The sequence below is a fragment of the Sorangium sp. So ce1504 genome, from assembly GCF_051521635.1.
Lineage (GTDB): Bacteria > Myxococcota_A > Polyangia > Polyangiales > Polyangiaceae > Sorangium > Sorangium cellulosum_B.
The window spans coordinates 2,823,650-2,880,962 of sequence record NZ_CP150365.1 but is presented as its reverse complement, the minus strand read 5'-3'; the positions used below and the strand labels follow the sequence as shown (position 1 = coordinate 2,880,962).

Annotated in this window: 48 protein-coding genes (2 of these 48 cut by a window edge); 28 read left to right on the top strand and 20 right to left on the bottom strand. The window is 73.7% G+C overall.

All coding sequences use genetic code 11. From position 1 onward, the window contains the following. Together WMF39_RS11185 and WMF39_RS11180 are read left to right on the top strand one after the other, a co-directional pair. Positions 1-711: the 3' portion of a hypothetical protein gene (locus tag WMF39_RS11185; RefSeq protein ID WP_437745520.1), read on the top strand. 501 nt of this gene lie to the left of the window's left edge; only the last 711 of its 1,212 coding nucleotides appear in the window; the start codon falls outside the window, past its left edge; the stop codon is at positions 709-711. Then, positions 708-1,739 (top strand): hypothetical protein, encoded by a 1,032-nt coding sequence (locus tag WMF39_RS11180; RefSeq protein WP_437745519.1) that lies wholly within the window; start codon positions 708-710, stop codon positions 1,737-1,739. Before WMF39_RS11185 ends, WMF39_RS11180 begins: the two co-directional genes overlap by 4 nt. 64 nt (positions 1,740-1,803) lie before the next feature. On the opposite strand, the gene WMF39_RS11175 is transcribed toward WMF39_RS11180, so the two are convergent. The 3 genes from WMF39_RS11175 to WMF39_RS11165 all read right to left on the bottom strand — a co-directional run bounded on the left by WMF39_RS11175 (position 1,804) and on the right by WMF39_RS11165 (position 3,302). Further along, the gene (locus tag WMF39_RS11175) at positions 1,804-2,355 is read right to left on the bottom strand and encodes a GNAT family N-acetyltransferase (protein ID WP_437745518.1); all 552 of its coding nucleotides are present in this window, start codon (positions 2,353-2,355) and stop codon (positions 1,804-1,806) included. A 5-nt stretch (positions 2,356-2,360) separates the two neighbouring features. Then, positions 2,361-2,843, bottom strand: a complete 483-nt coding sequence (locus WMF39_RS11170) for a hypothetical protein (protein ID WP_437745517.1) — start codon at positions 2,841-2,843, stop codon at positions 2,361-2,363. A 162-nt stretch (positions 2,844-3,005) separates the two neighbouring features. Beyond that, a complete protein-coding gene (locus WMF39_RS11165; protein WP_437745516.1) occupies positions 3,006-3,302 on the bottom strand; it encodes a hypothetical protein in 297 nt (98 codons plus the stop codon). A gap of 244 nt (positions 3,303-3,546) precedes the next feature. Between WMF39_RS11165 and WMF39_RS11160 the strand changes: the two genes are divergently transcribed. From WMF39_RS11160 to WMF39_RS11140, 5 genes are all read left to right on the top strand, one after another. Further along, positions 3,547-4,167, top strand: a complete 621-nt coding sequence (locus WMF39_RS11160) for a LysE family transporter (RefSeq protein ID WP_437745515.1) — start codon at positions 3,547-3,549, stop codon at positions 4,165-4,167. Positions 4,168-4,256: 89 nt separating this feature from the next. Further along, on the top strand, positions 4,257-6,527 hold the full coding sequence (locus WMF39_RS11155; protein ID WP_437745514.1) for an iron-containing redox enzyme family protein: 2,271 nt from the start codon (positions 4,257-4,259) through the stop codon (positions 6,525-6,527). Positions 6,528-6,536: 9 nt separating this feature from the next. After that, positions 6,537-8,534, top strand: coding sequence for an asparagine synthase (glutamine-hydrolyzing) (gene asnB / locus WMF39_RS11150; RefSeq protein WP_437745513.1), 1,998 nt, complete (start codon positions 6,537-6,539; stop codon positions 8,532-8,534). Next, positions 8,531-9,496 (top strand): diiron oxygenase, encoded by a 966-nt coding sequence (locus WMF39_RS11145; protein ID WP_437745512.1) that lies wholly within the window; start codon positions 8,531-8,533, stop codon positions 9,494-9,496. The genes asnB and WMF39_RS11145 overlap by 4 nt, the downstream gene beginning before the upstream one ends. Continuing rightward, positions 9,493-10,911 carry a phospholipase D-like domain-containing protein gene (locus tag WMF39_RS11140; protein WP_437745511.1) on the top strand — a complete coding sequence of 473 codons (1,419 nt, stop codon included), beginning with the start codon at positions 9,493-9,495 and terminating at the stop codon, positions 10,909-10,911. The genes WMF39_RS11145 and WMF39_RS11140 overlap by 4 nt, the downstream gene beginning before the upstream one ends. Before the next feature lie 5 nt (positions 10,912-10,916). Here the strand turns inward: WMF39_RS11140 and WMF39_RS11135 are convergent, their stop codons facing one another. Both WMF39_RS11135 and WMF39_RS11130 read right to left on the bottom strand, forming a co-directional pair. Continuing rightward, the gene (locus WMF39_RS11135; protein WP_437745510.1) at positions 10,917-11,705 is read right to left on the bottom strand and encodes a CPBP family glutamic-type intramembrane protease; all 789 of its coding nucleotides are present in this window, start codon (positions 11,703-11,705) and stop codon (positions 10,917-10,919) included. Positions 11,706-11,905: 200 nt separating this feature from the next. Then, the gene (locus tag WMF39_RS11130) at positions 11,906-13,237 is read right to left on the bottom strand and encodes an MFS transporter (RefSeq protein WP_437745509.1); all 1,332 of its coding nucleotides are present in this window, start codon (positions 13,235-13,237) and stop codon (positions 11,906-11,908) included. A gap of 400 nt (positions 13,238-13,637) precedes the next feature. On the opposite strand from WMF39_RS11130, the gene WMF39_RS11125 reads away from it, so the two are divergent. The 6 genes from WMF39_RS11125 to WMF39_RS11100 all read left to right on the top strand — a co-directional run bounded on the left by WMF39_RS11125 (position 13,638) and on the right by WMF39_RS11100 (position 22,772). Next, the gene (locus tag WMF39_RS11125; RefSeq protein ID WP_437745508.1) at positions 13,638-14,918 is read left to right on the top strand and encodes a hypothetical protein; all 1,281 of its coding nucleotides are present in this window, start codon (positions 13,638-13,640) and stop codon (positions 14,916-14,918) included. A 142-nt stretch (positions 14,919-15,060) separates the two neighbouring features. Then, positions 15,061-16,290 (top strand): hypothetical protein, encoded by a 1,230-nt coding sequence (locus WMF39_RS11120; RefSeq protein ID WP_437745507.1) that lies wholly within the window; start codon positions 15,061-15,063, stop codon positions 16,288-16,290. Beyond that, on the top strand, positions 16,291-17,322 hold the full coding sequence (locus tag WMF39_RS11115; protein ID WP_437745506.1) for a diacylglycerol/lipid kinase family protein: 1,032 nt from the start codon (positions 16,291-16,293) through the stop codon (positions 17,320-17,322). Positions 17,323-17,462: 140 nt separating this feature from the next. Continuing rightward, the gene (locus WMF39_RS11110) at positions 17,463-19,136 is read left to right on the top strand and encodes a protein kinase domain-containing protein (RefSeq protein ID WP_437745505.1); all 1,674 of its coding nucleotides are present in this window, start codon (positions 17,463-17,465) and stop codon (positions 19,134-19,136) included. Positions 19,137-19,143: 7 nt separating this feature from the next. After that, positions 19,144-21,762 (top strand): Kelch repeat-containing protein, encoded by a 2,619-nt coding sequence (locus WMF39_RS11105; RefSeq protein ID WP_437745504.1) that lies wholly within the window; start codon positions 19,144-19,146, stop codon positions 21,760-21,762. Continuing rightward, positions 21,759-22,772, top strand: coding sequence for a hypothetical protein (locus WMF39_RS11100; RefSeq protein WP_437745503.1), 1,014 nt, complete (start codon positions 21,759-21,761; stop codon positions 22,770-22,772). Before WMF39_RS11105 ends, WMF39_RS11100 begins: the two co-directional genes overlap by 4 nt. Positions 22,773-22,787: 15 nt before the next feature. Here WMF39_RS11100 and WMF39_RS11095 read toward each other — a convergent pair whose 3' ends face one another. The 8 genes from WMF39_RS11095 to WMF39_RS11060 all read right to left on the bottom strand — a co-directional run bounded on the left by WMF39_RS11095 (position 22,788) and on the right by WMF39_RS11060 (position 30,165). Next, a complete protein-coding gene (locus WMF39_RS11095) occupies positions 22,788-23,264 on the bottom strand; it encodes a hypothetical protein (protein ID WP_437745502.1) in 477 nt (158 codons plus the stop codon). Between the two features lie 367 nt (positions 23,265-23,631). Beyond that, on the bottom strand, positions 23,632-24,762 hold the full coding sequence (locus WMF39_RS11090) for a hypothetical protein (RefSeq protein ID WP_437745501.1): 1,131 nt from the start codon (positions 24,760-24,762) through the stop codon (positions 23,632-23,634). 114 nt (positions 24,763-24,876) lie between these two features. Further along, positions 24,877-25,251: a response regulator gene (locus tag WMF39_RS11085; protein WP_012234686.1), complete on the bottom strand. Its 375-nt coding sequence runs from the start codon at positions 25,249-25,251 to the stop codon at positions 24,877-24,879. A gap of 55 nt (positions 25,252-25,306) precedes the next feature. Continuing rightward, positions 25,307-26,761 (bottom strand): HAMP domain-containing sensor histidine kinase, encoded by a 1,455-nt coding sequence (locus WMF39_RS11080; RefSeq protein ID WP_437745500.1) that lies wholly within the window; start codon positions 26,759-26,761, stop codon positions 25,307-25,309. Beyond that, positions 26,758-27,444, bottom strand: a complete 687-nt coding sequence (locus tag WMF39_RS11075) for a response regulator (protein ID WP_437299102.1) — start codon at positions 27,442-27,444, stop codon at positions 26,758-26,760. The genes WMF39_RS11080 and WMF39_RS11075 overlap by 4 nt, the downstream gene beginning before the upstream one ends. Before the next feature lie 58 nt (positions 27,445-27,502). Continuing rightward, the gene (locus WMF39_RS11070) at positions 27,503-27,739 is read right to left on the bottom strand and encodes a hypothetical protein (RefSeq protein ID WP_437745499.1); all 237 of its coding nucleotides are present in this window, start codon (positions 27,737-27,739) and stop codon (positions 27,503-27,505) included. Positions 27,740-27,756: 17 nt separating this feature from the next. Then, positions 27,757-28,299: a Spy/CpxP family protein refolding chaperone gene (locus tag WMF39_RS11065; RefSeq protein WP_437745498.1), complete on the bottom strand. Its 543-nt coding sequence runs from the start codon at positions 28,297-28,299 to the stop codon at positions 27,757-27,759. Positions 28,300-28,581: 282 nt separating this feature from the next. Beyond that, positions 28,582-30,165 (bottom strand): hypothetical protein, encoded by a 1,584-nt coding sequence (locus WMF39_RS11060; RefSeq protein WP_437745497.1) that lies wholly within the window; start codon positions 30,163-30,165, stop codon positions 28,582-28,584. Positions 30,166-30,444: 279 nt separating this feature from the next. Between WMF39_RS11060 and WMF39_RS11055 the strand changes: the two genes are divergently transcribed. From WMF39_RS11055 to WMF39_RS11040, 4 genes are all read left to right on the top strand, one after another. After that, positions 30,445-30,966, top strand: a complete 522-nt coding sequence (locus tag WMF39_RS11055; protein WP_437745496.1) for a hypothetical protein — start codon at positions 30,445-30,447, stop codon at positions 30,964-30,966. Further along, a complete protein-coding gene (locus WMF39_RS11050; protein ID WP_437745495.1) occupies positions 30,963-32,537 on the top strand; it encodes a GMC family oxidoreductase N-terminal domain-containing protein in 1,575 nt (524 codons plus the stop codon). Before WMF39_RS11055 ends, WMF39_RS11050 begins: the two co-directional genes overlap by 4 nt. A gap of 78 nt (positions 32,538-32,615) precedes the next feature. After that, on the top strand, positions 32,616-33,719 hold the full coding sequence (ltaE, locus tag WMF39_RS11045; protein WP_437745494.1) for a low-specificity L-threonine aldolase: 1,104 nt from the start codon (positions 32,616-32,618) through the stop codon (positions 33,717-33,719). After that, on the top strand, positions 33,716-34,831 hold the full coding sequence (locus WMF39_RS11040) for a tetratricopeptide repeat protein (protein WP_437745493.1): 1,116 nt from the start codon (positions 33,716-33,718) through the stop codon (positions 34,829-34,831). Before ltaE ends, WMF39_RS11040 begins: the two co-directional genes overlap by 4 nt. 45 nt (positions 34,832-34,876) lie before the next feature. Here WMF39_RS11040 and WMF39_RS11035 read toward each other — a convergent pair whose 3' ends face one another. Beyond that, complete coding sequence (locus WMF39_RS11035) at positions 34,877-35,269, bottom strand: hypothetical protein (RefSeq protein WP_437745492.1); 393 nt, start codon at positions 35,267-35,269, stop codon at positions 34,877-34,879. A gap of 241 nt (positions 35,270-35,510) precedes the next feature. On the opposite strand from WMF39_RS11035, the gene WMF39_RS11030 reads away from it, so the two are divergent. From WMF39_RS11030 to trxA, 8 genes are all read left to right on the top strand, one after another. Further along, positions 35,511-36,341 (top strand): hypothetical protein, encoded by an 831-nt coding sequence (locus WMF39_RS11030; RefSeq protein WP_437745491.1) that lies wholly within the window; start codon positions 35,511-35,513, stop codon positions 36,339-36,341. A gap of 74 nt (positions 36,342-36,415) precedes the next feature. Next, positions 36,416-38,371 (top strand): FHA domain-containing protein, encoded by a 1,956-nt coding sequence (locus WMF39_RS11025; protein ID WP_437745490.1) that lies wholly within the window; start codon positions 36,416-36,418, stop codon positions 38,369-38,371. Then, the gene (locus WMF39_RS11020; RefSeq protein WP_437745489.1) at positions 38,368-40,179 is read left to right on the top strand and encodes a Stp1/IreP family PP2C-type Ser/Thr phosphatase; all 1,812 of its coding nucleotides are present in this window, start codon (positions 38,368-38,370) and stop codon (positions 40,177-40,179) included. Before WMF39_RS11025 ends, WMF39_RS11020 begins: the two co-directional genes overlap by 4 nt. Positions 40,180-40,195: 16 nt before the next feature. After that, positions 40,196-41,290, top strand: a complete 1,095-nt coding sequence (locus WMF39_RS11015; protein ID WP_437745488.1) for a S1 family peptidase — start codon at positions 40,196-40,198, stop codon at positions 41,288-41,290. 41 nt (positions 41,291-41,331) lie between these two features. Beyond that, complete coding sequence (locus WMF39_RS11010; protein ID WP_437745487.1) at positions 41,332-42,873, top strand: trypsin-like peptidase domain-containing protein; 1,542 nt, start codon at positions 41,332-41,334, stop codon at positions 42,871-42,873. A 16-nt stretch (positions 42,874-42,889) separates the two neighbouring features. Beyond that, positions 42,890-44,419, top strand: a complete 1,530-nt coding sequence (locus WMF39_RS11005) for an ABC transporter permease subunit (RefSeq protein WP_437745486.1) — start codon at positions 42,890-42,892, stop codon at positions 44,417-44,419. Next, the gene (locus WMF39_RS11000; RefSeq protein WP_437745485.1) at positions 44,416-45,408 is read left to right on the top strand and encodes an ABC transporter permease; all 993 of its coding nucleotides are present in this window, start codon (positions 44,416-44,418) and stop codon (positions 45,406-45,408) included. The genes WMF39_RS11005 and WMF39_RS11000 overlap by 4 nt, the downstream gene beginning before the upstream one ends. Before the next feature lie 163 nt (positions 45,409-45,571). After that, positions 45,572-46,213, top strand: coding sequence for a thioredoxin (trxA, locus tag WMF39_RS10995; RefSeq protein ID WP_437745484.1), 642 nt, complete (start codon positions 45,572-45,574; stop codon positions 46,211-46,213). A 73-nt stretch (positions 46,214-46,286) separates the two neighbouring features. On the opposite strand, the gene larC is transcribed toward trxA, so the two are convergent. Continuing rightward, positions 46,287-47,675: a nickel pincer cofactor biosynthesis protein LarC gene (larC, locus tag WMF39_RS10990; RefSeq protein ID WP_437745483.1), complete on the bottom strand. Its 1,389-nt coding sequence runs from the start codon at positions 47,673-47,675 to the stop codon at positions 46,287-46,289. 67 nt (positions 47,676-47,742) lie between these two features. Beyond that, positions 47,743-48,495: a nickel pincer cofactor biosynthesis protein LarB gene (larB, locus tag WMF39_RS10985; RefSeq protein ID WP_437745482.1), complete on the bottom strand. Its 753-nt coding sequence runs from the start codon at positions 48,493-48,495 to the stop codon at positions 47,743-47,745. Between the two features lie 165 nt (positions 48,496-48,660). Between larB and WMF39_RS10980 the strand changes: the two genes are divergently transcribed. Both WMF39_RS10980 and WMF39_RS10975 read left to right on the top strand, forming a co-directional pair. After that, entirely contained in the window at positions 48,661-49,413 is a 753-nt protein-coding gene (locus WMF39_RS10980; RefSeq protein ID WP_437745481.1) for a hypothetical protein, read from the top strand. Positions 49,414-49,517: 104 nt separating this feature from the next. Continuing rightward, positions 49,518-50,900 (top strand): TldD/PmbA family protein, encoded by a 1,383-nt coding sequence (locus tag WMF39_RS10975; RefSeq protein ID WP_437745480.1) that lies wholly within the window; start codon positions 49,518-49,520, stop codon positions 50,898-50,900. 240 nt (positions 50,901-51,140) lie between these two features. On the opposite strand, the gene WMF39_RS10970 is transcribed toward WMF39_RS10975, so the two are convergent. Then, a complete protein-coding gene (locus tag WMF39_RS10970; RefSeq protein WP_437534721.1) occupies positions 51,141-51,770 on the bottom strand; it encodes a helix-turn-helix domain-containing protein in 630 nt (209 codons plus the stop codon). 199 nt (positions 51,771-51,969) lie between these two features. Beyond that, positions 51,970-53,574 carry a lamin tail domain-containing protein gene (locus WMF39_RS10965; RefSeq protein WP_437745479.1) on the bottom strand — a complete coding sequence of 535 codons (1,605 nt, stop codon included), beginning with the start codon at positions 53,572-53,574 and terminating at the stop codon, positions 51,970-51,972. A gap of 78 nt (positions 53,575-53,652) precedes the next feature. On the opposite strand from WMF39_RS10965, the gene WMF39_RS10960 reads away from it, so the two are divergent. After that, positions 53,653-53,997, top strand: a complete 345-nt coding sequence (locus WMF39_RS10960) for a helix-turn-helix domain-containing protein (protein WP_437745478.1) — start codon at positions 53,653-53,655, stop codon at positions 53,995-53,997. Between the two features lie 42 nt (positions 53,998-54,039). Here the strand turns inward: WMF39_RS10960 and scpB are convergent, their stop codons facing one another. After that, positions 54,040-55,638 (bottom strand): SMC-Scp complex subunit ScpB, encoded by a 1,599-nt coding sequence (scpB, locus tag WMF39_RS10955; RefSeq protein WP_437745477.1) that lies wholly within the window; start codon positions 55,636-55,638, stop codon positions 54,040-54,042. Continuing rightward, on the bottom strand, positions 55,625-57,313 hold the 3' portion of the coding sequence (locus WMF39_RS10950; RefSeq protein ID WP_437745476.1) for a segregation/condensation protein A. Its footprint extends 42 nt past the window's final position; the window shows 1,689 of its 1,731 coding nt (coding positions 43-1,731); the start codon falls outside the window, past its right edge — the gene reads right to left on this strand; its stop codon occupies positions 55,625-55,627. Before WMF39_RS10950 ends, scpB begins: the two co-directional genes overlap by 14 nt.

The window sequence follows — 57,313 nt, the reverse complement described above, 5'->3', positions numbered from 1 at the left end:
CATGACCTGCGCATCCTCGATGGGACAGCCACGTTCGACGATCTCGAGCTCTCCGGGGTGCTCCTCAGCTACGATTACCAGCACCTGCACCGGCGGCCGGCCCACTGGCTCAGCACCTTCGTTGGCAAGCCGCGGCTTCACGCGATCTCGCCGCGGATGGGCTGGGGCTTCCGGGTGGTGTCGGTGAACGACCGCCCTCCCGCGCGCCGCGACACGCTCGACGTGGAGTTCGGCGAGGTCCACCTCGCGTGGAATCCGTGGCAGTCGAACGACATGTACAGCCACATCCGGCTCGAGGCGGGCGCCGATCTGGGGGAGTACTGGGAGCGCCGATCGGAGATCGACGACGGCCTGGACACCGGCGCTCTGTACATCGGCCCGACGAGCGCCATCAAATCGCGCTTCAGCCTCGGCGAGGGCGGCCTCCACGCGCTCTCGACCGCGTTCACCTACCGGCGCCCGAGCATCGCGGCCGGGAACGAGACGGGAGAGGCGATGAACCGACTCGAGGCCACGATCGCCTACGAGGGCATCCTCCTCGCGATCAACGATCAGCCCATCTCGCTGCGGCTCGCCGCGATGGGGGTGAGCCGCAACGACCTCGACAGCGACGTTCGCGACGTGGAGGTCAAGGCCGCCGCGGGCCTGCGGGTGTCGTTCTGGGCTCCCCCGCGGGTATTCGAGCCGATGCCCGTTTTCGAGGACCCGTGACGGCTCGGCGCCTCGCCGCGCTGCTCGTCATGGCGGCGGCCGCGGCGCTCTCCCCGCGCGCCGGCCGCGCCGAGCCGGCGCGCGAGGAGAGCGAGCGCGCGGGCGGCGGCGATACCGCTGTTTCGGAGGAGGGCCGGCGCTTCCGCGTGCGCTTCGACCCGGCGAGCCGGGTGTGGCTCGGTGTCGCGTCCGCGCTGCACCGGGGCGCCGGTGGGACGATCGAGATCGAGCCCGAGATCGACGCGGGCCTGTCCTACCGCGCGCGCAGCGTGACGGGCTCCGGGCCTGGCCGCGTGGTCTGGCAGGCGGATCACCGCGTCCTCGCCGGCCGGGTGTCTCCGACGGGGCAGGCGCTCGACGGCGTGCCCGCGCTCGACGCGGCGCTGTACGGCGCGTCGTTCTTGCGGCACGACGAATCGCCGCGGGTGGTCTTGCCGATGTCGCCGCCGATCGCGGTCCCCTTCCCCTTCGACATCGGCGTGGAAGCCGAGGTGGGCCGGGTGAGCATCCCCTCGATCCCACAGCGCCAGGGCGACGGATGGTCGGCGCCGCTGGTCCGGCTCGGCGTGGCGCGCGCCACGGCGATCCTCGATCCGTGGCGCACGGGCGAGGCGGGCCGCAGCTTCGAGATCGGGCTCGGGGTCCGTTACGACATCGACGCTTACTACGCTGAGTCCCCCTCTCCCCAGGCCGCGCCCGCGCGCCGCACGCTCGGTGAGCCCAGGGTGGTCCACCGGATCGCACCCATGACCGCGGGCTCGCTGCGGCTGCGCCTCCAGAGCGGCGACGGGCTGACGGTCTTCGATGGTCGAGGCGACGTCGTCCCGCACTGGACGAGCGAAGAGCGCTGGCGTGTCCTGGTGCGCTCGGCCGCGCACGTCGAGAGGATCCTGGCCGCGATCGACGATCAACCCATCGCTGCGGTGCTCGAGGGCGAGTACCGGCTGCTGCCGCCCGCCCTCGATGTGCAGGCGGTCCATGATCTGCGCGTGAGCCTCGGGCTCGCGTTCACGCTGGCGCTGCGCTAGAGCGACGATGGGGTTGAAACTGCCAGAAAAGAGTGTGCTGCCTCGTGCAGCGCGCGATCGGAGCTTAGCGGAAGGCGTCGCGTGTCAGCGTCCCGATCACGCGCGGCTCGGGCGCGTGGGGGTTCGGCGCCCGCTCGACGGTCATGCCGAGCTTGCGCATCACGGCCTGCGACGCGAGGTTGTCGGGCTCGGTAGTGGCGATGACGTGGTCGAGGCGCTCCTCGTCGAACAGGTGGCGCACTACCGCTCGGGCGGCCTCGGCGGCCAGGCCTCGGCCACGCAGCTCGGCCGCGATGAACCAGTACAGCGCGACGTCCGCGCTGGCGACGCCGCCCGGACCGCCGCGCAGCGAGTCGACGAAGGGCACGACGCCGACCACGCCCACCAGCGTGCCGTCCCTGAGCGTCACGGCTCGCTCTCCGTACGGCGGCTGGTACAGCTCGGCCAGGAACCTGGTGTTCAGCACGCACCACTCGATCCACTCTTGGCGCTGCTCCAGGCTCATTCCCTGCTCGTCGCCGCCATCCAGGATTCGATGGCAGGCATCCAGATCCCCGCGGGTGAAGGGGCGGATCCGCAGGCGCTCCGTCTCGAGCTCGGGCATCACGCGGGGCATGGCGTCTACCCTCGGCGCCGATTCTGCTGCGCGCCGGCCCAGGCGCCGAACAGGGTGCCGCCGATCGTCAGGACAGTCGTGACGAGCGCCAGCGTTCCGGAAGTCCCGTCTCCCACGAGCACCCATCCCAGCACGAGCGAGAGCGCGATGAGCACCCACGCCAGCCGGTACTCCATGTGCCGCGCGGTGCGGGCGCAGATGTAGCCACCGATCGCGGAACCCAAGGTGCCGATCACCGTGAGGGCGATCGTGAAGCCCTCCGAGGGCGACGCGAGCGCCTTCGCGAGATCGTCGTCCGTCGCGCCCGAGGAGACAAGGAACACCACGTAGGCGATCAAGAACGCAATCCCGAGCACCATCGTGAGCCCGAGGTCTGCGAGCACGCCGAAGAGCAGCGCCTTGCCGGCGGATCCGTGCGCCCGCGCCGGCCCAAGGCCGAGGTTCGCCTGCGGGGGCTGGAAAGGATTGGGGGCCGGCCTCTCGCTCATGGCGGGGGCAGTCTCGCCGCTTGCGCCCTTCGCGGTCAACGCGCCGGGCCGCCCGCCTTCGCCTCCTCGCAGGCCGCCGCCATCCCCCGGGCCCGCGACGTAGCGATCGAAGATGAACCGCCGTGCCACCGAATCGCCCGGCTACTGGACCGGCTGATCGAACTAGAAGCCTGCAGACCCGTTCGGCACGCTCACGGGCCCGTTGACCGGAGAGAACGTCCCAGAAGGCGCGATATCGTCAGCCTGGGCGCCGCTCGGGAGGACCTGATACCACGTCAGCCGCGTCAGTCCGCCCTGGTCCTGGGCGATGCGGAGGTAGACGTTGCCCTTCTGGTAGAGGGATCCGCCGCTCACCGGGTCCGTCGTGAACGACGCCCAGGTCACGTCCCTGGGCAGCTCGAACGTCTGAAGGCCGCTCGGCGACGGCGGTGTAACAATGCCTTTGTCGTACGAAAACACGATGCTCTTGGTTCCGAGCGCCGGAGAGCCGCCGTATTCACGTACCAGGTTTCGGTCGCCGCGCTGTAATTACCGACATTCAAACGGTCTCCGTGTCGTGTGAATGAACCTCGGCCCAGCGCCGCCGGCCATACCCCTCCTCGCTGCGCCAGCGGAGGCCAAATCGTCTCAAGGGGCATGGATCCGCGCTCAAGTGAAATCACGAAGTGCACGCTGATGAAGTGCACGCTGATAATGATGAACCATGGCGCTCGCGCTGATCGTGGGGTTCCTGCTCGGTTATTTCGGCTCGATCCCGGCGGCGGGGCCGCTGGCCGTCCTGCTGGTGGCCGCCGCGCTTGCAGGGCAGCCCCAGCGCGTCTTGATCCTCGCCATCGGGGGAGCCCTCGCGGAGGGGCTCTGGGCGCTCGCCGCGGCGCGCGGGCTCGGGTGGGTCCTCGAGGCGCACCCCGCGATCGATCACGCGCTGCGAACGGGCGGCGCCGCGCTCGTCGTGGCGATGGGCCTCGCCCTGGCGCTCGCGCCGCGGCGCGCCTCGGAGGCGCCCTCCTCCGGGCGCGCGACCTCGGCGCTCCTGACCGGGTTCGTCCTCGTCGCGCTCAACCCGTCGTTCCTGGCGTCGTGGATCGCGTCGTGCGCCGTGCTCCGCGCGTACCCTGCGCTCGCGCCCGCCGTCGCGCCGGCCCACGCGGCCGCGCTCGCGGTGGGCGCCTCCGCGGGTGTGGTGAGCTGGTTCGCGACGCTCGGGCGCCTGCTGGCGCGCCACCGCGAGCGGCTCGGCGCATGGCACGGGCACCTGGTGCGCGGCCTCGGCTGGGCGCTGGTGGCGCTGGGGCTCGCGGGGCTCCTGCAGCGGCTCGTGTGAGATCCGTGCCCTGTGTGGACACCGGTCGCGCGCCCGCATAACGTCGATCGGATGCGGGTAGGCGCCGGCAGCCTGCGTCGTCCGGTCGTATGAACGCCCTTCATACCCGGGCATCAGACCGCGCGGCGAGCCCTCGGTCGCGCGCCTCGGACGCGTCGCCGCGCGCGATCTACCGCAGGCTGCGGGCCGGCGAGCCGGCCCCGGGGGATCTCGCGGATGAGCCCGCGCCGGAAGCCGCGGCCCCCGGCAGCCTCGACGCGTTCTTTGCGGCCCTGACCGCGCTCCGCGACGAGGATGAGCGAGGCGGCGCGCCCAGCTCCGAAGGCGTCGACCCGACGCGGATCCTGCTCGGCTACGCGCCGACCGCGCTGCTCGACGGGTGCTGGCTCGCCGCGGCCGTGCGCGTGCGCCACGCGGACGGAGCGCTCGGCGCGGCCTGCCTCGACGCGTTCTATCTCGAGTGCGGCGAAGGCGACCCCGCGCAACACCACGGCGCCCTGTACGGCGCCGCGCTGGCCGCCGCGGGGCTCGCGCTGCCTGATCTCGGGAGCCCCGCATTCGAGCGCTCCGTCTGCCTCACCGACGCGGACTTCGCGCTCGCGATCCCGGGCCTCCGCGCCGCGCAGCTCGGGGACGCGAGGCTGCCCGAGGCGCTGGGCCACCACGCGGCGGCCACGGTGCTGGGCCCGCCCGCCGCGGTGCGCTGGGCCGCGTCGCGCGCGCGCTGCGACGGCCTGTATTTCGCCGAGCACGCGGAGGGCGCGGAGACGGCCCGCCGGGCCCGCGATCTCGCGCGGCGGTGCCTCGAGGCGCACGCCGCGGGCGGGGCGCCGGACTGGTCGCGCGTGTGGCGCGGCGCGTGGTCGCTCTGGGCCGCGCGGCGCGCGTGGCTCGCGTCGCTCCGGCCCACCGCCGCGCCGTCCGCATGGGAGGCGATGCTGGCGCTCGTCGAGGCGAAGGCGCGCCACGCGTTCGGATTTCACGGCCGCGTCCGGCTCGACGGACAGGCGCTGGACGACGCGCTCGATCCGGCGCGGCTCGACGCCCGCCGCATCCTCCTGCGCCTCGCGCGCTCGCCGTGGATCGTTCCGGGGAGGCCCGACGAGAGCCCGCTCGTCACGCGCTCCGTGCAGTTCGGCGGGCCGATGTTCGGCGTGTTCACCGACGCCGAGGTCGACGTGATGCGCGCCTGGATCCGCGCGCTGACCGAGACGCCGGAGCCTCCGGCCGCCCTCCGCGCGACGCGCGGCGCGGAGGAGCGTGAGGGCTCGCCGCGCATCGATCACGACGGGGCCTCGATCGACGGGAATCGCCGAGGCGGATCCACCCCTCGCGCGCAGGTGCGCGCAGGGCTCCCTCTACCGGATCTGTACCGCCGGCTGCTCTGCGCCCGCGGGCCCGGGGACGTGGACAGCGAGGCGGGCGCGCTCGCGCGGGCACACGTCGAAGCGATGCTCCGCGAGGTGCACAGCGAGGTGTCCCCCGCCCGGCTCGCCGCGGATGGGCGCTGGCCCTGGTCCGCCGCCGGGCTCTCGCGCTGGGTCGACGCGCGGCTGCGCGAGCAGATCTTCGAGGAAGGCCACGCCCACGCGCGGTCCACGGTGGGACCGCACGCGGCCGCACACCCCGCGCGCGACCGCACGCAGCCCACGGACGTCGCGCACGAGATCACACGCGACGAGGCCGTCTGGCTGCTCACCCAGCTCGCGCCGGCGGCCGTGATCGACGGCGCCTGGCTCCAGGGCATGACGGCCCCCGGCGCGTTCCACACGCCGGTCGCGTCGCTCCTGCTCCGGATCTACCGCGACGAGCTCGGCGCGGGCGTGCCCGCCCAGCACCACGGCAACGTGCTGCGCAGGGCGCTCGCGGAGCAGGGCGTGACGCTGCCGCCGTGCGACGCGCGCGCGTTCGTGGAGCGGCGCGATCTCCTCCCGCAGGCGTTCTCGATGCCCGTGCTCTGGCTCGCGTTCGCGCAAGGGTCCACGGAGCTCTTGCCCGAGCTGCTCGGCCTCAACCTGGCGATCGAGATGGCCGGCATCGGCCGCGGGTACGCGATGGCCGCCGCGCTCCTGCGGCGCCACCGGATCGACCCGTACTTCTTCGACCTGCACAACACGATCGACAACGCCGCGTCAGGCCACACCGCGTGGTCGATCGAGGCCATCACCCGGCTCATGGACGCCTGCGCGGCGCCCGGCGACGCGCTCGCGATCGAGCGCGCAACGCTGCGGATCTGGCGCGGATACGCCGCGTACGCGCGCGCGAGCCGGCCGCTCGTGCGCGCCGTCGCGGTGCGCCTCGGCCCCCGCCTCGGCTGGCGCTGGCTCCGGCGGCATCTGCTCGGGGACACGGGGAGGTAGCGCTCGATCATGTGCGGCATCGTCGGAGCGCTGGACCTCGCCGGGCGACGCACGTTCGATCCGGCGCGCCTCGACCGCATGGCGGCGAGCGTGCGGCACCGCGGCCCGGACGACGGCGCCTCCTTTTCAGCGCCAGGGATCGCCATGGCCACGCGGCGCCTCGCCATCGTCGACGTCGCGGGCGGCCGCCAGCCGATGGCCGACGCGGGCGGCCGCGTGTGGGCCTCGTACAACGGCGAGCTGTTCAACCACGCCGAGCTGCGCCGCGAGCTCGCTGCGCGCGGGCACACGCTGCGCACGCGGTGCGACACCGAGCTATGGCCCGGGCTCTACCTCGACGCGGGCGAGGGCGCCTTCTCCCGCACGCGCGGGCAGTTCGCCGTGGCGCTCTGGGATCGCGAGGCGCGCACGCTGCTGCTCGGCCGCGACCGGATCGGGATCTGCCCGCTCCACTACGCGGAGGCGGACGGCTGGCTCCTCTGGGCCTCGGAGATCAAGGCGATCCTGGCGAGCGGGCTCGTGCGCCCCGAGGCCGATCCGGCAGGGATCGACCACGTCTTCTCGCTGTTCGCCGCGGGCACGCAGCGGACGTGCTTCCGCGGCGTGCGCTCGATCTGGCCCGGGCACTACCTCCGCGCGCAGGACGGCGCGATGGAGCAGCGGCGCTACTGGGACCTGGATTTTCCGGCCCAGGGCGAGGAGCGGCGCGTCGCCTCGCTCGACGCGCTGATCGAGGAGACGCGCGCCTGCCTGCGCGACGCCGTGCAGCGCCGCCTCGTCTCCGACGGCCCGGTGGCGACGTACCTGAGCGGCGGGCTCGACTCGACGCTGGTGCTCGGCCTCGCCCGGGAGGCCCGCGGCGACGCGCCCATCGCGTCGTTCACCGTCGGCTTCGACGGCGCCGGGCCCGACGAGCGCCGCCGCGCGACCCGCAGCGCGGCGCGCCTGGGCGCGCGGCTCGAGACCCTGGTGCCCTCGCCGACGGAGATCCTCGAGACCCTCCCGCGCGTGGTGGAGGCCGCCGAGGGCCCCGTGATGGACACGGCCGACGGGTGCGTGCTCCTGCTGGCCGAGCGCGCCGCGCGCCGGGGGTTCAAGGTCGTGCTCACGGGCGAGGGCGCGGACGAGGCGATGGGCGGCTACGTCTGGCACAAGACCCACCGCGCCATGGAGCGCCTCGCCCGCGTCCACCCAGCCCTGCCGCGCGCGATCCGCAACACGCTGGCCGAGCTCGCGGCGCCCGGCACACCCGCGCCCACGTTCCAGGACCACTTCGGCGACGTTCGCCCGAGCCTCCTCGACCTGTACGAGCCGCTCTCCCGCGCGCGCTGGCTGTTCTATTCGGATACGATGGCCGAGCGCGTCGCGGGCCACGACCCGTTCTCCGAGCTCGACATCGCGCCAGCGCGGATGCGCCGCTGGGATCCGCTGAATCGGTCGCTCTACGTGGAGTACAAGCTGATGCTGGCCGGACACCTCCTGGTGGGCAAGGGCGACCGCGCGGCGATGCGCTCGGGCGTGGAGCACCGTTACCCCTTCCTCGACGAGGCCTTCGTCGACCTCTCCAGCGGCCTCTCGCCCCTGTACAAGCTCCGCGGGCTGCGGGAGAAGTGGCTCCTCCGCGAGGTGGCGCGGCGGGTGCTCCCGCGCGACGTCGCCGACCCGCCCAAGGGCATGTTCAAGGCCCACGCGCTCTGCGCGCTCGGGCCCCAGCCCCGCTGGATCGCGCAGCTCGTGAGCCCCGAGTCGCTGCGAAAGACGGGCTACTTCTCGCCCGCGAAGGTCGCGCGCGAGCAGCGCTTCCAGCGGCTCCTGCCCGCGCTCGCCCCGCGGCGGATCGTCGCCGACGGGAGCTACACCGCCGTGGTCACCACGCAGCTGTGGCACCACCTCTTCCTCGGCGGCGGGCTGTGCGAGCTGCCCACGTGGTCGCCGCCAGCGCCCGCGGCCGCAGACGAGCGCGCGGTCGCGTCGACCGAGTCGACCGAGAGGACGGTCCCATCGTGAGCCTCCAGATCTCCGCCGATCCCGCGCTCTCCGGCCACGAAGGCAGCCCTCGGACGCCGCCCCACGACGGAGAGGCCGCCGCGAGGGAGGACCGGCTCCACACCGCGGTGCGCCGGCGCTGGGACCGCATCGACTGGACGCGCCCGATCCCGCCCGAGGCGCTGGTGATCCCCGAGGCGCACTACATGGACGTCGCGGGCCTCGGGCTCACCGAGCGCCAGCGCGTCGCGATCAACCGGCTGTTCGCGTGCTTCACGTGCGAGCTGTTCATCCACTTCGAGGGCTACGTGATCCGGTACCTCGAGCGGTCGGCCCACCGCGCGCCGTACCTGTCCGCGCCCGTCGTCGCCCGCTTCGTCGCCGAGGAGCGCACGCACGCGGAGATGTTCCGCCGGCTCCTGCACAGGCTCCGGCCGGATCTCTACCCGACCGACGCGGCCCCGCCGCGCTTCCTGCGCTGGGGCCGGGGCGACGACGCGGCGCTGCGCCTCGCCCCGGCGGGCACGTTCTTCCTGCTCGCGTGGTATTTCGAGGAGATCACGCTCTTCGTGCCGCGGGCGATCGAGGCCCGGCCCGACCAGAGCGCGGCGCTCGTCGCCGAGATCATGGCCCTGCACGCGCGCGAGGAGGCGCCGCACGTCGCCATCGACGAGCGCGTGCTCCTGCACCTGAACGAGCGCTGTCCGCGCTGGCTCGCCGCCATCCAGACGGCCCTCGCGCTGCCCTTCCTGGTGTACGTCGACGGCGTGGTCGGCGACGCCTGGGGCCGCCTGGTGGCCTCGGCCGGCAGCGAGCTGGGCCTCGACGCCGCGCAGCGGCGGCGGCTCGGCGCGCGCGCCCCGACGCAGTCCGATCGCTGGGGCACCGAGAGCTTCACGCGCAAGCTGGAGGGCCGCGGGCTCGCCGGCGCGCCGGCCGTCTGCTGGGCGCTGCGGCGCGCGCTGCGCATGGATCCCGCGTGAGCTCCGGGCTCGCGTACATCGGCGACAGCCACGGCATCCTCTCCGCGTGTCGCGACCTCATCGAGGCCGCCGAGCGGAGCGTCGTCCTGCAGATGTACCTCTTCGCGGCGAACGGCGACCAGACCACGCTGCTGCCGCGCCCGGGCGCGTTCCCCTACGCCGACACGGTCGCCGACTGGCTCATCGCCAAGAAGCGCGCCCGGCCCGATGTGACCGTCGTCGTGATCCTGGACAGCAACACGCCCGCGAACCCCGCCCTGACGCGCCGCCGCGGCGCGCTGGTGCGGAGGCGCCTCACGGACGCGGGCGTCCTCGTGCTGAACGCCTGCCTGTTCGGCGCGCGGTTCGACCGGCGCCGCCGGCTCCTGCCCCGGATGAACTTCCACCTCGACCACGCGCGCGTGTCGATCGAGGACTGGGTCGAGCACCAGAACCGCTGGCAGGTGCTGCACAACGTCGAGGATCACCGGAAGAACCTGGTGATCGACGGCGGGCGCGCCGGCGCGATCACGTCGCACAACTTCATCGACGCGGCGTTCGACTGGCACGAGAACCTGTTCTGGCTGACGGGCGCCGTGGCCCGCCGGCTCTGGCGCGTCGCGATGGCGGCGATCGGCGAGGCGCTCACCATTCCGCAGGCGATCGGCGCCGAGGGCCGCGCCGCGCTCCGCGCGCTCATGTCCGACGCCGCGCGCGCCGCGCGCGCGTCCGACGATCCCGGGACGGAGTGTGCCTCCCCGACGCCCACGCTCGCGCCTGTGCCGGGGTACGCCGGCGGCCTGCGCATCCCCCTCCCCCCGCCCGGCGCGCTCACCGCCGCAGGCGACGAGACGTGCGCGCTCGTCGAGCACGAGGCGATCCGCGCCCGCCTCGCGGACCTGTTCGACGGCGCGGAGGCCGGCGACGAGCTCCTCGTCGCGACCACGTACCTCTCGGACCTGCCGATGCTCGAGGCGCTCGAGCGCGCGGCGGCGCGCGGCGCCCGGGTGCGTGTGCTGATCGACTCCATCGACGCGCTCCCGCTGCCCCCCGCGGCCGGGTGGCTCATCCGCAGCCTGGTCAACCACCACGGGATCACCCGCGCGATCGAGGCCGAGGCGCGGTGGCCGGACCGCTTCACGCTGCGCGTGCACGACTCGCGCGGCGGGGCGATGATGCACCTCAAGACCGCGGCGCGGCTGGGCGCTCGGCCGATGCTCGTGGGCGGCCAGGCCAACTTCACGCCCAACTCGTTCTCGCGCGCGTGGCTCGAGACGGACCTCGAGACCCGCGATCCGGCCTTCGTGGCCGCGTTCGCGGCGCACTTCGAGCGGCTCTGGGATCTGCCCGCCTCGCGGCGCACGTCGAGCGGCCGGGGGTCGTGGGCGCGCTCGGCGCTGCTGGGCGCGTTCGAGCTGCTCGGCCTCCGGCCCTGACGCGATCAGCGGAGCATGCCGATCACCAGGGCGGCGATCGTCGCGTCCGCGACGATGTGCGCGAGCACGGGCGCAAGGAGCCCGCGGGCGTGCTGCCGCAAGAGGCCCAGCATGACGGCCCAGCTGCCCGCCAGGAAGACGCCCAGGAGCCCCCGCGGGAACCCGTGCGCGTGCTGGGCCCCGAACGAGGCGGCCTGCAGCACCACCGCGAGGCGCGCGCCCCACGCCGCCGCGAGGCTGGGCTGGAGCACGCCGCGCCAGATCACCTCCTCCAGCGTGGCGTTCAGCACGGCGAAGACCGCGCCTCCCGCCATGAGCACCGGCGTCGACACCTGGAGCAGCTCCGAGCCGGTGATGTCGCGGAGGTCGGGCCGGGCGAGCGCGAGCCACCCGACGAGCGCGACCGGCGTGACGCCGCCGACGAGCGCCGTCCAGCGCTTCGGGAGCCCGCCGGCCGCGCGCCAGCCCTCGGGCGGGCGCAGCGCGGGCGCGAGCCGCGCGAGGCCGCCGTAAGCCGCGAGCGCCAGGATCATGGCGAGCTGCCAGACGACGCCGAGGCGCATCGCCACCACGATGCACGCCACGAGCGCCGCGACGGCGCGCGCCGGCCCCTGCGCCACGCGGGCCGCGAGCAGCGCCACCAGGGCCGCGGCCGCGGCGACGGCGAGCGTCGCGCGCGGGAACGCGGGCGCGTCGAGCGCGGCCTGGAGCGCCAGGAGGCCGAGGGAGACCAGGCTCAGCGCGCGGTCGGCGCGCGCCTTCGGCTCGGAGAGGGCGGACGTGGGCTCTTGCATCGGGATCGCGCGGACGAGTCCAATCTACCTGGTTCCACCCGCCGGAGGTCCGGACAGAGAGTTCAACGCAAGGCGCAGAGAAACCAGGGCACAGGGAAAAGAAGAGGGGGAAGCCGGGATGGCCCTCCCCCTCATGTCTTGGCGGCCTTGGCGCGCTTGGCGGTTCTTCTGCTGATTCGGGGCAACTTCCCGCAGTAACGCTACTCGCGCGGCACCAGGCGCGACAGGACGACCCCCGGGATCGACGCCGCGAACGCGATCGCGAAGAACGCCGTGAACCCCGCGCTGGCGGCCAGGTAGCCGCTCGCGCTGCCGGCGAATGTCGCAGAGACCGACATGAGCGCCGACCCGATCGCGAAGTGCGACGACTTGTACCCGTCCACGCAGCGCCGCATCAGGAACACCGCGAGCACCGCCGTCCCGACGCCGGCGGCGAGCTGCTCGAGCGTGACGAGCGCGACGACCCACGGGAGCGCCGGCCGCGCCCACGCGAGCGCCACGTACAGCAGGATCGCCAGGCCCTGCACGAGCGCGATCGGGAAGATGGTCCGCGCGAGCCCCCACCGCTTGATGATCACCCCGCCGAGGATCGAGCCGGCGATCGAGGCGACCGTCCCGACCCCGCCCACGTTGCCTCGCGCCGCCGTGTCGAGGCCGAGGCTCTTCAGCAGCGGCGACGACATCGCGAACATGAGCGCGTCCCCTGCCCGGTAGCAGAGGATGAACGCCAGGCTCGACGCGATCTGCGGCTGCCGCAGGTACACACGGAACGGCTCGATGTAGCGCCGCAGCCCGGTCGCTCCGGGCGCGGCGCCGGCTCCGGGCGTCGCGGCCGGGCGCGGCAGCCCCGCGGCGTGTCCGATCGCGAGCAGCGCGAGCCCGCCTGCCGCGACGGCGAACGCCGCGCCAAAGGACGCCCAGCCCGCGAACGCGACAAGCAGCGCGCCCGCGAGCAGCGCGAGCCGGTACGCGCCGACCCGCAGCCCGGAGAACGCCGCCTGCGCGTCCTTGTCGAGCGCCTGCAGGTAGAAGCCGTCGACCGCGATGTCGTGCGTCGCCGCGGCGACCGCGACCGCCCCGAACAGCGCCGCCACGAGCCAGATCGCGCCGCTGTCCGCCGCCGCAGCGAGCCCGAGGACGATCGCGGCGAGCGCGATCTCGACCGCCACGAGCCAGCGCCGCGGGCTGCCGTGGAGGTCGACCAGCGGGCTCCAGAGGAACTTGAGGTTCCACGGGAGCCCGTAGAGCGACGTCAGCCCGATGATCTCCAGGCTCGCTCCCGCCGCCGTGAAGAACTCCCCCGCCACCTTGTGCGCGATCGCGTACGGCAGGCCCTCGGCAAAGTAGGTCGACGAGATCCACAGGCCCCGGCTCGCCCCTCCCGCCACCGCGTCGGGCGCCGCCGCCACGCCGGACGACGCCGCCTCACCGGGCGCCTCCTCGGAGGCGCCACGCCTCGGCGCCTCCGCTCCCGGCTCGGGCAGCGCGGCGCGCATCGGGGCCGCGGGCTCGACGGGCTTGTGGGATGTCACGGCAGCCTCCACGCCTTCTCCGCACCCTTACACGATGCGCCCCGGGACGGAGCAAGTTCCAGGACGCCCGACCGCCGCGCCCGACCGTGGAAGCAAACACGACGCCGTGAGGCCGCGACGCCGTGAGGCCGCGACGCCGTGAGGCCGCGACGCCGTGAGGCCGCGAGGACGCAGCGGACTCCATCGCGAGCGACGCTGTGGTATCGGTCCGGCATCTGGTTTAAACGGTGAACTGCATGCGACGGGCTCACGCTCCTTCGGTGTCCCCCTGCCGTCACGGCGGCGACGCCGATCGTGGCGCTTCGTGCCGCTCCGGCCGTGCGGCAGCGCTCGCGCGCGCCGACCTCGCGCCGACCCGGCCGGCGCCTTGCCCATCTCCGGTCTTTCCGAGGGAGCCAGCGTGAACGAGTACACCCGGCGCGAGGAGGTCCGCGCCACCTTCATCGCCTCGGCCATCCTCGTCCTGTGCATCGCCGTGGCGGTCCTCCGGCTCGTCACCGTGGAGGGCAGGCTCGTCTCCGACCCGGGCGCGCGGCGCCAGGCCGAGGAGTCCGAGGCCCGCGTCGCGCCCGCTCGGGCGTGCGCCCTCGCCGGCGAGAAGCTGATCGTCGAGATCGACCTGTTCAAGGCGGCCGCGAAATCGGCGCGCATGCCCGACCCGGGCGAGGCGCCCCCCGCGCCGCCGCCGCCGGCGACGACCACGAAGGGGCGCCCGCCGCGCAACGCGCCGCCGCCGCCGAAGCCCAAGGAGCCGGACAAGCAGGGCGCGTGGGCCTCCGCCCAGCCGCTCTACAAGCAGGTCAAGACCCTGTCGGGCTGCCGCGAGGCAACCGAGGCGCTCCTGGGGGCTCGGGTGAACGCCATCCCCGCCTGGGAGGCCATCGCCAAGGCGGCCGCGATCACGCCGCCGGGCGCCGCGGAGGCCGAGCAGTTCGAGGCGGCGAAGCAGCTGCTCTCGCTCGTCGCCGACATCCCGGCCGACAAGGTCGCGCAGGCCACGAAGGACGCCGAGACGGCGTTCAAGGCGAACGCGGAGCGCGACCGGGAGCGCGCGCTCACCGCGATGGTCCGCGAGCCGCTGCCTCAGGGCGTCTTCTCGCGGCGCGTGGCCGTGAGCGTCGGCGTCGGGCTGACGGTCTGCGCCCTCTTCATCAGCTACCTGGGCGTGCGGGCCGCCTCGATGCGCCGCCTCGCGACGCTGCTCCCGCTGCGCGACGCGGTCCGCAGCGGGCGCCCGGGCATGCAGGCCGCGGAGATCTTGAAGACCGCCGCGGCCCACAACAGCGGCGAGCCCGGCCTCGTGATCGGCGCCGCCATCGGCGGGTTCTCCGCGGCCCTCCTCGCCCCGAGGGACGCCGACCTGTTCGTCGCGGGCGTCATGGCGGGCCTCCTCATCGGCCTCGGCGCGCAGTGGGCCTTCCGCCTCGCCCTCGGCGCGGGCCGCTGGCGCGCCCGCACCACGGAGCTCGCCGAGGTCGAGAAGCCGGCCATCCCCATCGTGCTCGTCCTGAGCGGCGTGAAGCCCGGCCTCGAGCTCGAGTTCATCCAGTTCCTCCGCTCGCTGCCCCCCGCCGACGCCGCCGCGGCGGTCGAGAAGCTCGCCTCCCAGGCCGAGGAGCGCATCCTCGCCGCCGCCGACGCGGGCGCCGCCCTCACCCACGGGAAGCCGCCGCCAGGGTGACGCCGGCCGGCGCAGGGGGCGCGCCTGCCCCCTGCACGACCACAGAACTCCCGCGGGGTGTCCCCGCGAACACAGCGCGGCGACGGCCCTGCACCGAGCGCTCGATCCGCACGCCGTTCCATGGAATGGAGGCGCTCCCGACATGAGACACCCCCTGCAGGCCCGCCGGCCGTCCGGGCGATGGGCGCTCCTCTCGCTGCTCGCCGCCACCTGGTGGCTCGCCGCGCCCCCTGCAGCGGCGCAGGACACGGCCGCTCCGAAGGCCGCCGCGCCGCAGGCCGACAACGTTCCGCCCGCGACGCACGTCGCCTCGCTGCAGGCCGACGGCCCTCCGGCCGCCGCCCAGGCCGCCGCGCCGCAGGCCGAGAGCCCTCCGGCGGAGGGCGGCCCGCCCCCGACGGACGGAGCCGCCGGGGCCGGCGCGCCGTCGGGCGGCGCGGGCGGCGCCGGCGGCGCGGCATCGGACGCGCGCGATCCGGCCGAGCGCAGCGCGGCGCGGCGCGACAGGCCCGGGGCGACGAGCAGCCGCGCCACCCCCTCGAAGAAGCGCCGCGGGGACATCAACCCGTGCATGACGCCCGATCCGGGCTGGGGCGTCTACGACCGGTGGTCCCGCGCGCCCTCGATCGGGCAGATGATCATGCCCCACCGGGGCGGGGTCACGAAGCGCGGCGGCTTCGACGTCATCATCCACTTCCACGGCCACGAGGCGCTCCGGAAGGAGTTCGTGAAGACCGCCGAGGGCGCCGTCCTCGTCGGCATCGATCTGGGCATCGGCTCGGGCGCGTACTCGAGCGCGTTCTCGGCGCCGTACGTCTTCGAGAACCTGCTCGACAGCATCGAGCGCGCCGTCGCGAAGAAGACCGGCAAGAAGAAGGCCTACATCCGCAAGCTCGGCCTCTCGTCGTGGAGCGCGGGCTACGGCGCCGTCGAGCAGATCCTGCGGCAGCCGGCCGGCAAGCGGGTCGACGCCCTCGTGCTGCTCGACTCGCTCCACGCCGGGTACGCCGACGAGCAGCAGCACAAGCTCAAGGTCGCGCAGATCGAGCCGTTCATCGCGTTCGCGAGGCGCGCCGCGGCGGGCGAGGCGTTCATGTTCATGAGCCACTCCTCCATCCTGCCGCCCGGCTACGCGTCGACGGCGGAGACGGCGGACTTCATCGTGCGGCAGCTGCGGGGCAAGCCGAGGGGCTCCTCCCGCGCCGACGTGCTCGGCCTCGACATGATCCGGCGCTTCGACCGCGGCGACTTCCACGTCCGCGGGTACACCGGCGACGACAAGCCCGATCACTGCGCCCACATCGGCCTGATGGCGGACGTCGTGCGGGTCCACCTCAACCCGCGGTGGAAGTCGCCGCGAGGCCGGCGCTAGATGGGCGGCATCGGCGTCATCATCAACCCCCGCTCGCGGCAGAACCTGAGCGATCCTCGCGCGGCGGTCCGGCTCGCGCGCGCGCTCGGCGACCACGGCGTCGTCCGCGCCGCGCGCTCCCGCGAGGATCTCGCCCGGATCGCGGAGGACTTCCGGAAGCTCGACATCGACGTGCTCGGCATCTCCGGGGGCGACGGCACGAACCACGTCACCATCACCGGCTTCCTCGACGTCTACGAGGACGAGCCGCTGCCGCCGATCGCCTTCCTGCGCGGCGGGACGATGAACACCGTGGCCAACGCCGTGGGCGTCCCCCGCGGGCGCCCCGACGGCCTGCTCGCGGGGCTCATCGCCCGCTACACCGAGCGCGGCCGGCACCCGCTGCGCTGGATCGAGCGCCACGTGATGCAGATCGGCGCCCACTACGGCTTCATCTTCGGCACCGGCTGCGTCCACGGCTTCATCGCCGAGTACAACCGCAGCGAGGAGCGGAGCGCGCTCTGGGCCGCCAAGGTCCTCGCCCGCGCGAGCGCCGCCGTGCTCCTCAACACGGGCACCCAGGTCGCCGCGCGCTGGCAGGGCCGCGTCCACTTCGAGGACGGCTCGGCGTTCCCGGACCGCGACTACCTCGCCGTCGCCGCCGGCACGGTGGACCAGATCGGCCTCGGGTTCCGCCCGTTCCACCGCCACGACGAGCGCCCGGAGAGCTTCCACATGCTGGGCATCCACACCTCCGCGCTCGGCTTCGTCAGGAAGCTGCCCGATATCTGGCGAGCGCGGCCGATGGGCGAGGCGCACACGTTCGAGAAGATCGCCCGGCGCGCGGTGCTCGAGGCCAGGTCGGGCGTGGTCCACTACGTCTGCGACGGCGACGTGCACGAGCACGCAGGCCCGCTCACCGTGCGCATCGGCCCGCGGGTGAAGATCCTCGTGGAGCACAAGTCCGGCCATCGCCCCGCCGGCACCCGGCGCACGTCGCACGATGTGTGCGCCCGCGGCGAGCGCGCGCATCCCTGCGGAATCGTACGCTGATCATGCACGGATCACGCGCTGACCATGCACCGCCGGCGCGCCGGCGCGCGGGCAGGCAGCGGCGCGCGGGCAGGCAGCGACGTACGGGTGCGCGAGACCATGGCTGTGAGAGGCCAGCAAAGTTAGACTGCGTTCGCTCCATGCCGCCGCGCTCCTCCTCCGCGCCCGCCTCGTCGACGGACTCGACCCCGCGGCCCGAGAGCGCGAGCCGCTCGTTCGCATCGTCTGCGGCGTTCCCGCGCGCCAGCGCTCCGGACTCGCTCGACCCGGAGCTGATCGATCCGTCCCTCGTGACACCGCCTCCGGAGGCCAGCGCGCCGTCGCCCGCTCCGGGGAAGGCGGCGCGGCGCATCTACCGCGAGGGCGACGTGATCGGCGGCAAATACCGCCTGCGCTACGTCCTCGGCGAGGGCGGCATGGGGATGGTGTGGCTGGCCCACAACGACGTCCTCAACATCGACGTCGCCATCAAGTTCATCCGGCGCGAGGTCAACTCGACCGAGGCGACGGTGCGCCTCCACCAGGAGGCCCGCGCCGCCGCGCGGATCGATCACCCCTCGATCGTCCGCGTGATCGACTTCGGGGAGTCCGAGCACCGCGACCCGTACATCGTGATGGAGGTGCTCCGGGGAGAGCAGCTGGTCGAGGCGATCGAGCGCAGGAAGCGCTTCTCGCCCACGGCGGCGCTCCGCATCCTCCTGCCCATCGCGAGCGCCGTCGCCGCGGCGCACGACAGAAGGATCGTCCACCGCGATCTCAAGCCCGAGAACATCTTCCTCGTGAAGAACGATCGCGGCGACATCACCCCGAAGATCGTCGACTTCGGCATCGCCAAGGTGTGGAGCGAGACGGCGAGCGGCGAGATGACCAAGGCGGGCACGGTGCTCGGCAGCCCCGATTACATGTCGCCCGAGCAGGCGCGCGGCATCACCGACGTCGACGGGCAGACCGACGTCTGGGCGTTCGCCGTGGTGCTCTACGAGACGATCACCGGCCAGAAGCCGTTCCAGGGCGGCAACTACCACGACCTCGTGGCGGCGATCCTCGTCAAGGATCCGACGCCGATCACCGCGCTCGGCGTGGGCGACGAGGCGCTGTGGGCCATCATCGCGCGCGGCCTCGGGAAGGAGCGCTTCAACAGGTGGCGGACCATGCGCGAGATGGGCGTTGCGCTCGCGCGCTGGGCGACCGAGAACGGCGTCGTGGAGGACGTGACCGGGACCTCGCTCGCCGTGCACTGGCTGAGCGACGGCGAGCAGCGGCCCCTCTCCGAGCGGCCGGCGGTGCGGGCGCAGCAGCGGCGCATCTCCGAGCAGCCGGCGGCGCGGGCGCAGAGGAGCAGCGAGGACCACCAGGAGGTCGCTGTACACCCTGTCCACCAGGAGGCCGCTCGCCCGACCGGGGACCGGCGGCGCGTCGCCGTCGTCGCGGCGGCGGGGCTGGCGACGCTCGTGATCCTCGCCGCCGCGCTGTTCTCCCTGCGCGCCATGACCGCGCGGGACGGCAGCGCCGAGCCCGCGCCTTCGGCGCCGCTCGCTGCGTCGCAGGGCCAGCCGCAGGCCGCCGCCGCCGCACCATCGACCGCACAGGGCCTCGCGCCCGAGAGCCGCCCCGAGCCAGCCCGCACGGCCGAGCCGCAGCCCTCGGCCGGCGCGGCCCGCCTCGGACCGGCGGAGAGCCCCACCGCGAGCGCCCACGCGCGGGAGCCCGCGCCGGCGCCCCGGAGCGCCGGCTCGCGACGGACCGCGCCCTCGCGGGCGGGCGCGAAGACCTCTGGCGCTGCCTTGCCGGTCCCGGCCCGGCCGAACTTCTAGCGTCGCGATGTCTTCCCAGGAAAGCCCCGCTCGCGAGACGCGACATCGAAGGCCCACGACCGGCGCGCGCTGGCCGCTGCTGCTCGCGCTGGCCGTGCTCACCGGCGCCTGCTCGCTGCTCGCGGAGAGCGCCCTCTCCGACAAACCTTCCGAGGGCGGCCAGGACGCGACCTCGACGGGCGGCGGCTGCGCGCCCGACTGCCCGGACGGCGCCTGCTGCGGCGGTACGTGCGTCGCGCTGGACAAGGACCGGGAGCACTGCGGCGCCTGCGGCAACGCGTGCGGTGACGGGGAGTCGTGCTGCGGCGGGTCGTGCACCAACGTGCTGAACGATCCGTCGCACTGCGGCGCGTGCGGCGTGCCGTGCCCGCACACCCTCTGCGTGGGCGGCCACTGCTCGTCCGAGTGCGTCTTCGGCTTCGACAACTGCGACGGGAACGTCGTCACCAACGGCTGCGAGGTCGATCTCAAGAGCGATCCCGAGCGCTGCGGCGGTTGCTCGCTCCGTTGCCCCTCGGGCGCGATCTGCGACGCGGGGCAGTGCGCGTGCGCGCCGCCGCTCCTCGACTGCGACAACCTCCACGACACGGGGTGCGAGATCGACGGCTCCTCGGATCCCGCGAACTGCGGCGCCTGCGGCGTCACCTGCGGGCCGAACATGGAGTGCCGGGCCGGCGTGTGCGGGTGCGCGCCGGGATACGCCGACTGCAACGGCTCACCCGACGACGGCTGCGAGGCCACGCTCGGGACAGAGGCGGACTGCCGGGCCTGCGGGGATGCCTGCGCGAGCGGCATGATCTGCGACGGCCGCAGCGGCTGCGCCTGCGCGAGCGGGCGCCTCGACTGCGACGGCGCGCCCGGCTGCGAGGCGATCACCATCGACCCGACGACCTGCGGCGCGTGCGACGTGCGGTGCGCGCCGGAGGCGGCCTACTGCGACGGCGCGGCGTGCGCCGCCGGCTGCGCCGCCGGCCTCGCCGCGTGCGACTCCTCGTGCATCGACACGCAGGTCAGCCCGTTCCACTGCGGCGCGTGCGGGGTCGCCGCGGGGCCGCACCAGCGCTGCGACCGAGGCGAGCTTTTGTGCGACGAGGGCTTCGCGGACTGCGACCCGGTCGCCCCGGGCTGCGAGTCCGATCTCACCAGGGATCCGCGGCACTGCGGCGCGTGCAGCACCGCCTGCAAGCCGGGCGCCGTGTGCGTGTCCGGCGCGTGCGCGTGCGGGGCGCTCACGCCGCACGACTGCGGCACGGCGTGCCGCGCCTGCTGCTCGGACGAGGACTGCTCGGACGGCGACGGCTGCACCACCGACGTGTGCGAAGACGGCGGCGCGAGGTGCAAGAGCACGGGCTGCGCCGACGGAGAGCAGTGCTGCAGCCTCGTCGCGTGCCGCCAGTGCTGCACCAGCGCGGACTGCAGCGGGGGCGAGATCTGCTCCGGCGGCGCCTGCATCCCGCCCTGCGGAGGCGGCCTCGTGGCCTGCGAGGGCGAGTGCGTCAGCCTGGGCTCGGCCGATCACTGCGGCGCGTGCGGGAACGCCTGCCTGAGCGGGCGCGAGTGCCGCACCGGCCAGTGCACGCCCGCGTGGGCCCCGATGACGAGGACCGGCGCGCCCGCGCCGCGGCAGATGGCCGCGGCGACCTGGATCGGGAACGCGCTCTTCCTGTGGGGCGGCCGCACGTCGGTCGGGGACGTGGGCGACGGGGCGCTCTACGATCCGGCGCGCGACACGTGGTCGACGCTGGGCAACGAGGGCGCCCCCTCGCCGCGCGTGCTCGCGGCCGCGGCGTGGACGGGCTCCCGGGTGCTCGTCTGGGGCGGCGGCTCGTTCGGGAGCCCCCTCGGCCTGTCCACCGGCGGCGTGTACGACCCGGCGGCGCGGACCTGGCGCGCGATGAGCACCACCAGCGCCCCCGCGGCGCGGCGGATGCCGATCGGCGTGTGGACCGGCACGCGCCTCCTGATCTGGGGCGGCTCCGCGGGCGGCGCCCCGGTCGCCGGCGGCGGGCTCTACAACCCGGTCGCCGACGCATGGACGCCGGCCTCCAGCGCCGGCGCGGCCCCCGCGCGCGAAGGCGTCGCGTGGGCCTGGTCGGGCACGGAGCTCTACCTGTTCGGCGGGCGAGCCGGCGAGGCGACCACGAACGAGGGGTACGCCTACAACCCCACCACCGACGTCTGGCGGTCGCTGCCCAGCGCCGACGCGCCGAGCCCGAGGACCGAAGCGTTCGCGGTCTGGATGGGCGATCGGCTCCTCGTCTGGGGCGGGCAGGACCAGGAGGGCGTCGCCCGCAAGGGCGGCGCGATCTACGATCCGGCGGCCGACGCGTGGCGCGGGATCGACGACAAGGGGGCCCCCTCGGAGCGCAGCCGCGTCGAGCGGCGCACCGGCTGGACCGGGTGGACCGGCGCGCACGCTCTCGTCGCCGGCGGGCGGAGCGGCGTGACGCTCAGGCGAGACGGGAAGCTGTACGATCCGATGACGATGGCGTGGGGAGCGAACATGTCGGCCGCGGGCAAGCAGCACACCTACGGCGTGGGCGTGTGGACGGGGACCGAGCTCATCTTGTGGTCCGGGCTCGAGGGGTTCTCGCTGGTGCCCGACGGGGAGCGGTTCAGGCCGTGACGCCTCGGCGGACGCGCGCGCTCTCGGGCGTCCTGGCGCTCCTCGTGGCGGCCGCGATGCTCGCCGCGCCCGCGCCCGCCGCGGCCCAGAGCGCGGCCGACGTCGCCGTCGCGCGCGAGATCTTCATCGAGGCCTCCGAGCTCGCCAGGCAGGGCCGCTGGGAGCAGGCGCGGGAGCAGTACGAGCGCTCGCTCGCGATCAAGCGCGCGCCGATCACCCTCTACAGCCTCGGGGTGGCCCAGCAGCAGACGGGGCAGCTCGTCGAGGCGCTCGAGAACTTCCGCGCGTTCCTGGTCGAGCCGTCCGCGCCCGCAACAAAAGGGTACGAGAAGCTCGCGCGGCAGGCGATCCAGGAGCTCGAGCACAAGGTCGCGGCGCTCGAGCTGCGGCTCTCCCCGGGCGACGCCGTCGGCCTCGAGGTGAAGATCGACGGCGTCGTGGTGCCCGCGGCGGCGCTCGATCGCCCGCGCCCGGTCAACCCGGGGGATCACACGGTGACCGCGAGCGCGCCGGGCTACCGCGAGGCCGAGCGGAGCGTCGCAGCGGCGCCGGGGAGCCGCGCCGTCGTCGTGCTGAGCCTCGAGCGCGAGGTCGTCGCGCCGGCAGCGCCCGCCGGGCCGAGGGTGTCCTCGACGAGCGCTCCAGCGAGCGTCGCTCCGGCCAGACCGGTCCTGCGCGGCGCCCCGCCGAGCTCCGCGCCCGACGCTGCGCCGAGCCGCGTGGTGCCGATCGTGCTGCTCGCCGGCGGTCTGACCACCGTGGCGGCCGGCGCGGCCATCGGGCTGCTCGGGGTCGCGAGCGCGTCGGACGCACCGACGCGGGACGGGGACGCGGCCGACGGCGCGCGCGCCCAGGCGCTCGCGGGCGACATCGTCGCCGGCGCCGGCCTCCTCGCGGCGGGCGTCGGCGTGCTCGTGATGGTCTTCGACCGCGATCCCGCCGGCGCCCCGCGGAAGCAGCCCCCGCCGCGCGCCGCCCTCGATCCGTTCCGCCTCACCGTGCGCTTCTGACTTCTGACGCGGGAGCTAGGCCTTCGGCATCTCCCTGCGGTCGAGGTTCACCACCACGAACGCGCCGTAATTCAGGACCGTGAGCGAGTCCTCGTCCACGATGAGCACGCGGACGCACTGGGGCGGAGATGGCGCGAGCAGGTCGACGTACGGATCGAACGGCGCCTCGTCCACGGGCGGCAGCACGGCGTGCAGGAACTCGTGGAGCCGCGCGCGGTGGTCGACGATGACGCTCGCGCCCGGCGCCTCCGCGCTGCCCCGCGCGTCGATCCGGAAAAACACCCGGCGCGCCGCCGGGGACACGACGAGGATCGCCGCGTCCGTCACCTCGATCTCGCTGGACGTGCACAGCCGCTCCACGCGACGGCTCACGGCCTCCTCCACCGTCTGGAACAGCCGCAGCCGCCGGCGCTGCCCTTCCGTGAGGCCAGGCTCCTCGATGTACGCCTCGAGGCTGCACCCGCGCATGTTCCGCTCGCACCCGTACGTCATGCGTCTGCACCGTGGCTCGGTCTGCTCACCCGCCTCTGGCAGCCGGGTCGGACAGCCGTCACGCCTCCCCGCACGGGCGCTCATGCACGGGATTAGCCAACACCCCCAGCACCGCGGCGCCGCTCCAGGGTTGGTCGCGGCCTCCATGGTTTCCACAGCTCGTGGGCAGCGACCGGGACGCACGCCTGCGTCCTGGAAGGCAGCACGGCCGCGCGGCGGGAGATGCAGGCGCGAACGCTCGCACGGAAATGCACAGCCACCAGGGCGATGCGCTCACACCGCCCGATGCGCGAGAGCCGCTCCGTGTGCCCCGGGCGGCAGGGCGCGGCCCTGGCGAGAGCTGCCGCGCCCGCCCAGCGGACCGGCGCTACGGCGCTGCCGGCGACGCGAACTTCGCGGTGAGCTCCACCTGGGCCACGCTGCGCTGAGCGGCCTGCTGGGCGGTGGCGCCGGGCGGCACCAGCAACGCCTGGAGCCGCTGCGAGGCGTCGGCCACGCCGGGCGCGAAGCTCGACGGCGACCAGGTGAGCGTGCCCTTGCCCGAGGAGTCGAGCCGGTCGATGGTCATCGTGATCTCCCCGTTCGGGCTCGGCAGCTTGAGGTCGGCGCCTTCCGCGTACTGGCGCGTGTCCACGCTGAGCGAGACGACGCCTCCCTCCACCTTCTCGATCTTGAAGACCCGGTACCGCAGCACCGGCAGCTGCGCGCCCGACGCCACCACGCGATCGGTGACCATCCAGTAGGCGCCTGCACCGACGGGCTTGTCCGGGAGCGGCGGCGTGAGGAGCGTGATGGCCTCCCCGAGCGCGCCGATCAGCGGCTGGAGCCCTGGATCGGCGTCCTTGGAGAGCTCGAATTGGAGGTTGCCGACCGCGTTCGCCGGCGAGAGCTCGTACCGCAGCGCGCTCCCCTTCAGCTTCGCGAGCGCGTCCGCGAGCTGCTTCGGCGGGCCGCCGATCGACATCGAGGCGAGCGTCGCCGACGTGATCTTCGCGATCACCTTCGTCGGAGCCGCGCTCGCCGCGGGCGCGGCCGCGCCCTCCTTGGGTGCGTCCGCCGGCTTCTCCGCCTTGAAGCTCACGCCGAGCTCCAGGTTCGGCAGCCCCTGCGGCCCGCCCATGCGCAGCCCGAGCGTGATGTCGAGCTTCTGCTCGGATTTCGGGTCGATCTTCGGGGCGAGCCTGGCCCGCGGCTCGCTGCCGTCGCCGATGACCTCGATCTTGTAGGGAACGTCCTTCGGCAGCGCAGCGGCCGCTTCGGACGCCGAGAACACGCCGCTCTCCGGCGGCCCGCCCGCCGCGCCGCCCGCCGCTGGCGCCTTCTTGTCGGTGCCGCCCGCCGCCGCCTCCGCGAGCGCCGCGCCGAGCTTGCCGCCGACGACCGGCAGCGGCGGGCCGGCGTCGAGCGCGCCGGCGTCGGCGGCGACCTGCGCCTTGCTCTTTTCCCCCTCGCAGCCCGCGAGCCCCGCGAGGGCGACCGCCGCGAGCGTCGAAGCCATGACCCAGCGCCACCGAGTGTGCATGACGGCCGGGTGTAGCCAAATCGGGCGCCATCTTCCAGCGCTCCGTTGCGTTGCGCCGACGGACGGCTCCCGTCGGGGCGGGGCCCCGCGTCAGGCCCGCCGCGCAGCCTTGAGCCCGCCGATGTGCTCCAGGAGCTCGAGGGGCCGGAACGGCTTGGCGTAGTAGGCGGTCGCTCCGAGCTTCAAGGCGCGGGCGCGCGCCTCGTGATCGTCGAGGGCGCTGATCACGATGATCGGCAGGCTGGAGGTGCCCGGGTGCGCGCGGAGGCGCTCGCAGACCTCGAAGCCATCCATGCTCCCGGGCAGCATCAGGTCGAGCAGCAGCACGTCGAAGGGCTCGGTCAGGGCGCGCTCCACCGCCTCGCGGCCGGTGCCCACGCCGATCACCTCGTGACCACTCGCTCCGACCAGCGCCTCGATCATGCGCCGGATCGCGTCCTGATCTTCGCAGAGGAGGATTCGCATGGTCGCGAGCACGGGGAGCGTCGCACCCGCCCCATCGCGCGGTCAAGCGGGAACGCTACGCGCGGCGAGGGCGGGCCGCTCTGTCTGCTCTGTTGCCTCCGCCTGCTCCGTCTGCTCCGTCTGCTCTGTCTTCGCTGTTTGCTTCCCTGTCGCGTCGCTGTGGGCGCGTGGCGCTGGTTGGCGGACGCAGCGCGAGCTCGATGCCGACGCGCGCCCCGCCGCCCTCGCGGCGCTCGGCGAACGCGCGGCCCCCGTGCGCCTCGGCGATGCGCTTGCACAGCGCCAGGCCGAGGCCGAGCGAGCCGCGCTCGGCGCCGCTCTCGCCGCCCTGCCCCCGCTCGCGCCGGAAGAACGGCTCGAAGATGCGCGTCTCCTCCCCGTCCACGAACCCGGGCCCGCGATCCTCGACCTCGAAGACGACGCCGCGCTGGCCGCCGGGACGGACCCGCAGCCGCTCGGCCCCGCCAGCGTGCGCGCGCGCGTTCTCCAGCAAGTTGGCGAGGGCGCGCGCCAGCAGCGTCGCGTCCGCCTGGAGCGCCGGCGTCCCCTCGACGACCTCCAGCAGCGTCGGATCCAGCCCTGCGCGCTCCAGGGCGCGGATCCCGGCCTCGGCCGGGTCGAGGCGGGCCACGGTGAGGGCCGCGAAGTCGAGGCGCGAGCTGGCCAGGAGGTCGCCGACGAGCGCGTCGATCTCCATGACCTCGCGGTCGAGGTCGTCGAGCACGCAGGCGCTCGGTCCGCCGCCCTCGCGGGCCATCTCCGTCAGCAGGCGGATGCGGGCGAGCGGCGTGCGGAGCTCGTGCGACACGGCGGCGAGGAGCTCTCTCTGGTCGGCGATCTGGCGCTCGATGCGTGCGGCCATGTCGTTGACCGCCTCGGCGACCATGCCGACCTCGCCCTGCTGCCCGTGGCAGTCGAGCCGGACGCGGCTCGACAGCTTGCCGGCGCCGATCTCGTGCGCGACGTGGGCCAGATCGACGAGCGGGCGGGCGAGGCGGCGCGCGATGAGGCCCGAGGCGCCCCACATGACGATGGCCACGGCGAGCAGCGGCAGGGCGAACCGGAGCGATCCGCCGGAGCGGCCGCGCGCGGGGCAGAGGAGCACGGAGCCGAGCGGCCCCCCTTCGTCGCGGACCGGGGCGACCAGGGTCTGCGCCCGGCAGGGCTGGCCGTACCTGGCGAGCCGCCGCCCGGTCGCGTCGACGAGCTCCAGATCGATCTCGAGATCCTCGGCGAACGCGCGGGCGAGCACGTCGCGGGCCGCGGGATCGGCCCATACCCGCTCGAACTCGTGGGCCACGAACGACTGGGCGCGGGCGTGCTCGCGCCGCCAGCCGGAGTTGCCGACGCGATCGATGGCCCCGATCGTGGCGACCGCGGCGAGCGCGGTGATCAGGATGGTCGCGCCGAACCACATGAAGATCCGGCGGTGCAGCCGCGCGCTCAGGAAGCGGCCGATCGAGACCTTGCGCCCGTTCTCGTAGAGCCAGGACCGGTACCTCCTCCTCACACGCGGTCCTTGGCGAGCACGTAGCCGACGCCGCGCACCGTCTTGATGAGCCTCGGCGATCTCGGGTCGTCGGACAGCTTCTGCCGCAGGTGCGAGATGTGCACGTCGACCGTCCGCCCGCCGACGTTGACGTCGCCGCGGCCGGCCTCCTCCAGGAGCGCCTCCCGGGCGACGACGCGGCCGGCGCGCCGCGCGAGGGCGACGAGGATGTCGAACTCGATGCCGGTGAGATCGGCGGGCTTGCCCGAGACGGTGACGACGCGGCCGGGCACGTCGATGGCGATGTCGCCGGCCACGATCCGCTCGCCGGCGGCGTCGGGCGTGGCCCGCCGGAGCACCGCGCGGAGGCGCGCGAGCAGCTCGCGCGGGCTGAAGGGCTTCGCGATGTAGTCGTCGGCGCCGATCTCGAGGCCGACCACGCGATCGGCCTCGTCGCCGCGGGCGGTGAGCATGAGGATCGGCATGGAGCTCTTCTGCCGGATGCGGCGGACGACCTCGATGCCGTCCATGCCCGGCATCATCACGTCGAGCAGGACGGCGTCGAAGGTGCCCGCGGCGAGCGCCAAAAGGCCGCGCGCGCCGTCGCACGCGACGGTCACCGCGAACCCGTTCTGCTCGAGGTAGCTCGCGAGCAAGGCGTGGAGCCGTGTGTCGTCGTCGATGAGCAGGAGCCGCAGCGCCATGGAAGGACCCGGGGGGCAGGTGCGGCGGCGACCGGCCGCCGCTCACCCCTTGTATAGCTCAGGGGCCCGCGCCGGTGTCGGCGTCGGCCGCCGCGGGCGCGTGGACCGCGCGCGCGGCGCCCCGCGGCCAGGAGCGCTCGGCCTCCCGCGCGGCGTCCACGCAGATGGCCGCGACGTGGCGCTGGAAGGCGTCGCGGCGGGCCTCCGCCCGGCAGCGCAGCGAGGAGAAGCCGGAGGCGTAACCGGCGACGGTGCCGAGCGCGAGCAGCGCGATGGTGATCTGGCGTCGCATCATGGTCTCATCCCCTTCCTTCACGCCCACCGGCCGTGGGTCCTGTAGGGATCGTCGCCGCGCCACCCGGCCCTGCCGGACCACATGTCGCGGAACGCGGCCGGCCCGATCTCGATGAGATCGGCGAGCTGCTCGCGCTGGCGGTCCTCGAGCACGGCGTGGACCTTCCCGAGCGCGCCGACCGCGGCCCTGCGCAGCGACTCGATGGCCGTGTCGTGGCGCGCGAAGAGCTCGCCGAGGCGCGTCTCGTCGAAGCTCGGGCTCCGCATCGCCGCGGCGACGTCCGCGCGCGTGCTGCGGATCTCGCTCCGCTGCGCCTCTGCGGCGGAGCGGAGCTCGTCGATGGCCGCGACGATGACCTTCTCCTGCGTCGGCGTGGTGCCGAGCCGATCGAAGAGGAAGGACAGGAAGAAGCGACGGCGGAAGCCGTGCCCCCCGAAGCCGCGCCGCCCGAAGAAGCGCGGCCCAGCGCCCCAGGGCGCGCCGCAGTCGTACCTGCAGCCGCGCTTCAGCGTCATGACGAGGCCTATCAGACAGGCCGTTCCAACCACGAATCCCAACATGATGCGTACCCTCCGTGAGCGTCTCCGCCGTCGATCCGTGCACGGGGCATGTGCGCGCGGCGTCGGTTCGTCCGAGCGCGGGCGCCGCCCCGGGCAGCAACGACCGGAGCCGCAGACGCGCGGCTCCGGGACACCTCGAAGCTGCGCAGCGCGTGTGAAGGATGTTCAGGAGCGTGTGTGAAGAAACATGAAGACCGCCGCGGGCAGCGCGGCGCGGCGCGCCCAGCTGGCGCGGAGCGGCGCGCCATCCGCTCGCGGACGGCGCTCCGCGCTCCGGCGGCGCTACTTCACCGACTCGACGTCGCCGATGTCGTCGAGGTCGTCCTTGGGTTTCCCGTCGCCCGAGGTCGCCCACGGATTCGTGCGCTCGCTCTCGGGCGCGCCGCGGTCTCTGTCGGCATCGTCCTCCTCCTCTTCGAGGTCGTCGAGCGACTCGACCTTGGCCCCGTCCGGCGAGGCGCTCGGCGCAGGCGGCGTCGACGCGCGCGTCGCCGGGGGCGCGGGCGGCGTCGATGCGCGCGGCGCCAGAGGCGCGGGCGGCGTCGACGGGCGCACCGCCGGAGGGGGCGGCGTCGATGCGCGCGCCGACGAGGTGCCAGGGTCGCTCGGGAGCCTGTTGCGCGACGGCTCACCCCCCTGCGGTGAGACCGCCGCCGCGGCGCCCGCCGCTGCGAGCGGCCTCGCGGCGATCGCGCTCGGCGGCGTGATGCTGCCGGCGGCCTTCGTCCCCGCGGGGGAGCCGGCCGGCGGGCTGCTCACCGACGCCACGAGGCCTCCCGGCGGCGAGCCGGCCGCCCCGGAGGGCGCGGCGCTCGCGGCGGCCTTGCCGGCCTGGCCCGCGTCCGGCGCGCCGCCGGACGAGCCGGAGGCAGGCGCCGACACGGGCCCGCCGCCGGACGACACGGGGGCCGACGCCGCCGGCGCCGACACAGGCCCGCTGGACGCCGACGCCGCCAACTTCGACACGGGAGCGGAGACCCCCGGCGATGATGCAGGCGCAGCCCCGGCCGGCGGAGCGGCAGCGGGCGCGCCGCCGCGGCCGGACGACAGCTCCACCGGCGCCGCCGCCTTCGGCGCGGCGGCCCGCGGCCCGTCGAAGCGCATCGCCTTCTGCGCGAGCTGCACCACGGGGAGGATATCGCGCGGCGGGATGTTCGCGGCGATGACGTCCGGCCCGGCGATCGCGAGCTCACCGTCGGCGTGGAACGGCACGCCCGGGCGCTCGCGCTCCTGCTTGAGCCGCGCGTTGTCGATGGCGACGCGGATCTCGAGCGGAATGCGGGTCTGCCACAGCCGACCGTCGATCGCCGTGCGCACGTCCCACGGCGTCAGGATCGGCGTCCTGCCGATGCCCTCGAACGGGCTGCGATCCGCGAGCAGCGCCTTGAGAAGCCAGGCGACGATCTCCTGGAGCTGCGGCGTGTCCTGATCCCACGGCATCGAGTCCCGGAAGAACTGCCAGTAGCCTCCGGCCGGGCCGTACACCGCGAGATCGCGCGGGTCGAACGCGTCCTCGAACGCGCGCGGGGTGATGTCGCCCTCGTCGATGACGGAGTCGATGAGCGCGCCCTGGAAGTCGGGCGTCTTGCGGCGGGCGGCCTTGGGCGAGAGGCCGGTGAGGGACGTCGTGATCTGCTGGCGCACGTCGCTGCGCTCGCGGAACCACCCCATCCGCTCGACCGCGCCGAACTGCTCGCGCAGCTTGACCGGCGTCCACCACGGCAGATCGAGCTCGCGCAGCCGCGCGACCAGCTCGGCCACGAGCTGCAGCGCCGGCTCGCTCGCGAGGTGCACGCGCGCCTCTCTCCTCAGCGTCTCGTCGTCCTTGCTATCGGGATCCCGGTGCTGCAGCGATCGCTCCGCCATCGTTCCTCCGTGCTCCCCCGGCCGCACTGCTCAATACCAGAACCGGATCCGCGGCGGACAGCCAGCCCACACGCGGCCGCGAGGAGCGATCCGCGCGCCGCGGCGCAGCGCTCGACGCGGCACGGCGCGCGCCTTCAGCGGACCGTCGGGATGTCGTTCTGCAATGGCACGCGAACAGCCCGTCCGAGTGGCCGCGCCAAGCGCCCGGGATCACCCGACCACGTCGCGCGCCGCCTTCGACCTCGGCGCTGCGTCGATCCGGGCTAGGCTCTCGCGGCCATGCAAGAGGACGGGGGAGGGAGCGCGCCCGAGCGCGCCGCGCGAGGGCTCGAGCGGTGGGAGCGCGCCGGGCGCGGGCTCTCGCCGTGGGCGCGACGCGTCGCGTGGGCCGCCGCCGAGGCGATGCTCTGCGACGAGGACGAGCGCGGGGAGCTCGCCCCGCCGGGCGCCGAGGTGTGCGAGCGCGCGGTCGCGGCGCTGGATCTCGCGCTCGGGCAGGGCAGCCCCGAGACCCGGCGCAGCTTCGCGCTGCTGGCCGCTTGCCTCGAGCTGTTGCCGCCCTTCGTGATCGGCGCCTTCGGCCGGATGAGCCGGCTCTCGCTCGGCCGGCGGCTCGCGTACCTGGAGGCGCTCGAGTCGAGCCGCTCCGGGCTCCTCGCGATGCTGCTCCTCGCCTTCAAGGTGCCGATGTGCATCGCCGCCTTCGAGGAGGGCGCGGAGCTCGCGCTGACGGGCTTCGACCGCGAGAGCACCGCGGCGCGGCGCAGGCTGCCCGGGCTGGGCGCCGGGGGCGGCGCGTGAACGGCGGCATCGCGTCGAGCGAGCCGATCGTCAGCGGGCGCGACCTGCCTGCGGGGTTCGACGAGCCGTGCGACGTCGTCGTGGTCGGCTCCGGCGCCGGCGGCGCGGTCGTCGCCGCGCTGCTCGCCGAGGCGGGGCGGCGCGTGATCGTGCTGGAGGAGGGCCCCTACGTTCGCCCTGACGACTACCAGCGCTGGAAGCCCAGCGAGTCGGTGCGGCGGCTGTTCCGCGAGGCCGGCCTGTTCACGGCGTTCGGCGTGGGCCAGACGCCGATGATCTCGCTCACCCTGGGGCGCGCCGTCGGCGGATCGTCGGTGGTGACCGGCGGGGTGTGCTTCCGCATCCCGGGCAGCGTCCACGCGCGGTGGACCCGCGACCTCGGCCTCGACGAGCTGTCGGAGCGCGCCCTCGAGGCGGCGTACGACAGCGTCGAGCATCGGCTGCAGGTCCGCGAGGTCCCCGAGGCGCTGCGCTCCGCCTCGACGGCGCGGCTCGTCGAGGGGGCGAGCCGGCTCGGCATCCCGATGCGCCCGCTCCGCCGCAACACCGGCGACGCGTGCGAGGGCAACGGCCGGTGCAACTTCACCTGCCCCGCCGGGGCGAAGCGCTCGGTCGACGTCGCCTACCTGCCGTCGGCGACCGCGCATGGCGCGCGCGTGGTCGCCGACGCGCTGGTCGAGCGGATCACCGTGAAGCGCGGGCGCGCCGTCGGCGTCGAGGGGAGGCTGCTCGGCGGCGAGCCGGGGGCCCCGCCGCGCCGGTTCCGGGTGCGCGCGAAGGCGGTCGTCGCCGCGTGCGGCACGCTGCACACGCCGCTGCTCCTCCGCACGGCGGGCGCGTTCGAGGCGAGCTCCGGCCTCGGCGACGGCGTGACGCTGCACCCCGCCGTGCGCGTGGTCGCCAGGTTCGACGACGCGCTGAACGGCTGGGACGGCGCGCTCCAGAGCGTCTACTCCGACCACTTCGAGGCCGAGGGGATCAAGCTCGTCGGCGTCTACTCGGCGGTGAACGTGCTCGCGGCGGGCCTCCCTGGCGTCGGGCCCGCGCTGCGGCGTCGGGCCGCCGCGCTGTCGCGCTGCGCCGTCTTCGGCGCCATGATCCACGACGAGGGCGGCGGCCGCGTCCGCCCCGGCCCCGGCCGGGAGCCGCTCGTCTCCTACGCGATGGCGCCGCGCGACCTCGCGCGGCTCCGCCGGTCCATCACGATCCTCAGCGAGATGGCGCTCGCCGCCGGCGCGCGCGAGGTCTACACCGCGCTGCTCGGCGCGCCGCCGGTCACGTCGATGGACGCCGCGCGCGCGGCCGAGCGCGAGGCCATCGACGCGCGCCGCATCGAGTGCATGGCGTTCCACCCGCTCGGGAGCGCGCGGGTGGCGAACGATCCGCGGCGCGGCATCGTCGATCAGAGCGGCGAGTGCTTCGCGCTGCCGGGGCTCTTCGTCGCCGACGGCTCGATCCTCCCCACGAGCATCGGCGTGAACTCGCAGGTGCCGATCATGGCGATGGCGACGCGCATCGCGTGGCGGATGGCCGAGCGGTTCCCGCGGCTCGCGGCGGCGAGCCCCGCGTAGCGGGCGCGGCGCCGCGTAGCGGGCGCGGCGCCACGCGGTGCTACAACGTCGGCCGACGCCGACAGCCGAGGTTCCAGGATGCAAGCGACGATCGATCTCCGCTCCGACACCGTCACCCGACCGACCGCGGCCATGCGCGCCGCCATGGCCGCGGCCGACGTCGGCGACGACGTGTACCGCGAGGACCCTACCGTGCGGGCGCTCGAGGAGCGCGTCGCGGAGCTCACGGGCAAGGAGGCGGCGCTCTTCGTGCCGAGCGGGACGATGGGCAACCAGATCGCGCTCCTCTGCCACACGCAGCGCGGCGACGAGGTGATCGCGGGCGAGGGCGCGCACTGCGCGTTCTACGAGAGCGGCGCGGCGCCCGCCTGGAGCGGCGTGCAGTTCGTCTTCGCCGGGCGCGGCGGCCTGTTCAAGGCGGCCGACGTCGAGGAGGCGATCAAGCCGCCGCAGTACTACCTCCCGCGCACGCGCCTCGTCGCGATCGAGAACACCCACAACCGCGCGGGCGGCCGGGTCTTCCCGCAGGAGGACGTGCTCGCCATCGCGTCGGTCGCGCGCGCGCACGGGCTCGCGCTGCACCTCGACGGGGCGCGCCTCTGGAACGCGGCGGTCGCCACCGGTCGAACGCCCGCCGAGCTCGCCGCGCCGTTCGACACGGTGAGCGTCTGCTTCTCGAAGGGCCTCGGCGCGCCCGTCGGCTCCGCGCTGTGCGGCAGCGCCGACGTGGTCCGCGCCGCGCTGCGCTTCCGGAAGATGCTCGGCGGCGGCATGCGGCAGGCCGGCGTGCTCGCGGCCGCCGCCCTGTACGCGCTCGCGCACCACCAGGGCCGCATCGCCGAGGACCACGAGGCCGCGCGCGCCATCGCGCGAGCGATGCGCGCGGCGGCCCTTCGCGCGATGGCGCCGCCCGCGACGGGCGCGCCGCCCGCGACGATCGAGGAGCCCGAGACGAACATCCTCTACATCGACACGCCCGGCATCCCGGCCGAGCGGCTCGTCGAGGCCGCGCGACGGCGCGGCGTGCTCGTGGGGGCGACGGGCCGGAGCGCCGTCCGCGCCGTGACCCACCTCGATCTCGCGCCGGAGCAGGTCGCGCCCGCGGCGAGCGCCCTCGCCGAGGCGCTCGCCGAGGTGCTGGCGCTGCCGCGCGATCGCGGCGCCGAGGGCGCGCGCGCATGAGCCGCCGCCCCAGGAACGCCCCCGCGCCGGCGCTCGCCGTCGCGATCGCGATCGCCGCGCTGCTCGGCCCCGCGTGCGCGCCGGTGCGCGGCGACGCCTACCTCACCGCGATGACCGCCGGCGAGCGCGCCTACCACGCGGGGCGCTACCGCGAGGCGGCCCGCTCGTTCGACGACGCCGCGTCGCAGGCGCTGCGCGTGAAGGACCGCGACGAGGCGCGCCTCATGCAGGCGCGCTCGTTCGAGCGCGCGGAGTCCTGGGGCGAGGCGCGCGCGTCGTACGAGCGGCTGCTCGCCGACTCGCCGCGCGGGCCGCGCTCGGAGCGCGCGGAGTTCGAGCTCGCCGATCTCGCGATCGAACACGGCGACGCGGACGCGGGCTACGCGATGCTGCTGGCGGCGACGCTGCGCCGCCCGTCGCACGGGCTCGCGCGCAACGCGCTGAAGCGGCTCATCCAGCGCGAAGAAGACCGCGCCGGCGCGGCGGGCGCGCTCGCGTGGCTGCGGCAGCACGGCCCCGCGCTCCGCGGGACGGAGCTCGATCAGGACGTCGCCTACAACACCGCGCTCCTCCTGGAGCGGAGCGGCGATCGCGAAGCTGCGCTGCGCGCGCTCGTCGCCGCCGCGCGCGCGCACCCGTACCCCGTCGGCAGCTTGACGGACGACGCCCTGTTCCACGCGGCGGAGCTCGCCGCGTCCCTCGGGCGCCCCGAGGAGGCCATCGGCTACCTGAGGGAGATGCTCTCCGCGCGCGAGCCGGCCGTCACCGGCAGCTACGACCGCGAGAAGTTCGACGACGCGCAGCTCGAGATCGCGCGCCTCTACCGCGACGCGCTCGGCGATCGCGCCGCCGCGCGCCGCGAGCTGCGCAAGCTCTATACGGACCACCCCGCGTCCATCCTGCGCGACGACGCGCTCTGGGCCGAGGCGAAGCTGTGGCGCGAGGAGGGCCGGAGCAAGGAGGCGTGCGCCACCGCAGCCCGGATCGTCCGGGAGCTCCCCGAGTCGCGCTACGCGCGCTGCGCGCACGCGATATGTCCGTCGCTCCCGGCGGCGCCTCGCCCGTGCGCGGACTACATCCTCCGCGAGCTCGACGAACGGAAGGACCCCTGACGCGGGGACGCCGCGCGGCGCGTCGCCGCGGCGGGCCGACCGCGCTCAGTCGTCCTCGTCGTCCTCGGACTCCAGCTCGGCGTCATCGTCGTCGCCGTCCTCGTCCTCGTCGTCGGCAAGGTCGTCGTCGTCGGCCTCGTCGAGGTCGTCGTCGTCCTCGCGCGGCTCATACTTCAGATCGATGCCGATGTCGCCGAGCTGGGTCTCGAGGAGCTCGAAGAGCTCGTCCACGTCGTCGCCCCCCCACTCGTCGAGCACGTCGGTCAAGAACTCAAAAAAATCACCGCTGTCCAGACGACGCTCGATCTCTTCGACCTGCTCCTCCGAGAACGCCTCGAGGACGTCCTCGCGCAGCGCTTCGGTGTCGCCTTCCTCAACGGCATCCGCCGCAGAGAGGCGGATCTGCTTTACGGCACGCTTGTCGAGGTGAATCTCCATGAAGGTGGCTTCGTTTAGGCGACCCTCGCAGCCGCCGTCAAGCGGCGTATGGTGTCGAGCTTCAAGAGACCGCTCGCCTCCCCCTTCCGTCGCGTTTTTTCCTGGGGGCGCGGCGAGGCGCGGACCTTCCCCAGGCGGCCGCGCGCGCGGCCACGTCGGAGGTCGGCGCGGGCGCGCCCCAGCGCCCGCGCCGCGAAGGAGCGTTGCCGGCGGCAGATCTCTCGCGTATCTCAAACAACTCGTGCGTTTGCGATCTCCGCCCGGCGCGCTCTGGGCCGCGACCATCGCGGCCAGCGCCCTGCTGTCCTTGACAGCGCGGGCCGCGCCTCCGCACCCCCAGGCCGAGGGCGCCCTCCACGGCGCCGCGCCAGGCGCTCCCGCCGGCGGCCGGACGGGCGAAGGGGCCGAGGACGGGCGCGCCACGTCCGCCTGGAGCGCTCGGCTCGACGCGGCGGGGGACGAGGCCGCCGCCGAGCAGGAGCCATCGCCTGCCGTCAAGCCGAGCGTCGAGCTCGCCTCCCGGCCGCCGCCGCTGCACGTCGAGTACGTGCAGTACGGCGTCGCCCTCGTGGCCGAGATGAGCCTCGATCCTGGCGCTGCCTGCCCGCGCTCCGGACCCCTCTACGCGTGCATCCTGGGCAGCGGAGGCGGGCTCGCGATCCGCGGCGGATACCGCTCGCCAGGCCCCTGGTACTTCGGCGGCGCGTACCAGTTCACCAAGATGGACTCGAGCAATCTCTACCGGCTTGGAATCTTCCAGCAGCTCCGGGCCGAGATGAGGTACCTGCCGGACATCGGCTACCGGGCGGCTCCCTACTTTTTCGCCGGGATCGGCGGCGTCGCCTACGGGAACGAGTGGGGCGTCGAGACGGGCGGCGCGCTCATCTTCGGCGGCGTCGGGGTCGAGCTGGAGGTCTCGCGCCGCGCGGTGCTCGGCGTCAGCTGCGTGTACCGGCCGGTGCTGCTCGCTGGCTGGAGGGACACGGCCAACTACGAGCGGGCCACCGCCATCGCGCAATTCGTCGGCTTCGAGCTCCTTCTCGAGGTGCGGACCGAGGTAGGCCGGCGCTGAGCGGTTCCCCTGTCCGCTCGAGAGAACGCACCGGCTACTTGACTCGACCGTCGCTCCGCGGTCCCCTCGGCAGCGTGATCTGCGATGTGTGCGGCCGCGACAACGCTGGCGATCTGACGTTCTGTCAGGATTGCGGTCGACGGCTGAAGGCTCGAGAGGCGCGGGTCGTCCCGCCGACGCCGCCGAGCGGCTTGCCGCAGGTGTCGCTCCCGGCCCTGCCGGCGGCCGCGCAGGTCGAGACGCCGCCGGCGAACGACGCCCGCGCGGCCGCCAGGGCGCCGGGGCCTCGCGGCGCGCCGGGGCGCCTTCGCCCGGAGGCGCCCGTGTTCTCCTTCAGCCCTCTCAGCTCGGCGAGGACGGAACCAGCGATGCCGGCGGTGCACGGCCGCGCCGAGGGCGCCTCGCGCCCGGCGCGCGAGGGCGCCGCGACGCCGGCTGCTGGCGCGCTGGACAGCGCGATCCAGATGGTGCCAGCCCTGCAAGGGCCGAGGATCACCGAGCGGGGTGACGCGCCCGCGACGCCCGCGACGCCCTCGATCACCGACGCGATCCTGGGGCTCTCCTGCGCGAACTGCAACGGAGAGAACCCTCCGGGCTACCGCTTCTGCGTGACGTGCGGCGCGGCGCTGAACAGGAGAGATGGCGGAGCGCCGGCGGGCGCCCCGCAGCCGGTGAGCCAGGTGTCGAAGCGCGCCAGGGGAGAGCGCGGCGAGCCAGGCACCGCGCTCTCCCCTGGCGCGCCGTACATGGCGCCCCCGCCCCACGAGGAGATCGGGACGACCGCGCGAGGTCTCCACGACGTCACGCCCGCCGCGCTCCGGCACGCGCCGCCCACGGAGGCCGCGCCGCCGCCAGCGGCGCGCGACGAGCGCTCCGACGCCGGAGACGCGCATCAACGGGTCGGCGCGCCGGCCAGGCCGGCTCCGCCCCCGCTGCCCCCGGTCGCCCTGCCCCCAGCGCGGCTGCCCGCGGCCAGCGGGAGCAACGCGGACAAGATCGTCGGCTCGCCGGTGGTCGACATCGCGTCGTCGCAGCGGGCTCCCGTCCCGCCCGTCGAGTGCGCGCGCTGTCGCGGTCAGTGCCTGGCGGGCACGCGGTTCTGCAAATATTGCGGTGCGCCCCTCGAGGGCGAGCGGCCCGCCTCCGAGCGCCCATCCAGGGCCGCCTCCGAACGGCCGCAGCCCGCGCCAGCGCTCGCCCCGGACGCCCGGCGCGACCCGCAGCGGCCCCCGCAGACTGCCGAGCCCGCCGGGCCGATCTCGAACGAGGCGAGCAGCGCGCCGCCAGCCTCCCAGCGGCCGCTCGCGCCGCTGCGCGCGTCCCTCTCGGTTCGCCCGCCGGCGTGGGTTCCGGCTGACACCCAGCCGACCCGAGCGCTCGAGGGCAAGCTCATCGTGATCGTCGAAGACGGGACCGAGGGAAAGAGCTTCCCCCTCGCGGGCCCGCAGATCGACATCGGCCGAACCGAGGGGGATATCGTCCTCGAGGACGACCAGTACGTCTCGCCCCGGCACGCGCGGCTCATCCCGCAGGAAGGGTCCTGGGTTCTCCGTGACCTGGGCAGCGTCAACCGCATCTACCTCCGCATCCGGAAGACGCACCCCCTCCGAGATGGCGACTTGCTCCTCCTGGGCCTCGAGGTGTTACAGTTTCAGACCGTGAACGACGGCGAGCGAGGCCTCGGCCATGCCATCCAGCATGGAACGTTGCTGTTTGGCTCGCCCGCCATCCACCGCCGGGCGAGACTCTGCCAGCGGACGGTGGAAGGCGTGACGCGGGACGTGTACCACCTCTACCGGGATGAGACGGTGATCGGACGGGAGACGGGAGACATCGTATTCACGGCCGATCCGTTCCTCTCGCGACGCCACGCCGCCATCCGGAGGAACCCGGCCACGGGGGAGTTCACGCTCAGCGACCTGGACTCGTCGAACGGGACCTACGTCGCCATCCGCGAGGACGTCAGCCTCCTCGATCGCGATTTCGTGCGCATCGGGCAGCACCTGTTCCGCGTGGATCTCCCCCGATGAGCGATCAGACCGTCCGCGAAACGCCGACCGAGGCGCTGGAAGTCGAGGGGCTCCCCGGCGCGACGTCCGCAGGAACCGACTCGAGCAGCCACGCCGGCAAGGCGCTTCATGACTCCCCGCACGGCGCCGCGTCGCTCGAGTCCGGCAAGGCGGGGTCTGTGGAAGCAGGCAAGCCCGTGAACTGGAAGCCCCCGCCGCCCAAGACGCGTCCGGCCTCAAACGCCGCGCAGAAGGCTGGCATCGCCATGAAGCCCGTGAAGGCGCCCAGCACATCGAGCCCGGAGAAGGTCGGGCGGAAGCTCCCTCCGCCGCCGCGGGTGCGGCTCACCGCCGGCGGGTCGCGCGAGGAGGACACGGATGGAAGCGCCGCACGGTCGGACGACCTGGGAGACGCTGTGACCCCCGATGCTCCGCCGGCCGCCGCTCAGGCGCACACCTCCCTCGCGGCCGCGTCGTACGACGGCGCGCTCGACGAGACCCCCGCCGCGGAGGCCGCCCACGGCGGCGCTGCCGGGCGCTTCGCGGGCGAGGCGCCGGGGGGTGGCGAGCCGGACGAGGGCGGGCAGCGCCCCGACGGCATGGACGGCGCGGCGACACCGCCCGACGAGCCGCGTCGCCCCGAGGTCGTGCTGCGGCTGTTCGGCCGGACCGACGTGGGCCAGGTCCGCGAGCACAACGAGGACAACTTCATCGTCGCGGATCTCACGAAGGCGAGCCGCGGCCTGATGGAGATGGATCGCTACCAGGTCGTCGGCGAGCGGGGCGCCCTGCTCGGCGTGTGCGACGGCATGGGCGGCGCCGCGGCCGGGGAGGTCGCGAGCCAGCTCGCGGTCGACATCATCTACCAGCGGATGAGCGTCGCCGGTCCCCCGGAGAACCACGACGAGCTCGCGGCGCGGCTGGTGCAGGCGATCGAGGCGGCAGGCCTCCGGATCTTCAGCGAGGCGAAGCTCGATCGGACCCGGCGGGGGATGGGGACCACCTCGACCATCGCCGCGCTCATGGACGATCACCTGTTCCTCGGCCAGGTGGGCGACAGCCGCGCGTACGTCCTCCGCGGCGATCGGCTCGTGCAGGTGACGCGCGACCAGTCGCTCGTGAACCAGCTCATCGAGGCGGGCCAGCTCACCGAGGAGGAGGCCGAGACCTTCGAGCACAACAACATCATCCTCCAGGCGCTCGGCACCGCGGACTCGGTGCAGGTCGACCTCACCTTCGTGGAGCTCAAGCGGGGCGACACGCTGATGCTCTGTTCCGACGGGCTCTCGGGCATGGTGCGGAACGAGGAGATCCGCGAGGTGCTGCGGAGCGTCGACGATCCGATCGAGGCCTGCAAGGTGCTGACGGATCGGGCCAACCAGGCCGGCGGGCACGACAACATCACGGTGGTGGTCGCCAAGTTCGACGGCGACGGGCTCGCCCTGCCGGAGCTCGAGGACATCGAGGACCTCCGCTACCAGAAGTACGCGCTGCCCGAGCACCTCCTGGCCCAGAACGCCGCCGCGTCCGAGCCGGCGCGCAAGGTGAAGGAGCTCGACGAGAAGAAGATCTCGCAGCGGCCCCCCTCGCCGAAATCGTGGCTGAGCAGCGCGGACAGCGACATGGACGACGACGGGGACGACTACGACCACGTCGCCTCGCCCCTGCCGGCCGACGACGCGCTGGACGAGCGCAACGCCCGCGCGCCCGTCCAGGGCGACGAGCCGATCATGATCCCGACCGACGGCGCGCCGCAGTGGCTGGTGATCTTGATGATCGTGAGCGCCGTCGCGTGCGTTACCATCGCCGGCTACTACCTGCTTCGTTAGGGTACGCGTAGCGCACGTGCGCGCGCCCCCCACCGCGATGCTGCGCAGCAACGACAAGCGTGGCCGGCAGACTCCGGCCGCCCCGCAGGAAGAGTGGCCCCCCGGGCGCCCGGACGCGGACAGCCGCGTCGACGTCGAGACCGCGCAGCGCATCGTCAAGGATGCCGTCGTGCAGGCGATGCGGCGCGAGGAGAAGGCGCTCGCGCTCGTGCGCGCCAAGGCGGACGAGGCGAGGCGCAAGGTGTCGCGCCACAACCTGATCCTCGGGCTAGGCGTCGCCGCGGCGCTCGTCGCCGTGGCCGTGGCCTTCGTGGTCACGTACCGGTCGCGCCAGGCGGCCGACGCGCTCGCGCGCGAGGTCGGCCTCGGGATCGCGCCCGCGGCGCGCCCGTCGGGCGCGATCCCGGAGCAGGTGCTCTCGGGGCGCGCCATCTTCGAGCAGAACAGGCTGGCGCTCTACGTGATGGGCTACAAGGTGGACAACCGCATCGGCGGTTGCTGCTCGGCGTTCGCCATCGCGCCCGATCTGCTCGCGACGAACGCTCACTGCGTCCGCGACTGCCGCGCCCGCGGCGGCACCTCGATCGTCACGCAGAACGACTCGATGGGGAAGATCCGCTTCCCCATCGTCGCGATGTCGGCCCACCCGGCGTACAAGCCAGGGCAGGCGGGCGCCGGCTCGCCGGACGTCGCCCTGCTCCGGATCGCCGGCAAGGCGACGCGCACGGTGAAGCTCGCGAACGACGCCGAGCTGCGGGCCATCGGGCCGGGCGACGACGCCTATGTCATCGGCTTCCCCGGTCGCTTGATGGACCCGCTGAGCCCCTCGGCGACGTTCCTGGAAGGCCGCATCGGGCGCGTGACCGGCATCGACGAGGAGGCGACGACGCCGGACCGAGCCGTCCTGATCCAGCACGACGCCGTCACGCGCGGGGGCAACAGCGGGAGCCCCATCTTCAACCAGTACGGGCACGTCATCGGCGTCCACGCGGCGCACATCGACGACGAGGACAACGTCACGATCGACGGCCGGAAGGCGACGGTGACGCAGAGCTCGCCGTTCCGCATCGGGATGCGGATCGATCTGCTGCAGGGGGTCCCGGCGCCGTGATGTTACGCGTCGTACATACCTTCGGGCGCAACGCCGGTTCTGTGGAGATCCATGACCGGCGCGCGGTGCGCTTCGGTCGAGCGCCGGACAACGACGTCGTCTTCGACCCGAACCACGATCGCGACGCGAGCAGCCACCACGCCGAGGCGCGCCTCGAGGCGGCGGGCTGGGTGCTCTACGACCTCGACAGCCGCAACGGGACCTACGCGGGCGGGCAGCGGATCAAGCGGCACCCGATCGCGTCGGGCGACGAGATCACGTTCGGCGCCAAGGGCCCGCGGGTGCGGCTGGAGCTCGTCGAGCGCCGCACGTCGGGTCCACCGCAGGCGCACGCTGTGGCGCATCACCCCTCTCCTGCCGCGGCTTACCCTGCGCCAGCGACGGGCCATCCCGCGCCCGCCGCGTACCCCGTGCCTACTGCGGGCTACTCCGCGCCCGCCGCGTACCCCGCGCCCGCCGCGTACCCAGCGCCCGCCGCGTACCCCGCGCCCGCCGCGTACCCAGCGCCCGCCGCGTACCCGGCGCCCGCTGCCGCCCCCCCCGGACACGTCCCGGCCGCGCCGCCGGCCGGAGCTCGGCGGGTCGGCGAGCGGACGATCGCCATGATGATCTCCTCCGCCGTCGCGGCCGCCACGGGGCGCGCGAAGCCCCGTGGCACCGTCGAGATCAACGCCATGCTCCACAAGGAGGTGCACGCCGCGACGGCAGGCCAGCGCCGCACGACCTACATCCTCGCCGCGCTCCTCGTGATCGCGCTCGCCAGCCTCGCCGCGCTCATCGTCTACAACCGCTCCTCCCACGACGAGATCAGCCAGCTGCGGGAGGAGCTCGCGGGCCTCTCGCCGGAGGACCCCCGGCGCAAGGAGATCGAGCGCCGCCTCGGGACGCTCCACCCCTCGAACGCCAACTTCGGGCGCAACCTCCACGACCGCTCCAGGAAGGGGATCTTCATGCTCGCCGCCGGGCGCGAGGGGTTCTGCACAGCGTTCGCGGTGCGGCCCTCCGTCCTCGTGACGAACGCCCACTGCATCACCGCGGCCAAGCGCCGCGGCGGCGCGATCGCGGCGCTCGAGAACGAGGGCCGGGGCCAGATAAGCTTCGCCGTGACCGGCATGCGGACGCACCCGCAGTACCGCGACAGCGCGGATCAGCTCACCCCGGACATCGGCACCGTGACGATCGCGGGGCGCGCGGCCGCCGTGCTCGAGCTCGCGACCCGGGAAGAGCTCGCCGCGGCCGGCGCCGGCGACGACGTGTACCTGATCGGCTTCCCGGAGCGGCTCACGGACACCGCGAACCCCGTCGCCACGTTCCTCGCCGCCAACGTCGGCCGGATCACGGGCGCGAACGGCCGGCCCGCGCCCGCGGCGGAGGCCTGGCTGATCCAGCACGACGCCCGCAGCACGAGCGGCATGAGCGGGAGCCCCATCTTCAACGGCCAGGGCAGGGTCATCGGCATCAACGCCGGCGGGTACCTCGAGGGCAACGACGAGACGATCTCTGGCCAGAAGATGGAGGTGGTAAAGGCCTCCCCCTACAAGTTCGGGATGCGCATCGACCTGCTCGACGCCATCCTGCGCTGACTCCCGGCCGAGAGAGATGCTCCGCCACGCGCTCCGCAGGCTCCTCTGGACGCTGCCGACCCTCGTCGGCGTCTCGCTGCTGACCTTCTTCGTGCTCTCCTTCGTCCCCGATCCGACGGACGATCCGCTCCTCGCCAGCTCCCTCTCCAGCGCGGAGCTCGCGCGGCTGCGCCGGGAGCGCTTCCTCGACCTGCCGCGCTTCATCAACCTGGAGCCGCGCGACGTGCGCCTGCGCGCCCTCGCGGCCGCGCAGGCCATCGCGGCCGGCGGCGACGACGCGGCGGCCGCCGCCGACGAGCTGCGGCGCCTCGGCGGCGCCGCGCTGCCGCACATCCTGCCGCTCGACGCGCTGGCGCCCGAGCCGCGCACCCGCGTCGCGCTCGCGCTCGCGCCCGTCGCGGCGCGGATGGGCCTGCCGCGGGCCGACGACGCCGCGGACCCGGCGCACGCGGTCGCGTTCTGGACGCGCTTCTGGGACGACCGCGGCATCGAGTTCCGGAGCGCGTCGGTCCGGAGCGCCGTGCGGCGCCTGGTCCGCTACGGCTCCGCGTCGCGCGCCGCCGAGCTGCTGGAGCTCGACACGTTCGCCCTGCAGGCGGTGATCGCCGCGCTGCAGCCGCCGCGCGACGCCGCGACGCTCGAGCAGGCGCGCGCCCTCGTCGACGTCGCGGCCCACATCGCGGAGATCGACGACCGGATCGCCCCGGGCGACGACCTCGCGGAGGCCCGCGCGTGCGTCACGCGGTGGAAGTCGTTCTGGAACGTGTACCGCAGCGACTTCGAGGTGTTCACCGGCCCGGCGCAGCTCGCGGCGACCGTGCTCGAGACCCGCTACGGCAAGTGGGCGCTCGGCGCGGTCACCCACCGGCTCGGCGTCGCGGCGACCGGAGAGCCGGTGCTCGACGAGCTCGCGCGGCGCGCGCCCGTCACCCTCGCGCTCGTCTTCGGGGCGATCGCGCTGGCCTACGCCGTGGCGATCCCGCTCGGCGCGCTCAGCGCGGCCTCGCAGGGCCGGCGGAGCGACTCCGCGATCGCGGCCGCCGTGCTCACCGCCGCCGTCCTCCCGACCGCCGTCGTGGCCGTGGCCGCCGCGCTCCTCTCGGGCGGCGCGCGGTCCCTGCTCCTGCCGACGTGCATCATCGCGCTCTCGCTCGTCGCCGCGCCGACGCGGCAGCAGCGCGCCGCGCTCGTCGCGGTCCTGACGCAGGACTTCGTCCGGGCCGCGCGGGCGCGCGGCGCCGGCGCCGCGCGCGCCATCGCCGTCCACGGGCTCCGCAACGCCGTGCTCCCGGTCGTGACGCTCGCCATGCTCGAGCCGCCGATGGCGCTCGGCGGCGCCTTCGTCGTCGAGCGCGTCTTCGAGCTCCACGGGCTCGGCGAGCTCACGCTCCTCGCCGTGCAGGCGCGCGACGTGAGCTGGCTCATGGCCATCTCGATCGGCGCCGCGGCCATCGCCGCGCTCGGCGTGATCGCGACCGATCTCGCCTATGTGCTCGTCGATCCGCGGCTCGGCCCGGCGGTGCTCTCGCGGAGGAGCGAGGCGTGACCCACGCGACCGCGTTCCTCCGCCGGATGGTGGGCAGCAAGCGCGTCGCCATCGGCGCCGTGCTGCTCGGCGTCCTCGCCCTGCTCGCCATCTTCGCCGAGCTCCTCGCCGCCCCCGCGCCCATCGCCTGCTTCAGGCCGGGCCGCGCGGAGATCCTGCCCGCGGTCACCGAGGGCGCCGCGCTCGAGTCGCTCACCGAGGCCGAGCTCAGGGTGCGCTTCGAGGGCTTCGCGATCTGGCCGCCCATCCGTTACGGCCCGGAGCAGCGCACCGACGCCGGCCCGAACGCGTCGCCGTCCCTCGACCACCCGCTCGGCACGGACTTCGAGAGCCGCGATCTCGCCGCGCGGCTGATCTACGGCGCGCGCACGGCGCTCGGCCTGTCGCTCAGCGCGGTGCTCGTGGGCATGTTCCTCGGCGTCGTGCTCGGCGGGCTCGCGGGCACGCTGCGCGGCTTCTGGAACGACGGCCTCGTCCGCCTCGTCGAGACGGTCGACACCTTCCCGGCGATCCTCGTCGTGGCCATCGTGCGGGCGATCGAGCGCGAGCCCTCCGCGCTGTCGCTGGTGCTCGCGGTCGCCTTCGTCCGCTGGGCGGAGATCGCGCGCCTCGTGCGCGCCGAGGTGCTGCGCGCGTCGAGCGAGGAGTACGTGGCGGCCGCGCACGCGCTCGGCAGCACCCGGCTGCGCGTCTTCTACCGCCACATCCTCCCGAACGCGCTCGGCCCCGTGATCGTGAGCTCGGTGCTCGGCGTGGCGTCCGTCGTCCTGCTCGAGGCGGCGATCTCGTTCCTCGGGATGGGCGCGCCCGCGCGCGTGGCCTCGTGGGGGGAGACGCTGGGCCAGGCGGCGCGGCACCCGAGCGAGATCCGGCTGCTCGTCTTCCCTTTCGTGCTGCTCCTGGCGACGGTCGGCGGCTCTTACCTCATCGCCGACGCCCTGCGCGACTCCATCGATACACGCACGGTGCGCGCGCGCGTCCCGCGCTGACGGGGCGCGACGCGGGGGCCGCACGTCCGCGGACAGCCGCCGGCCGTGCAGCGCTCTCGCGCGCCGAAATTGCGCTGAAATCGCGTTCATCTCCGCGATCTCGGCGGCGGAGCCCTCGCGCCGCTCGATCTCGCAGGAAAGGCCCGCTATGAATTCGCCCGCCATGGCCGTTCCCGAGATCAACGAGCAGGAGTTCGAGCGCGAGGTGCTCCGCAGCGAGTTGCCCGTGCTCATCGATTTCACCGCCACCTGGTGCGGACCGTGCAAGACGGTCGCGCCGGAGGTCGACGCCATCGCGCGCGAGCTCGAAGGCAAGGCCAAGGTGGTCAAGGTCGACATCGACCGGTCGAAGCGCATCGCCACCACGCTGCGCATCCAGGCTGTCCCGACGTTCATGGTCTTTCATCGAGGCCGCCCGGTGGCCGCCGAGCAGGGCGTCCTCAACCGAAAGCAGCTCCGCGAGCTGCTCGATCCGTTCCTCCCGCGCGCCGAGGGCGCCATCCGGGCGGCCGAGCTGGCGCAGCTGATCCGGGAGGGCCAGGTGGTCCCCGTGGACACGCGCGAGAGCCCCGCCTACGGCCGCGCCCACATCCCGGGCGCGGTGCACATCCCGATCGAGGAGATCGAGGGCCGGCTCGCCGAGCTCCACATGCTGGCCGGCGCGCCGGTCCTCTATTGCCGCTCCGGCGACAGGTCGAAGGACGTCGCCGCGAAGCTCGCCGAGGAGGGCGTGCCCGTCGCGTTCCTCGAGGGCGGCTTTCTCTCGTGGGAGGCCGAGGCGCTCCCGATCCAGCGCCCCGACTGACCGCTGCCGCAGGGTGACGCTGCGCCGCTCGGCGATCTCGGCGCCGCGCGGCTGCACCCTGCGCGGCGCGGCGTCACCCCTTGGCGGCCGACAGCGCCGCCGAGACGACCTCGCGCACCGGCACGCCGTGCGTCCTCGCCGCCGCGGCGCAATCGTCGAACTCCGGCTTGATCTGCGGCGGCCCGAACGGCCCCTCGCTGATCTTCACCCGGATGGCTCCGTACGCCGTCTGCACCGTGGTGATCCGCCGCGGCCGCTCGGTGCGCGCGACAGGGATCTTCCGTAGCCCGATGCTGGTCGTCTCGCGGAGCAGCGCCGTCGCGACGGCGTCGGCCTGGGGGGCGGCCGCGAGCGCCGCGATCGTCAGGGCGGGGCGCCCTTTCTTCATCGTGATCGGCGCCGCCCAGGCGTCGAGCGCGCCCGCCGCGAACAGCGCCTCGATCGCGTGCCCTGCCACCTCGCCCGTCAGATCGTCGACGTTCGCCTCGACGATCACGTGCGACGCGCTGCCGAGGCTCTCGTCTCCGCCCGTGCGCGTCCCGAGCACGACCCGCAGCAGGTTGGGGCGGTCCGGCAGCTCGCGCTGACCGGCGCCGAAGCCGATCCGATCGGGGGCGAACGTCGGCCAGCGCTCGAACCGGGTCGCCAGCGTGGCGATGATGGCCGCGCCCGTGGGCGTGACCAGCTCGGCGTCGAGCTCGACGCCGTAGGTCGGGACGCCGCGGAGGCACGCGACCGCCGCGGGCGGCGGCAGCGGGAGGATCCCGTGCCGCGCCTTCACGAACCCGCGCCCCATGGGCAGCGGCGATCCGACGACCTCCGCCCCGATGTGCACGATCGCGGCGGCGGAGCCCACGATGTCGACGATCGCGTCGACGGCGCCGACCTCGTGGAAGTGCACGTCTTCCAGGCGGATCCGGTGCACGGCGGCCTCCGCCTCGCCGAGGCGCCGGAAGATCCGGCGCGCCAGCGCGGCGACGGGCGGATCGAGCGGCGCGGCGGCGAGCATGGCGTCGATGGATCCGTAGGTGCGCTCCGGCTGCGGCGCCTCGACGTGCACGTCGAACGAGGTCGCCACGATGCCGCTCCGATGGGCGTGCCCGCGGTGCAGGTGGAACCCATCGAGCGGCAGCGCGGCGACGGCGCGCTCGATGACGAGGAGGGGCACCCCGAGATCGAGCAGCGCGGCGATGGTCATGTCGCCCGCGATCCCGCTGAAGGCGTCGAAGAACAGGACCTTGCCCGTGCCCGCGCCCTCCTCGAGGAGCGGCGCGCGCGGATGGTCGTGCGCGTGCCCGTGATCGTGATGGCCCTCGTGCGCGTGCCCGTGATGGCCCTCGTGCGCGTGCCCGTGATCGTGATGGCCCTCGTGCGCGTGCCCGTGATCGTGATGGCCCTCGTGCGCGTGCCCGTGGTGGTGCTCGTCTCCGTGCGCGTGGTCGTGATCGTGCCCGTGTCCCATCTCTCGCCTTCTCCGTTCCCCGGGCGCCTTCGCGGCGCGGCGCTCCCGCGGTCGCGCTCGTTCCGAGCTACTCCTTCGGCAACATGCGATGCACCACCATCGCCGCGCCGAAGCCGCTATCGATGTTGACCACGGCGACTCCGGAGGCGCACGACGTGAGCATGGCGAAGAGCGCGGTGAAGCCGCCCAGGGCAGTGCCGTAGCCGACCGACGTCGGCACCGCGATCACCGGCGCCGCCACGAGCCCGCCGACCACGCTCGGCAGCGCGCCTTCCATGCCCGCGACCACGATCACGGCCGACGCCTTGCGCAGCTCCTCGACGCGATGGAGAAAGCGGTGCAGCCCCGCGACCCCCACGTCGTACAGCCGCTTCGCCTCGAGGCCCACGGCGCGCAGCGTCTCGATGGCCTCCTCGGCGACCGGCAGATCGCTCGTGCCCGCGGTCACGACGGCGACCGCCCCGGCGGCGCGCTTCGGCGGCGGCGCGACCTCGATGCTGCCGGTCCGCGCGAGGGGCACATAACGGAACGCGGGCAAGAGGGCCGAGACCGCCGCGCCCTTCGCGGCGTCGACCCGGGTCACGAGCACGTTCTGCCCCGCCCCCGAGATCTCCCCGGCGATCAGGGCGATCTGCTCGGGTGTCTTCCCTTCGCCGAAGATCACCTCGGGGACGCCCTGCCTGAGCGCGCGGTGGTGATCGACGGTCGCGACGCCCAGGTCCCGGAAAGGCAGCCCTCGGAGGGCATCGAGCGCCTCCTCGACGGCAAGCTCGCCGCTCCGAACGCGCTCAAGCATCTCCCGGACGAGGCGCGGCTCCATGTGCGCAGCCGCTTAGCGCGGCGGCGTTCCCAGAGCAAACGTTCCGCCCAGCCTGCCCAGCCGCGCCCGGAAGAGCCCTGGTGTGGGCCGCTCGAGCCGTCCTGGTCAGGAAAAGGTCCAGGCACTTTGCTCAGGAGGGGGCGACAGGACTACTTTCGGCGCCGCGTGCCCGCCTTCGTCGCTCCCCTCGTCGGCTTTGCTCTCGGTGCGCTGCTCGCCTGGTTCAGCGCTGCAGCCCCTCACCGCCTGGGCGCGCTGCGCGCGTCGGAGCCTCGGCTTGCGCCGGGCGCGCGCGCTCGGCCGCTCGCGCTCGTCTCCCTGTTCGCCTGCCTCGTCTTCGCGCCGGTCTGCGCGTACTTCCTCGTGTTCGCCCCTGACTGGAGCTTCGCGTACCTCGTCGACACGCGCCGCATCCCGTCCGCCGTCGACCTCGTGCTCGTCCTCGTCAATGCCGCCTCGGTGCCCGCCGGGTTCGCGGCCGCGAATCGCTTCGCCGGGAGCGCTGGCGGCAGGTGGACCGCGCAGCGCGCGGTCCACGCGCTCGCCGTCCTCGCCGGCGCTCCGCTGGCGATCGCCCTGGTCGCCGTCCTGGCCCTGTCCCGGCGGCTCGCGCTCGACGGCACCTACCGGCAGGTCGAGGGCGACTTCGGCGTCCACCCGGTCGCCGGCGGTCCGCTCGGTTATGCGCTCCTCTGGATGTACACCATGCTGGCCGCCGGCTTCGCGGTCACCGTGAGCGCCCTGCTCCGGCGCGAGCCCGCGGGCGCCGCGCCGAAGGCCGAGCCCTCCCCCGGCGCGCGCCCCCGCGCCGTCCCGAGTGAGCCAGCGGCCGAGGTCGTTCCGCCCCGGCCCGCCTCGACACGCCCTCATCGGCGGCTCGGCGTCGGCAGCGGCGGGCGCTCCAACCGGCCGGGCTGAGACGCCCCTCGTGCGCGCGGGGCTGAGACGCCCCTGGTGCGCGCGGGGAGGCGACCGCGCCACCGCGTTGACGGAGCCAGCCCGCTCCACCACCCTGTCGCCCCATGTCCGAACGAGCCCGCGTGGAGCAGCAGGTCGAGGAACTGATGGAGCTCGCCGAGCAGGTGGTGACGCGCGCCAGGAAGGGCGGCGCCGACGTCGCGGAGGCGATCGCCCGCTCCGGCTCCGAGCTCACCACCAAGGTGCGCCTCGGCGAGCCCGAGCTCGTCGAGGAGGCCGTCCACAAGGGCCTCGGCATGCGGATCATCAAGAAGCAGCGCGTCGCGCTGACCTCGACGTCCGACCTCACGCCCCGCGGCATCGATCGCTTCGTGGCGGACGCGCTCGAGCTCGCCGACATCTCCCAGGAGGACGCGTTCGCCGGCCCCGCCGATCCGGAGCTCATCGCCAAGGGGCCGTTCCCCGCGCTCGATCTCTACGATCCCTCAGGCGGCGAGGTCACGGCCGCGCAGGCGATCGACATCGCGCGCCGAGGCGAGCAGGCCGCGCGCGACGCCGACCCGCGGATCACGAACAGCGAGGGCGCGACGTTCTCGCGGAGCGCGGGCGCCTTCGCCCTCGTCCTGTCCGGCGGCTTCCGCGGCGGCTTCGCCGGCTCGTACGCGCAGCTCGTGGTCTCCCCGATCGCCGACGACAGCGGCGACAAGAAGCGCCGCGGCTTCTACTTCACCGGCCGGCGCCACCTCGCCGACCTGGACGCCCCGGACGCCGTGGGCCGCGAGGCGGCGCGCCGGACGCTGCGCAAGCTCGGCGCCCGCAAGGTGGCGACCTGCGAGGCGCCCGTCGTCTTCGACCCGGACGTCGCCCGGTCGATGCTCGGGTTGCTCGGCTCCTGCATCATGGGCAGCTCGATCTGGCGCAAGTCGAGCTACCTCGTCGGTCGCGAGGGGACACGCATCGCCAGCGATCTCATCACGGTCGTCGACGACCCGCTGATCCCGCGCGCGCCCGGCTCGCGCCCGTTCGACGGCGAGGGCCTCCTCGCCCGGCGCAACGTCGTGGTCGAGCAAGGCATCCTGAAGACCTACCTCTGCGACAGCTACAGCGGCCGGAAGCTCAAGCGCCCGCCGACCGCCAGCGCCTCGCGCGGCGCCGGCGGCGGCGTCGGGCCGTCCACGTCGAACTTCCTCCTCCAGCCCACCTCCACGCCGGCGGCGGAGATCGTGCGTTCCACGCCGCGCGGGCTGTACGTCACCGAGATGATGGGCTTCGGCTTCAACGCCGTGACCGGCGACTTTTCCCGGGGTGCGTCCGGCTTCTGGATCGAGAATGGAGAGCTCGCCTATCCGGTGAGCGAGGTAACCATCTCACTGAACCTGGACGAGCTCTTGCAGCGGATCGACGCCGTCGGGGACGATCTGGATCTCCGGACGTCGACGTGCTCACCGACGTTCCGGGTCTCCTCCATGACCATCGCTGGAAGCTGAAGCGCCTCCGTCCGAGGAGCCATGCTCCTCGGGCGCGTCTTCCTTCAGGAGACTCCGAAGCGGACTCGACAGCGGGGTTGCGAGCGACCCATCAACCGGCCCCGGGTTGTGCTGCAGGAGGGGTTCTGACCTCAGCGGCTCGCTCTGCAGTGCTGCGGCTCCTGGCGGAGCCTCCTCGGGCGCGACCGGCCGTCCCAGCCCAGCCTCTTCTGCTGGGCGTAGGACGGCCGGGGCCCTGGCTCAGCGCGAGGACCCGCCTGCGGCGAGGCTCCGCGGCGGCTCTTCCGACGCCGGACCGCTCGCCGCCTGGAGGGGCGTCGCCGTCTGCGCGGCCGCTTCGGGCACGAGGAAGCCCTTCAGCTGCTGCGCGTCGCTCCGGCCGATCCGGCCGACGAACGACGGCAGGCTGATCGGCTCATCCGACAAGGCGACGAAGGTCCCCTGCGAGTTCGCTCGGTGGAGCGCCTCGAAGAGGGAGGGGACGTCCACGTCGCTGGACACCGCCCGCACGTCGACGATGTACACGTCCGCGGGGTCCGCCCCCGCGAAGATCAGCGCGTCATACGGGTGGCTCGCGTGCCGAATGGGCACGCCTTCCCCGAGGGCTCGCGCCACGTGGGCCATCGTATCCTTGGTGCCGATGGCCATCATCGACTTGGAGGTCGCCTTGGCGAGCTCCCTGGGCACCGAATAGCCCCATGCACGGAGGAACTCGGCCACGTCCGCAGCCTTGAAGCGCAAGTGTCTCCCCGGCGTACGGAAATGGGCAATCCTCCCCCGATCTACCCAGTTATGGATTGTCTTCAAGTCGACCTCGCACAAGGCTGCGAGGTCCGATGCCGTCAACAGCTTTTCACGAACACCAGCCATCGCCGAACTCCACGCGAAAGGCACCTGCCGCACAGCTCGCGTTCACAGCGCGGCAGCGTCTCCTCAGGTGGCGGCCCCCCCACCCGTCTGTCTACTCGATTGAAACCTAGCTCTCATAGACGGGTCCGTCACCCGCTTTGCTCGAATTTTCTCAGCCCCATGGCGAGTTCGCCCCGCGCGGAGGCAAACTCCCCATCCTTCAGGGGATCTCCTGGTTCATTATGTTCACGCGACCGGGCGTCGGCCAGCTGGTCGTGAAGGAGCCAGCCGAGCCGTCTGGAGCGCGCGGAGCGACGCGGGCCAGGCTCATTCCCGGCTTTGGCACGGGCGCGGCGGGCGACCTGGACAAGACAGCACCTCCTCGATCCTTCAATTTGAGCGGTTCTCCCGAGTTCGACAGCCCGTGGCTGCCAAGTTTGGGGACGCGGAGAAGAAGCGTCTCGGGAGGAGGCGGAGGGTCGAGCTCATCATCAGAAACGTAGTCCTCGTTGACGACCAGAGCATACGCGCCGGGCATGAACGAAATAGGGGGCAATTCGGTCTCACCACCCACATCGGCGAGTACAACCCCTGTGAGCTCAGCAGGGACGTCACCGTCATTGTAGAGCTCGACCCACTCCTGCCCTGGCTCTGGCCCGACGGGGTTCGCCAGCACCTCGTTGATGATCACATGGGGCATGGGCGCGAGCGTCATGGCCGAGAACGTCCGGCGCTCCACGACCCCGGCGTTGTCGACGGTCGCAATGGCGAGCTCCACGGGGCTCAAGGGCGGCAGTGGAGCGAGGACGAACGGCTCGCCCGGCGGTAGCGCGAGGACTTCGTCGAACCCCGCGCCCGCGATCGCCCAGAGCAGCGGAGCATCCGCCGAACGAACGAGGATTCGATCGTCGGCGACCCGAGCACAGCCCGGCCCGAGCGCGAGCTCGTCCGGCGCACACGCCACCGCGATGGCGGGAAGCGGATCCGATTCCAGCATGAACGGACGCGGATCGAGGCTCACTGCTGTCGGCTCGCCCGGGAGCGCGACGGGAGGCCCCACGAGGCGCATGCCGTCGGCCTCGGGCGGCGCCGTGGCGGTTGGCTCCCCTTCGAAGCGCAGGCAGCGCGCGCCGATGTCGTCGACGGCGCCGCGGCGCAGCTCGCCCGCCGGTCCGCCAGGCACGAGCGCCGCCGCGGCGATCACCTCCGGGAGGGGAGCGTCACCGCACCACACCCCCAGGCCGAGGGTCGCGCCGGCGTCGGGCGGCGGCCAGAGCCGTGAGAGCACGGGCGGCGAGCCCTCCGTGGCGATCTGGATGTGGTGCGAGAACACAGGGCTGCCACTCGCGATGGCGTAGGTCTCCCCGGGGGCGAGCGGGGCGAGCGGCGCCACGGTCAGCGAGAGGTCGCCAGGGGGAGTCCCGTTCAGCCAGGCGATCGAGGGGACGACGCGCTCCGACAGCGCCGTCGACAGCTCGCCTCGCTCTATCTGCCGGAGGTGCGCCGCGCTGAGCTTGCCGCGGACGACCAGCGCACGGGCGGGGTCGACGCTCCCGAGAGCGGCGCCGGGGAGGAGCACGCGCGCCCGCAGCACCGGAGGCGCGGCGTCCAGCGGCGCGGCGGGCTCGATCTGGAGCTCGGGGCCCGGATCTGCGGGGCCGGCGACCTCGGCGTCCTCTTCGTCACCGCCTTCATCGAGTTGCGGGGGAACGACGAGCTCCGGCGCGCAGGACAGGGGTGAGGCCACGAGCGGCGTGAGCGCGAGCGGCAGCGCGCGGAGCGCGCGGGGAGTCCACGAGGGGCGAATCGGGCAACGATGGGTCATGACGCGGAGTTCGGCGGGAGCTCGCTGCCGGTTGCTCGACGTCGCTTTCTTTTTTCGAGGCCGCTACCCTCGCCCCGCATGGCCCCCGAGGACATCAAGAAGCTCCGACAGGAGCTCGGCTGCACGGCCCGCGAGCTCGCCGGAGCGCTGGGCATCGAGCAGGAGACCGTGCTCGCGTGGGAGCACGGAGATCTCTTTCCCACGAAGCGCTTCGTGGGAATGATGGAGGAGCTGCGACGAAAAGGTCCGGAGGCGATCCCCCGCAAGAAGAGGAGGCAGGTCGCCACCTCGCCGCTCCAGGTGCTCGCCGATCCCGAGCTCTGGCGGCTCTTCCGCAAGCTCCTCGCCCACCCCGAGCTGAGGAGCGCCGCAACGAAGCTGGCCGAGGCCTATCCGGATCCGACGGATGCTCCACCGCCGTGAGCGACGGGGCGACGCGCTGGACGTTCAGACAAGGGTGAACGTTCAGTCCTCGTCCTCTTCGTCGTCCTCGTCCTCATCATCTTCGTCGTCCTCATCATCTTCGTCCTCGTCCTCTTCGTCGTCCTCGTCCTCATCATCTTCGTCGTCCTCATCATCTTCGTCCTCGTCCTCTTCGTCGTCCTCGTCCCCGTCTTCTTCTTCGTCGTCGTCCTCGTCCCCGTCCTCGTCGTCCTCGTCGTCCTCGGCGTCTTCGTCCTCGGCGTCTTCGTCATCCTCGTCGCGCCGTTCCTCCGCGACGTCGTTGGCGTGCTGGAAAGCGTCCTTTTCAGCAGGCTCACCAAGCGCTGCGTCCGCTCCCACGACAGAGATCTCGTCAGACACTTCGTCTTCCCTTGCTTCCATCGCGACCTCTCCCTCCCGCGGCGCAGCAGGCGACGCGCCGACGTCTTCCGATAGGTTCTCGCCCGCACTGGCGACGCTCGTCCGGAGCGATCCCTCCGCGCCGGCGAAGCTCTCCTGTCCCGATGTCACCACCCCCGTCTCGGGCGGCTCTTCACCGAGCTCACGCTCATAGGCACGGCGCGACTCCTCGGTCAGCTCGGTGAACTCGCGCAGGGTGGGCAGCTCGCCGAGCGCCTTCAGGCCGAAGAACTCGAGGAACTGCGCCGTCGTGCCGTACAGCATCGGACGCCCAGGCTCGTCCTTCTTGCCCAGGATCCTCACGAGGTCACGCTCCAGGAGCGACTTGAGCGCCGCGCCGGAATCCACACCGCGGATCTCGTCGATCTCGGGCCTCGTGATCGGTTGCCGGTACGCGACGATCGCGAGCGTCTCCGTCTGGGCGCGAGACATCTTGACCGGCTTCTGCTCTGTCACCTCGCGAACGAAGGGCGCAAATGCAGGGCTCGTTCGAAAGACGTACCCTCCGGCGACCTCGTCCAGACGAAATCCTCGTCCGTCGTACTCCGCGACGAGCTCGGCCAGCAACTCTCGCACGACGCGGTGCTCTGCGTTCGCCGAACGCGCGAGATCACGGGCCGGCACCGGTCGCTCCGCCACGAAGATGAGCGCTTCCAACACGCCCTTCAGGTGCTTGCGCGCGACGGCAGAGAGCCCGGGCGCCGTGGTTGCGCTCCGGACAGGAACGTCGGCGCGGCGCGCCGGATGACCGAGCTGGTCCCATGCGCCAGCGCGGAAGCGAGCGACCGGATCTTGCCGTGTCCCTTTCGGCGCGCGCGGCTCCTTCTTCGCGCCCCTCGGCTTCTTCGTTCCGCCGAGCCACGCGTGCGCCGCTGCCCTCAGCCGCGCGGGCGTGGTCTGCGCGCTCGCCTTGGCCGGCGTGCCCTGCCCTGCCGTCTTCGGCGCACGCGGCTCCTTCTTCCCGCCCCTCGGCCGCTTCGCTTCGCCGAGCCATGCGTGCGCCGCTGCCCTCAGCCGCGCCGGCGTGGCCTGTGCGCCTGCCTTGGCCGGCGTGCCCTGCCCTGCCGTCTTCGGCGCACGCGGCTCCTTCTTCCCGCCCCTCGGCCGCTTCGCTTCGCCGAGCCATGCGTGCGCCGCTGCCCTCAGCCGCGCCGAGGCGCCCTGTCCTGTCGTCGTCTTCGCTATGCGCCGCCGCTTCGCCGCGGCATCAGCCACCGTCACGGCCACTCCCTGCGTCTACTTCATCCACCTCTGTCGGCGGCGCTGCGAAGTCCTCTACGGTCGAGTGCGCGTTCGGGCCCACAACCGCATCGCGCTCCGCCTCTTCAGGAGCCGGACCGGCATCGGCTTCCGCCGCGTCCACCGCAGGCTCGCCCCCTGCGACGTCGTGCGCACGGCTCGTCTCCTCCGCCGTCCCAGGAAGCTCCGTCCCCGACGCTTCGCCGCTCGATTCCTCAGCTGGCTCGGCCAGCTCCGGGTCCGTCGGTTCGCCGGTCGGTGGCTCCACGGGCTCCGCCAGGTCCGCGTCACTCGCCTCGACGTTCCTCTCTTCCACGGGCTCGACCAGCTCCGACCACGCCAGTTCGCTGCTCGACGCCTCCGCTGCTTCCGCGGGCTCCGGTTCTGCCTCCGCGACGCTGACGTCCTCCACCTGCTCCACAGGCTCGGCCGGCTCCGACCACGCCAGTTCGCTGCTCGACGCCTCCGCTGCTTCCGCGGGCTCCGGTTCTGCCGCCTCGACGCTGACGTCCTCCACCTGCTCCACAGGCTCGGCCGGCTCCAGGCGCTCCGGTGCGCCGCTCGGCGCCCCCGCGAGCTCCGCTTCCGACAGTTCTCCGCGCGCCTGCTCGACCGGCTCGACGAGCTCCGGCCCAGCCGGCTCGCTTCGCCCCACCTCGACGGCCTCCGCGATCTCGCCCTCGGCAGCAGCAGGCGGTACTCCTGCCTCCTCGCTCCCCGCTGTCTCGATCCGCTCCGCCACCGGCGCGCCGTCCTCGAATCCGTCATCCGTCACCGGCGCGCCATCGGCGACCGCGAGCTGGATGTGAATGGGCGCCAGCGAGTCCGTCTGATGGACCCGGATGAGCCTCAGCTTGCACATCTCGAGCACGGCCAGGAACGTGATGACGACCTCGAAGCGAGGGATCACTCCCCCCTTCGAGACGCTGTCGAGCAGCAGATCCTCGAACCGCATGGCGCGCCGCGCGGAGAGCTTCTCCGTGAGCTCGACGATGCGATCCGTGATGCTGATGCGATCGAAGACGACCTCATGATCAATCTGGACGTTCGTCCGCTTCAGCACGCGCTCGAACGCGTCCAGCAGGCTGAAGATGGCCGTCTGCGCGAACGGAGCCGGGCCCTTCGGCACCTCGCTCTCGCTCATGCCGCGCGTGAACACGTCGCGCCCGAGCGTCCCGCGCTCGGCCAGGTCGGCCGCGGCGACCTTGTACTTCTGGTACTCCAAAAGCCGCCGGACGAGCTCCTCCCGCGGATCCTCCTCCTCACCCGGCATCCCGTCGTCGTCCTGCCCCGCAGGCACGCTCGGCAGGAGCATCTTCGACTTGATGTGCGTCAGCGTCGCCGCCATCACGAGGTACTCGCTCGCGAGGTCGATCGAGAGCGAGCGCATGATCTTCAGGTACTCGAGGTATTTTTCCGTGACGAAGCTCACGGGGATGTCGAGGATGTCGAGCTCGTGCTGCTGGATGAGGTGCAGCAGCAGGTCGAGCGGCCCCTCGAACGTGGGAAGCGTGACGACGTACTCGCCCTCGCGCGGCCCTGCATCGGCCGCCGGCGAGGCGACCTCCCGGGGCGGCGAGGCGGCCTCCCGGGCCAGCGAGGCGGCGGCCTGGCGCGCGGCGGGCGCAGGGGTGGCACCCGCGTTGCCGCGCCCTTT

Excerpts from the sequence above, each read along its gene's own strand:
- ltaE (WP_437745494.1), top strand. The coding sequence starts at position 32,616 with ATGCAAGCGACGATCGATCTCCGCTCCGACACCGTCACCCGACCGACC.
- WMF39_RS11040 (WP_437745493.1), top strand. The coding sequence starts at position 33,716 with ATGAGCCGCCGCCCCAGGAACGCCCCCGCGCCGGCGCTCGCCGTCGCG.
- WMF39_RS11095 (WP_437745502.1), bottom strand. The coding sequence starts at position 23,264 with ATGACGTACGGGTGCGAGCGGAACATGCGCGGGTGCAGCCTCGAGGCG.
- WMF39_RS11065 (WP_437745498.1), bottom strand. The coding sequence starts at position 28,299 with ATGTTGGGATTCGTGGTTGGAACGGCCTGTCTGATAGGCCTCGTCATG.
- WMF39_RS11075 (WP_437299102.1), bottom strand. The coding sequence starts at position 27,444 with ATGGCGCTGCGGCTCCTGCTCATCGACGACGACACACGGCTCCACGCC.
- WMF39_RS11070 (WP_437745499.1), bottom strand. The coding sequence starts at position 27,739 with ATGATGCGACGCCAGATCACCATCGCGCTGCTCGCGCTCGGCACCGTC.
- WMF39_RS11090 (WP_437745501.1), bottom strand. The coding sequence starts at position 24,762 with ATGGCTTCGACGCTCGCGGCGGTCGCCCTCGCGGGGCTCGCGGGCTGC.
- WMF39_RS11135 (WP_437745510.1), bottom strand. The coding sequence starts at position 11,705 with ATGCAAGAGCCCACGTCCGCCCTCTCCGAGCCGAAGGCGCGCGCCGAC.
- larC (WP_437745483.1), bottom strand. The coding sequence starts at position 47,675 with ATGGGACACGGGCACGATCACGACCACGCGCACGGAGACGAGCACCAC.
- WMF39_RS11160 (WP_437745515.1), top strand. The coding sequence starts at position 3,547 with ATGGCGCTCGCGCTGATCGTGGGGTTCCTGCTCGGTTATTTCGGCTCG.
- WMF39_RS11105 (WP_437745504.1), top strand. The coding sequence starts at position 19,144 with ATGTCTTCCCAGGAAAGCCCCGCTCGCGAGACGCGACATCGAAGGCCC.
- WMF39_RS11020 (WP_437745489.1), top strand. The coding sequence starts at position 38,368 with ATGAGCGATCAGACCGTCCGCGAAACGCCGACCGAGGCGCTGGAAGTC.
- WMF39_RS11120 (WP_437745507.1), top strand. The coding sequence starts at position 15,061 with ATGAGACACCCCCTGCAGGCCCGCCGGCCGTCCGGGCGATGGGCGCTC.
- WMF39_RS11155 (WP_437745514.1), top strand. The coding sequence starts at position 4,257 with ATGAACGCCCTTCATACCCGGGCATCAGACCGCGCGGCGAGCCCTCGG.
- WMF39_RS11085 (WP_012234686.1), bottom strand. The coding sequence starts at position 25,251 with ATGCGAATCCTCCTCTGCGAAGATCAGGACGCGATCCGGCGCATGATC.
- WMF39_RS10975 (WP_437745480.1), top strand. The coding sequence starts at position 49,518 with ATGTCCGAACGAGCCCGCGTGGAGCAGCAGGTCGAGGAACTGATGGAG.
- WMF39_RS11055 (WP_437745496.1), top strand. The coding sequence starts at position 30,445 with ATGCAAGAGGACGGGGGAGGGAGCGCGCCCGAGCGCGCCGCGCGAGGG.
- trxA (WP_437745484.1), top strand. The coding sequence starts at position 45,572 with ATGGCCGTTCCCGAGATCAACGAGCAGGAGTTCGAGCGCGAGGTGCTC.
- WMF39_RS11060 (WP_437745497.1), bottom strand. The coding sequence starts at position 30,165 with ATGGCGGAGCGATCGCTGCAGCACCGGGATCCCGATAGCAAGGACGAC.
- WMF39_RS11005 (WP_437745486.1), top strand. The coding sequence starts at position 42,890 with ATGCTCCGCCACGCGCTCCGCAGGCTCCTCTGGACGCTGCCGACCCTC.
- WMF39_RS11110 (WP_437745505.1), top strand. The coding sequence starts at position 17,463 with ATGCCGCCGCGCTCCTCCTCCGCGCCCGCCTCGTCGACGGACTCGACC.
- asnB (WP_437745513.1), top strand. The coding sequence starts at position 6,537 with ATGTGCGGCATCGTCGGAGCGCTGGACCTCGCCGGGCGACGCACGTTC.
- WMF39_RS11115 (WP_437745506.1), top strand. The coding sequence starts at position 16,291 with ATGGGCGGCATCGGCGTCATCATCAACCCCCGCTCGCGGCAGAACCTG.
- WMF39_RS10960 (WP_437745478.1), top strand. The coding sequence starts at position 53,653 with ATGGCCCCCGAGGACATCAAGAAGCTCCGACAGGAGCTCGGCTGCACG.
- WMF39_RS10965 (WP_437745479.1), bottom strand. The coding sequence starts at position 53,574 with ATGACCCATCGTTGCCCGATTCGCCCCTCGTGGACTCCCCGCGCGCTC.
- WMF39_RS10970 (WP_437534721.1), bottom strand. The coding sequence starts at position 51,770 with ATGGCTGGTGTTCGTGAAAAGCTGTTGACGGCATCGGACCTCGCAGCC.
- WMF39_RS11175 (WP_437745518.1), bottom strand. The coding sequence starts at position 2,355 with ATGCCCCGCGTGATGCCCGAGCTCGAGACGGAGCGCCTGCGGATCCGC.
- WMF39_RS11035 (WP_437745492.1), bottom strand. The coding sequence starts at position 35,269 with ATGGAGATTCACCTCGACAAGCGTGCCGTAAAGCAGATCCGCCTCTCT.
- larB (WP_437745482.1), bottom strand. The coding sequence starts at position 48,495 with ATGGAGCCGCGCCTCGTCCGGGAGATGCTTGAGCGCGTTCGGAGCGGC.
- WMF39_RS11170 (WP_437745517.1), bottom strand. The coding sequence starts at position 2,843 with ATGAGCGAGAGGCCGGCCCCCAATCCTTTCCAGCCCCCGCAGGCGAAC.